The organism is Streptomyces kaniharaensis (assembly GCF_009569385.1).
Classification (GTDB): Bacteria; Actinomycetota; Actinomycetes; order Streptomycetales; family Streptomycetaceae; genus Kitasatospora; species Kitasatospora kaniharaensis.
This window is the reverse complement of sequence record NZ_WBOF01000015.1, coordinates 1-56589: the sequence shown is the minus strand read 5'-3', so window position 1 is coordinate 56589 and position 56589 is coordinate 1. Positions and strand designations below refer to the sequence as shown.

The window sequence follows — 56589 nt, the reverse complement described above, 5'->3', positions numbered from 1 at the left end:
GTGTCCGCGGCCGCTGCCGCGCTCGGCGACCAGCGCTCGCTCGGCCGCGCCGAGTTCATCCGCGGCAACCTCGCCGTACAGGCGGCCCGCCTCGAGGAGGCCTGCGAGCACAGTCGGCGGGCGGCCGACGCCTGCCGGGCCGGCGGCGACGTGGTGGTGCTGCAACAGGCACTGAACGACCTGGGCGTGCTCGCCCAGTACCAGCACCGCTACCAGGAGGCGGTGCGCCTCTACGACGAGGCGAACTCGCTGGCCAGGGCGCTGGGCCACCGCGCCGGGCAGACCGCGACCGCGCTCAACTCCGCGCTCGCCCAGGTACGGGACGGCCGGCCCGCCGAGGCCGCCGCCGCCTGCCGCAGGCTGCTGCCGGGCCTGACCGCCGCGGAGGAGTGGACCGGCCTGTCCTACGCGCTCTACGTCCTCGGTCTGGCCTCACACGAGCTCGGCGAGTACCAGCAGGCCGTCACCGTGCTGGAGGAGTGCCTGCGGATCTGCCAGGCCGCGGGGATCCCGCTGCGCGAGGCACAGGCCCGCTGCCGCCTGGCCGACACCCTGCGCCTGCTGGGCCGTCACGAGGAGGCCCTCGAACAGGCTCGGCACGCGCTGGCCGATTGCCGGACGCTCTCCGCCGAGCGGGACCAGGGGCACGCTCTGGTGGTCACCGCCCGGACGCTCGCCGACCTCGGCCACATTGACCAGGCCCGCGATCAACTGCGCAGCGCGGAGGCGCTGTTCAGACGGCTCGGGCTGCCCGACGCCGGGCACGTACGGCGGTTGACGGCCCGGCTGGACGGCGCGGCCGACACACCCGACACGGCCGGCGAGCCGACGGCCGGCTACGTGGTCGACGTCGCGTAGCCCGCCGTGGCCAGGCGGCGGCCCCGGCGGGCAGTGACCCGCTTGGGTCAGGAACCGGTGTTGTTCCAGACCTTCATGTCGCTGGTCCTCCTCGCTGCTCCCACGCGGTTGTTCGTGGTGTTCCCGCGCGGTCCCCCTCGTTGTGGCCGCGTGCGCGGCACTGCTTGCGGCCACAGCCTCCCAGCCTCCGATATCCGCTCGATATCCGACGCTCTTCGCCGCACCGGCGCCCTCGACCCGGGCCGGCCCGGGCCTGCGTATACGGCGCGTGGATCCCGTGGTGATCGGCCCGGGGCAAGCTCGTTCCTCTGCGGCGAAGAGGAAACGGAGTACGGGATTTGAGCACGGTTCTCGTCAAGCGCCCACCCCGCGCCGACGGCCCCCCGCTCCCCGAGGGGCAGATCGAACTGGCCGAACCCCCGGTGCTGGGCGAACCGGCCACCGCCGACCTCGGCTCCGCGCTGATGTACCTGCCGATGGGTCTGGGCGCGGGCGCCATGGTGCTGATGTTCTCCATGCGCGGCGGCGGTCCCTCGACCTACATGATGTCCGGAATGATGGGCGTGGCGATGGTCAGCATGACGCTGACCCAGATCGGCCGCCCCGGCGCCGAACGCCGGCGCCGCATGCGCGCCGAACGCCGCGACTACCTCCGCTACCTGGCGCAGAAGCGCGTCCAGGCCCGGCAGGCCGCGGCCGAGCAGCGCGCCGCCCTGCTGTGGGACCACCCGGATCCCGCGGAGCTGTGGGCGCTGGCCCGGGGCACCCGGCTGTGGGAGCGGCGCCCCGGGCACGAGGACTTCGGGCGGGTGCGGATCGGGCTGGGCGCGCGTCGCGCCGCCCTGGAGTTCCTGCCACCGCGCACCAAGCCGGTGGAGGACCTGGAACCGCTGTGCGCGGTGTCGCTCCGCCGCTTCACCCACGCCCACCAGAGCGTCCCCGGGCTACCGGTCCCCGTGGCACTGCGCCGCTTCAGCAGCGTGGAGTTCGCCGGCCGGGCCGAGGAAGCTCTCGGCCTCGCCCGGGCGATCGTCGGGCAGTTGGCGGTCCTGCACTCCCCCGACGAGCTGCGGGTGGCGTTCCTGGGCGACCAGGCGGCTCGCGAGCAGTGGGACTGGCTGAAGTGGCTGCCGCACAACGCCCACCCCGGCGAGGAGGACGCCGCCGGTCCGGCGCGCCTGGCGGCCGATGACGCCGAGAGCCTCCTGGACCTGCTCGGCCAGGAGGTCCGCGACCGCCCCGAGCACGACCCGGCGGCCTCGCCCAGCATCGCGGAGCCGTTCGTGGTGATCGTGGCCCAGGGCGTGCGGATCCCCGCCGGCTCCCGCCTGTCGGGTGGCGGGCTGCGCAACGTGGTGCTGCTCGACGCCACCGGCACGATGCCGGGCGGTCCCAAGGTGTTGCGGCTGACCGTGCACGACGGGAAGGTGGAGTTCGCCTCTGGCGAGGACACCGTCTCGGCCACCGCCGACGGGCTCAGTCCCACCGCGGCCGAGGCGCTGGCCCGCTCGCTGGCACCGATGCGCACGAGCGGCAGCGTGGACCTGGCCGACCGGCCGCTCGAATCGGACCTCGACCTCGTCACCCTGCTGGGCCTGCGCGACCCGCACACCTTCGACGTGGCCGCCAAGTGGCGGCCCCGGCAGGTGCAGGCGGCTCGCCTGACGGTGCCGCTCGGCGTCACCGACGACGGCGAGGTCGTGGAACTGGACCTCAAGGAGTCCGCGCAGGGCGGCATGGGCCCGCACGGCCTGCTGATCGGCGCGACCGGCTCCGGCAAGAGCGAGCTGCTGCGCACCCTGGTGATGGGCCTGGCCGCCACCCACTCCTCCGAGGTGCTCAACCTCGTCCTGGTGGACTTCAAGGGCGGCGCGACCTTCCTGCACATGGACCGCCTGCCGCACACCTCCGCGGTGATCACCAACCTGGCCGACGAGATCCACCTCGTCGACCGGATGCGCGACTCCATCAACGGCGAGATGATCCGCCGCCAGGAACTGCTGCGCGAGGCCGGGTACTCGTCCCTCTACGACTACGAGAAGGCACGGGCGGCCGGCGCCGGCCTCGCCCCGCTGCCGTCGCTGCTGATCGTGGTCGACGAGTTCTCCGAACTGCTGGCCAGCAAGCCGGAGTTCGTGGACCTGTTCGTCTCCATCGGCCGGCTCGGGCGCAGCCTCGGCGTGCACCTGCTGCTCGCCTCGCAGCGCCTCGACGAGAGCCGCATCCACAAGGTGGAGGGCCATCTGTCGTACCGGATCGCGCTGCGGACCTTCTCCGCGATGGAGTCGCGCAGCGTGATCGGCGTCGCCAGCGCGTACGAGCTGCCCTCGTCGCCGGGCAACGGCTACCTGAAGATCGACACCACCAACCTGGTGCGCTTCAAGGCCGCCTACGTCTCCGGCCCGGCCCCCGAGCCGCTCTCCGCGGACGAGCAGCCGGCCCAGGAGGCCGGCGTGTCCGGCGGGCTGACCGACTTCGGGCTGGAACGGCAGGGCCCGCTGCGCTCCGAGAGCACCGAGGAGTCGCTGACCGAACTCGCCGGCAGGGCGCTCCGCCCGACCGAGCGCCCCGAGCCGGCTGCCGTCGCGTCCGGCGAGCAGGCGAACGCCGAAAGCCTTCTGGAGGTGCTGGTGGGCCGGCTGGAGGAGAGCGGACCCCCGGCCCGGCAGGTCTGGCTGCCGCCGCTGGCCGCCTCCCCCAGCCTGGACGAGCTGCTGCCGGGCATCGTGCCCGACCCGGCCCGCGGCATGAGCGCGGCCGGCCATCCGGCGCTCGGCACGCTGCGGGTCCCGCTCGGTGTGGTGGACCGCCCCTACGAGCAGCTGCGCGAACTGCTGGTCGCCGACCTGTCCGGAGCCGACGGCCACGTCGGGCTGGCGGGCGCCCCGCAGACCGGCAAGTCGACCATGCTGCGCACCCTCATCCTCTCGCTGGCGCTCACCCACACCCCGGGCGAGATCCAGTTCTACTGCCTGGACTTCGGCGGCGGCGGTCTGGTCTCCACCGCTGGCCTGCCGCACGTCGGCTCGGTCGCCACCCGCCTGGAACGCGACCGGGTGCTGCGCACGGTGGCCGAGCTGATCCAGCTGCTGGAGCGCCGCGAGCGGGAGTTCACCTCCCGGGGCCTGGAGTCGATGGCCGCCTACCGCGCGCTGCGGGCCGCCGGCGAGATCGACGACCCGTACGGCGACGTCTTCCTCGTGGTGGACGGGTGGTCGACCCTGCGCCAGGACTTCGAGGACCTGGAGGCCAGGGTGATTGACCTGGCGGCCCGCGGTCTGTCCTTCGGTCTGCACCTGCTGGCCTCCGCGGTGCGGTGGTCCGAGCTCCGGCCCCGCCTGCGCGACCTGCTCGGCACCAAGTTCGAACTGCGCCTCGGCGACGCGCTGGAGTCCGAGGTCGGCTCGAAGATCGCCGCCGCCGTCCCGCACCAGTCGGGCCGCGGCCTGACCGCCGGCGGCCACCACTTCCTGTCCGCGCTGCCGCGCCTGGACAGCTCCGGCGAGACCGCCGACCTGACCCCGGCCACCAAGGCGGCCGTGGCCGAGATCGACGCGTTCTGGACGGGCGCCCCGGCCCCCGGCGTGCGCCTGCTGCCCACCCGCCTGCCGGCCGACCAACTGCCGCCCTCCGAGGGCGACCTGCGGGTCTGCCTGGGCTGGGACGAACAACGCCTGGAGCCCACCTGGCACGACTTCTCGACCAGCCCGCACCTGATGGTCTTCGGCGACGGCGAGAGCGGCAAGACCAACACGCTGCGCCTGGCCGTCCGCGCGATCACCTCGCGCTTCAGCACCGACGAGGCTCGCATCGTCGTCGCCGACCCCGAGCGCGGCCTGCTCTCCTCGGTCCCGGAGGAGTACCGAGCCGGCTACGTGGTCGACCGCGACTCCCTCGCCCAACTCGCCGCGAACGCGGCCCACTCGGTGGGCAAGCGGGTGCCCGGACCGGACATCAGCCCCGAGCAGCTCGCCCGGCGCGACTGGTGGGAGGGCCCGCGGCTGTTCGTCGTCGTCGACGACTACGACCTGCTCGCCGGCGCACCCGGCGCACCCACTCCGCTGGCCCCGCTGGTCCCCTTGCTGGCCCAGGGTCAGCACATCGGGATGCACGTGGTGATCGCCCGCAGCACCTCCGGGGCGATGCGGGCGATGACCGACCCGGCCCTGCGGCGAATGTGGGAGCTCGGCAATCCGGCGCTGCTCTTCTCCTACCCCAAGGAGGAGGGCAAGTTCCTCGGCGAGGCCAAGCCCCGCACGCTGCCCGCCGGGCGCGCGCAGTTCGTCACCCGCCGGTCGGTGCGCCTCGTCCAGACGGGACTGGTGACGCCCGCGTGACCACCTCCCCCGTCGCCTCGTCCACCACGTCCTCCGCCCCCTTCACCGCCTCGCCGTCCAGGAGCAGCATGTCGACCCCCGCGCCCGCCGGTGCCCCGCCGGTCACCGAGGTGTGCCGGCTGACCGTCGTCCACGCCGACGGCCGCTTCGACGTCTCCGTCCCCGTCTCCACCCCCGTCTCGGCCCTGCTTCCCGTGCTGCTCGGCAGGCTCTCGCAGAGCCCGCAGGAACGCGGCACCGTGCAGGTGCTGCAGCGGCTCGGCGAGGACCCTCTCGACCCCGACGGCACCCCCGAGAGCCTGGGCCTGCGGCACGGGGACGTGCTCCACCTGCGGCCCGTCCAAGCGGCGCTTCCCGCACTGCACTTCGACGACGTCGCCGACGGCGTGGCCCAGGTGATCGGCGGCCGTCCGGACCGCTGGCAGCCGGTGGCGACGGTGCGCCTCGCGCTGACGGCGGGGGCGCTGCTGCTGGCCGTGCTCGCCGCCGCCCTGCTGAGCGGCGGCCCGGGGCCCCTCACCGCGACCGGCACCGCGGTGAGCGCCGCGGTGCTGCTGGGCGCCGCGTGCCTGGTGGGCGCCCGGCCCGGCGCGCAGCGCGGCACCGTGCTGACCGCGGCCGTGGGGGCCATGGCCCTGGCCGCCGTCTCCGGCCTGACCTTCCGCGGCGGGCCGGGCCACACCTTCGTGCTCGGGCCGGCCGAGGTCCTGGCGGGCGCCGGTGCGACGGCGGTGGTCTGCGGCATCCTGCTGGTCGTCCGTCCGCTGCCGTTCCTGCTGCCCGGCACCGCGCTGCTCACCGCGTTCGCGGCGGCGGCCGGCGCGGGCCTGGTCCGGGTGGCGCACTGGGAGGCCGCGCAGGCTCTCGCGGTGGTCTCGGTGGCCCTGTTCGTCCTCGGACAGCTCGGGCCGCGACTGGCGCTGCGACTGGCCGGGGTCCGGGTGCCGGCCCTGCCGCACGACGCCGAGGAACTCCAGCAGGACATCACCCCCGAACCCCAGGAACGCCTGGAGCGCGCGGCCGGAGCCGCCAACGACTACCTCGACGCGCTCAGCCTGGCCTCGGCGGTGCTGTACGTCGCGGCGTTCTGGTTCCTGGTGCACGAACCCGGCTGGATCAACTGGGTGCTGCCGCTGGTCCTCGCCGGGGCAGTGCTGCTGCGCTCGCGCGGGCTCACCGGCGTCCTGCAGCGGGTCTCCGCCGTGCTCGCCGGCACGCTCGGCCTGGCGCTGCTCCTGCTGGCGCACACCGCCGCACACGGCAACGCTGCCCGGATCGCGGTGCCGGCCGTGCTGCTCGCCGCGGCCGTCCTCCTGCTGGTCCGTGCTCCCCGGCTGACCGACCGGCTCCTGCCCGTCTGGGGTCACACCGGGGACATCCTGGAGACGGCCACCGTGATCGCCCTGCTGCCGCTGCTCCTCCAGGTCCTGCACGTCTACAGCGCGCTGCGCGTGCTGGCGAGCTGAGCCGGGGGACTGGCATGCAGACACGACGCGACCACCTCCAGGCGTACCGCTTCGCGATGGCCCGGCTGGCCACCGCCCTGGTCCGGGGCGAGGTCGGCCGGGGCGAAGGCCCGACCGGGCGGGCCTCGCTCGCCACCGTGCTCGGCGCCGGCATCGTGGTGCTGCTCTGCGTCGGCTTCGGCGTCTACGGGCTCATCTCCCCCGTGGCGGACACCAGTTGGCGCTCCCCCGGATCCATCATCGTGGAGCAGCAGACCGGCAACCGCTACCTCTACCTCGACGGACAGCTCCGGCCGGTGCGCAACTACGCCTCGGCCCTCCTGCTCGGCGGCAGGAGCAACGCCGTGCACACCGTCTCCAGCTCCGTGCTCGGCACCACCCCGCACGGCGCCCCCGTCGGCATCACGGGTGCCCCCGACTCGTTGCCCGCTCCCGCGAGCCTACTGCCCGGCCCCTGGACCTGGTGCCTGCGACCGGACCTGGTCAACGGCCAGTTGCTCGACCTCGCCCCGGACGGCCAGACCGCGGCGTTCCCCGAGGACCGGCAGGTCCTGCTCGCCGGCCCCGACGGAGCGCACTGGCTGCTGTGGCGCGGCGTCCGCTACCCGGTGCCCTCCGACACCGCGCTGATCGCGCTCGGCCTGGACGGCGACCGCCCGGTGCCGGCCCCGCAGAACTGGCTCGCCGCGCTGCCCACCGGCGCCGCGCTCGCCGCCTCCGTCCCGGACACCGGAAGGCCGGCCGGCCAGGTGGCCGGACACCCGGTCGCCGTCGGCCAGCTCTTCCGGACGACCACGGGCACCGTCCAGCACTCCTACGTGATGACCGGCGCCGGCATCGCCCCGGCCAGCGCCACCACGGCGGCCCTGCTCGCTGCCCGCCCCGGCGCACCGGCCGTCCTGACCGTGAGCGCGACCGACATCGCCGCCGCCCCCGTCTCCGCCGACCAGTCGCTGCTCACCGCACTGCCCGACGTGCTCGGCGCACCCGGCCTGGACCCGACGGGCCAGACCGCCTGCCTGCGCCAGCGGGCGGAGAGCGGCAAGCTGACCAGCCAGCTGGTCGTCGAGGGCGGCCAGGCCGCCACCGGGACGCGGACCGTGCTGGTCCCGCCGACCCGCGGCATGCTCGCCGTCGACCTGGAGCAGCTCGCCCGCCAGAGCGGCAGCGCGCAGACGTTCCTGGTGACCGATCAGGGGATCGCCTACCCGCTGGGCGACAACCGCGCCGCCACGGCACTGGGTGTGACCGGCACGCAGGCCACCGCGCTGCCGGAGGACCTCCTCAAACTGCTGGGCCACGGCCCGACGCTCACCGCCAGGGCCGCCGCCGACACCGTGCAGGGGGGCTAGCCGTGCGCCTCGCCATGAAGCCCGTCCGGTCCGCCGGCCCGGCCCTGCGGATCCGGGCGGCCGGCCATGCGCTGCTGGTTCACCCCAAGGGGGAGCCGGACCCGAGTGCGCTGGCCTTCGCCGGTGCGCTGACGCCGGACCCCGAGCACACGCTGGTCGTGGTGGACCTGTCCTCCGCCGCCCTCGACACCTCCTGGGCGTCACTGGCCGACCTGCTGGCCCGCCGCCCCGGCAGCCTCCGCCTGGTCTTCCACCCCTCGGTGGAGGCCCCGCCGGTCGGGCAGCGGATCGCCGACCACCTGCAGCGGACGGTACTGACGCCCGACGGCGAGGTGGTGCCTACCGCCGGCGGCGGCCTGTTCGTTCCGGCGGACAGCGGCGCCGGATGGCTGCGCCTGCGACCCGGGCGCGCGGCCGAACGCGACTCGCATCGCTTCCCCAAGCCGCTGTGGGAGTTCGCCACCTACGACCGCATCTGGGAGACGAGCCCGCTCGGCGTGGTCGAGCCCGTACCCGGCGGCGTGTGGGTGCGCAGCGCCCGGCCCTCACAGCTCTCGGCCGGGCGGCACCGGCTGATCGCCGGCCTGCCCGGCCACCCGACCTCGCTGACCGTCGTCCTCGGCAGCCCCGGCGGACCGGCCGTACCCCTGGCCGACGTGACCCGCTTCTGGGGCACCGTCCTGCCCTCGGCCCGTACCGGGGTGCGGTTCGTCCACTTCGGGCCGGTCGCCCTCCCGGAGGGTAGCGGCGCGCTGGGACAGGTGCTGGCGGACGCGTTGCGCCAGCGCGTCGTGCTCTCGCCCGGACCGGCGGGCGATGACAGCGGGGCCGGGGCGAGCGCCCGGGGGAGCGACGGGCCGTCGCTCCAGGGCGAGATGGTCTTCTCGCCGGCGCCCGGGTACCTGGCGGAGCCGCAGGCGTGGAACACGGATTCGGAAGCCTCTGCCGCACGCGTGGTGGAACCACCGACCGCGGGGCCGGTGCCGGTTCCTGCGTTGACACCGGCACCGGCGCCAACGCCCGCTGCCGGGGCGGTTGTCGAGCTGCGCCCGGCGTCCGGAAGTGACCCGGCGCTTGCGCCGACGCCGGCTGCCGAGCCGGCTGTTGAGCTGCATCCGGTGTCCGGGAACGGCCCGGCGCCCTTCGCGGAGCACGTCTCCACGCCCGCCCCGGCTCCGATGTCCTTGCTGCTTCCGACGCCCGTGGTGACGTCCTCCCCGGGCCCGGTCGCCGACTGGCCGGCTCCGGCCTTCACGCCGCCCGTCCCTGTGCCTGCGACGGAGTCCGGCACCGTCCCCTCGGCCGCCCTGCCCGCACCCGTCACGGCGCCCTTCACCGAGTCCGGGCACGCCCCTGCACCAGTGGGCCCCCCGGTCCTCACCTCCCTGCTGGAATCCGCGCCGCCCGCCACCCTCCCCGCGCCGCAGCCCACCCCCGGCCCCGACGCGGAGCCCGTGGCCGCGTCGGCCACGCCCACGCCGACCGCCCCGGACATCCCGCCCACCGAACCACCGGTGACGTCCGACGCCGACGACCTCCAACCGCCGACGCCCGCACCGAACCCCGCCGCCCCCGCCCCCGCGATCCCCCGGATCCGCCTGGAGTCGGGCGCCCCCAGCGCGCCGCCGGCCGAGCACGCACCCGCGGTCGACGCCCCGGCGCCCCCGCCCGCGGCGCCCGCCGCCTCGGCCGTCCCGCCGAACGCCACCCGCGCGCCCGGCGTGCGGGTGCAGCCCGTCCCGTCGGCCGCCGCCCGGGCGCTGCCGCCCGAGCGCGGGCTGGAACGCGAACGGGACTGGGTGCGCCGCAAGTTCAGCGCCCAGTACCACGCCGTCGCCGGCACCGTGGCCCGGGTGATGTCCGAGTCGCCGGGCCTGCGCAGCTCCTCGCGCGCCCTCGACGGCGACGCCCTCACCGACCTGGTGGCGGTGCGCCTCTACCTCTCCGGTGACAGCGCCGCGGTCGACGCCGCGGTGCGCGCCGGGACGGCCGGCCCGCACGTCCCGCTGGCCCGCTGCGTGACGTCCGGCCTGTACCGGCTGCCCTCGTACCGTGGCGTGGCCCTGCTGCGGGCCGTGGTCACCGGTCCGGAACTCGACTGGTACGAGGAGGGCAGGGCGGCCACCGAGTGGGCGTTCTGCACGGCGCGGAACACCGTGCCCGAGACGCCCGGCGACGGCACCACCGACTTCCTGATCTGGTCGATGACCTCGCGCCGGACCAGCCTGCTCGATCCCTCCGACCCGGACCGCGTGGTCTTCCCGCCCGGCACCACGTTCAAGGTGCTCCGCGCCGGGTCCGCGACGGAACCCGTGCTGCTGCGCGAGCTGCTGCCGTCCGAGAGCGACGAGGACGCCCATCCGGACGCCCCCCGGCTGCCGCTGGACGAGATCGCCCTGGAGGGCCTCACCCAGGCCGCCGAGCAGTTGCCCGCCCACGGCGGCGCGACACCGGCCGGCCCGTCGGGCGCGCCACCCGCGGCCCCGCCCGGCCTGATCACCACCCCGCCCGAGCCGTCGGCCCGCGCCGCCCAGGGCACCCGTGCGCCTATCGAGGGAGCAACATCGTGACCCGGCAAGTCCTCCTGGTGTCCCCCGACCGGCCGGGTGCCCACCGGTCCATCGCCGCCGCACTGGTCGACGCCGCGGACGGCGCGCTGATCACCGTCGCGCCGGGCCGCTACGACGAGGCGCTGACGGTCACCAAAGCCGTGACACTGGCCGCCGAGGGCCCCGCCGGCACGGTCCGGATCCACTCCGCGGCCGGCAGCACGGTGGTGCTGGACGCGGAGGCCGTCCAGCTGTCCGGCCTGCTGCTCAGCGGCGCGGACCGCGAGGCGCCGGTCCTGGACGTACGGCGCGGGCAGGCCGCGCTGGACGGCTGCCAGGTCGCCGGCGAGGCCTGGGCGGCGGTGCTGGCCTGGCACGAGGGCGTCCTCGGGCTGCGCGACTGCACGGTGACCAACACCCAGGGCGCCGGGATCGTGGTGACCTCCGGCGGCGGTAACGTCGTGGAGCGCTGCGAGATCACCGATGTCGGCTCGTCGGCCGTGGTGGTGGCCGAACAGGGGCGGCTCACCGTGCGCGAATGCACCGTCCAGGGCGCCCGCGGCAACGGGATCTGCGTCAACGGCCACGGCACCGCGCTGGTCGAGTCCTGCCGCATCCACGGCAGCGGGAAGCCTGCGATCGCCGTCGAGCAGAACGGCCGGGCGGACCTGCGCAGGCTCGCCGTCACCGGCAGCACCGCCCTGGACGCCTACCTCACCAGCGCCGTGCAGACCCTGCTGACCGACTGCACGTTCACCGGCTCGGGCGGCCAGGCCGTCCACGTCAGCGGCGGCGCGAGCCCGCTGCTGCGCAACTGCGTGATCGAGGGCGCCGCGGCCGGCGGCGTACAGGTCACCGCGGGCTCCCGCGCGCAGCTGGAGAACTGCCGGATCGCCGGCACACCGGTGGGCCTGCTCGTCGAGGCCGGCGGTGAGGCTGACTGCGCCGATCTCGCCGTGGCGGGCGCCGCGGTGGCCGTCCGGGCCACCGGCGAGGCGAAACTGACACTGCGGCAGGCCGAGTTCACGATGGACGGCGGCGCGGGCGGCATCGGCCTGGACCTCGTCGACCGCGCCCAGGCGTCGCTGACCGGCCTGCGGCTGCGCGCCACCGCGGGCACCGGCCTGGCGATGGCTGGAGGCGCCCGTGCCGAGCTGACCTCCTCCCACCTGGAGGGCTGCCGGACCGTGGTCGGCCCCGACTGCGAACTCACCGCCCACGACAGCGGGTTCGCCGGTTCGGACGCCGACGGCATCAAGGTCTCGGGCGGCGGCTCGGTGACGGCGGTCGGCTGCCGGATCAGCGGCGCACGCGGCCACGGACTGAACGTGCAGGCGTCCTCCCGTGCGGGGCTGGACAACTGCGCCGTCTTCGACAACTCCGGTGACGGCGTGCGCTGCAACACCGACGAGCCGGTGCGGGTGCACGACTGCGAGATCCGCGACAACGGCGGCAGCCCGGTCCACCAGCTCAAGTCCGGCGGGCGGGTCTCGGTCGAACGCCTGGACACCGGCGGCGACGAGCGGACCACGCCCACGCCGGGCGAGCTGCGCGGACCGGCGGACGCCACCGACGGGCCGCGCCACCTGGGCACCGGGCCGCTGGCCGAACTGGAGGCCCTGGTCGGCCTGGAGAGCGTCAAGCACGAGGTCACCGGCCTGATCAACGTCAACAAGATGGCCCAGCGGCGCCAGGAGATGGGCCTGCCGATGCCGCCGATGAGCCGGCACCTGGTCTTCGCCGGGCCGCCCGGCACCGGCAAGACGACCGTCGCCCGGCTGTACGGCGCGGTCCTCGCCGAGCTCGGAATCCTCAGCCAGGGCCACATCGTCGAGGTCGCCCGGGCCGACCTGGTCGCCCAGATCATCGGCGGCACCGCGATCAAGACCACCGAGGTCTTCACCAAGGCGCTCGGCGGCGTGCTCTTCATCGACGAGGCGTACACCCTGACCAACCAGTCCCGCGGCAGCGGCCCGGACTTCGGGCAGGAGGCCGTCGAGACCCTGATGAAGCTGATGGAGGACCACCGCGACGAGATCGTCGTCATCGTGGCCGGCTACTCGGCCCAGATGGACCAGTTCCTCGCCTCCAACCCTGGCATGGCCTCCCGCTTCGCCCGGACCGTCGAGTTCCCCAACTACAGCCCCGCCGAACTGGTCACGATCGTGCGCGGCCTGTGCGCCAAGCACTTCTACGAGCTGGACGCCGGCGCGCTGGAGGCGCTCAACCGCTACTTCGAGGACGTGCCGAAGGGAGCCACCTTCGGCAACGGCCGAGTCGCCCGGCAGGTCTTCGAGGAGATGATCAGCAGGCAGGCGTCCCGGCTGGCCGTCCAGCCGCCGACCGACGACAGCGAACTCAGCCTGCTCAGCAGCGAGGACGTCATCACCGTCCCCGGCGACCAGGCGGGCGTCCAGCCGGTCGTCCAGCCGGCAGCCGAGCCGACGGCGCCCGCCGCACCCTCCCCCGTGAGCGACGGCTCGCCCTCCCCCGACACACCCACGCTGCGCCGGATCGACGGCCTCGTCGGCCTGGACGGCGCCCGGCGGGCGCTCCGCTCCCGCCTGACACAGCTGGCCCGCCTGAGCGACGCCGGCGAACCGCTCGCCGGCCTGGGCAACGTCATCCTGCAGGGCCCGCCGGGCAGCGGCCGCCGCGCGCTCGCCGGACTGTACGGGCGCGGCCTCGCCGAACTCGGCCTGCTGCCCGCCGGGGTGACCCACCGGCTGGCCCTCTCGACCGTCCCGGCCCGGTGGCCCGAGCAGCCCGGGTTCCGGTTCGCCGCCGCCTGCGCCGAGGCGGAGGGCGGGCTCCTCCTCCTGGACCTGGACCCGGCCTTCGCCGAGCGCGCAGCCGCCGCCCGGACGGCCGTGCTGACGTCGCTGACCCGGCTGGTCGCCTCGGGGCCGGGCGTGGTCCTGGCCCTGAGCGGCAGCGCGCCGCACGTCATGGAGGTGCTGAGCGAGCACACCGACCTGATGGAGGCCTTCGCCGAGAACGTCGAACTCGCCCCGTACCGCGCGGAGGAGCTCGTGACGCTCACCGACCGCCGCCTGCGCTCGCTCGGCTTCCAGCTGGGCGAGGCCGCGGGCACGGAACTGGTCGCGCGGTACGCCGCGCAGCCGCCGCAGGGCGGCGCGTTCGCGGCGCACCGGCTGGGCGACGCGCTGGCCCGCTCGGCCCGCGCCCGCACCGTCACCGTCGAGGACCTGCCGCCCGTGCCCGCCGCACCGGTCACGCCTGCTGCGCCGACCGCGCCGCCGCAGGCCGTCCCGGTCCCCCAAGAGCCCCGGACGCCGGGCTCCGCACCCCTGGTGCACACCTGACCCCGGCTCCGCGACCCCGCGCGGCGCCGAGCGCGCCGTGCAATCCCCGAAGTGAAAGGACGCACCCATGGCACTGACCTCCGTTGAACTAGAGGGCATGACCGCCGCCCAGGGCACCTTCCAGACCGCCCTGGACGAGGCCAGCGGCTCGTACGCGCAGATGGAGGGCCAGATCGACGGCCTGCGCGGCAGCTGGAGCGGCGAGGCCGCGCAGATCTACCACCAGGCGATGCAGGACTGGCTGACCGACTTCCAGAAGGTCAACCAGGCGCTGAGCACGATGCTGGAGAAGCTCGCGGCGAACACCAACGTGTACGCCAACACGCACGAGAACACCCAGCAGATCGCCGGCCAGGTGGCCTCCGCCATGGCCTCGGGCGTCACCGGACTGCCCGGCTTCCCCGTGTGAGCCACTGACCGCACCGCCGCCGGCGGCCCTCACAGCCGTGGCATCCATCCCGTCGAAGGAGAGAAACAGCATGAGCACGTACACCGTCCAGATGGAGCAAGTCGACTACATCGTCGGCGAGATGAACGCCATCACGCAGAAGCTCAACCAGACCCTGGCCGACCTGGACAACCAGGCCAAGATCAACCTCCAAGCGTGGACCAGCGACGCGCAGGAGACCTACGCCCAGGTCAAGGCGCAGTGGGACCAGGCCGCGGCCGACATGACGGCGAAGGCCGACACCGCGGTGCAGATGCTGGGCTCGATCAACGAGTACTACTCCCACGGTGAGCGCCAAGGCGTTCAGCTCTGGGGCTGACGGCATGCCGGGCTACATCCCTCCGGTCCACTACCCGAAGCCGAAGCCGAAGCCGCCGATCGACCCGTACCACGGGAGCACCAGCGTCCCCGACTCGACGGGCACGGGAACGGCGACGGCCCACACCACGTTCACCGCGCCGCCGGTGCCGTCCCCGGACGGCCACCAGAGCGGGACGTCCGTGGACACGCCGTCGATGGACCTCTTCGCGACCAACATCGAGCTGCTCGTCCAGCCGACCAAGGACGCGCGGAAGCTCCTGGACGCGGTCAACGTGGCGCCCGGCGCCTTCTACCACGCGAACAAGATGCGCATCTCGGTCAACGGCCCCAACGGGGACGACGGACTGAAGAAGCAGTTCGAGAAGGTGCTGGACGACCTGGCCAAGGGTCTCACCGACCTGCACCAGGGAGTCCTCGACCTGGCGAAGAAGTACAAGACCATCGAGGACGCCAACCACATGGCGGTCACCGACCTGCAGACCTTCATGGGCGACTCCACGGCCGACTTCGGCGGCCTCGTCACCGATGCCGGGGGCAGCCCGGCCGCCGGTGGCGGGGGCGGCGGCGGTGGTGGCGGTGGCGGGGGCGGCGGCAAGCCGGGCAACGGCACCAGCTGACGACCCCGCACAGGCACGGGCACCGTCCACGGTCTCGGCACCGAGGCCGTGGACGGCGCCCGCGGACGGCACCCGTGCACCGCGGAACGACAGGAGGGAGAGGGCGCGATGGGCGACCCGAACTACAACGGCAACGGCTTCAACCAGGGCAACGACGGCGCGGTCTACGGCAACCCCGGCTCGGACCCCGGCTCGGCCGGCGACTACGAGAACTGGGACTGGAAGCAGATCGAGGCCGCCATCAACGGCATGGCCGCCGGCACCGGCGACGACAGCGGACACGGCAAGGCGGTCTCCGACCCGCAGTCGCTGCAGAACGCGGCCGACACCTTCTACCAGATCCAGCTGCTCCTCTCCGGCGTCGCCAAGAGCCTCGTCGACCAGGGCAAGGCCCTCGCCGGCGAGCACGGCCCGTGGAAGGGCGACGCGGCCGACGCCTTCACGACCATGCTGACCGGCTTCTCCAAGCAGGTGCAGGCCACCGCCGACGTCCTGTCCGGCGGTTCGACCGGCAGCCACTCCGTCCCCCAGCAGCTCGCGGACAACGCGGTCAACCTCACCAACGCCCAGAACCTCATCGCCCAGATCGACACCTGGTACGCCAACCAGGCCATCGCCCAGGGCGTGCACGCGATGGACAACGGACTCATCCCGATCAGCCAGAAGCCCGAGCTGGTCAAGATGATGACCAGCGACATGCGCAAGGTGCTGAAGAGCCTGGCCGGCGAGTACCAGGTCACCATCGACTCCGTCCGCGCGCCGGCCCCGATCAACTCGCCGCTCAACCAGCCCAAACTGACGGACACCAACCCGCCGAACACCAAGCTCCCCGACCTGAAGGACTTCGAGGACGGCGGTACGAACAAGCTCGGCCCCAGCAAGGGCTTCACCATGCCGGACCTCAAGAAGTTCAGCAGCGCGCCGCAGCCCTTCCCCGGCGGCCTCGGGACCGGTCACGGCGGCGCGGACGGCCTCGGCGGTGCCAAGGACTTCGCCGGGCTGAACGGCGGGCCGGGCATCGGAGGCCTCGGCGGCGGCCCCGGTCTGCACTTCCCCGGCGGCCTCGGCACGGGCGGACACGCCGCCGGCGGCCCGGGGACGGGCGGCCTCGATCCGCTCGCCTTCGACCACGCGATCAACCCGGGCGCCGGCGGCGGGGTCCACTTCCCCGGCAGCACCGGCGTGGGCGAGCTCGGCGGCCTGCCCGGCGTCGCGCCGATCGGCCTGCCGGGGACTACCACCAACTCCCGCGGCGCCCGGTTCCCCGGCCAGACCGGCACCGGGACCGGCGCCGGTGAACTCTCCGCCCCGCACGGCACGTTCGGCACGGTCGGCACGGGCAAGCCGCTGGCTTTCCCGGGAGCCACCGGCGTCGGATCCGGGACCGGTTCGCACGGGCTGGGCGGCGGTCTCGGCGACGGCATCGGCAGCGGCCTCGGCAGTGGGCTCGGCGACGGCCTCGGGAGCGGCCTCGGCAGTGGGCTCGGCGGCGGCCTCGGCAGTGGGCTCGGCACCGGGAGCGCCTTCCCCGGGCAGACCACCACGGAGTCCGGCCTCCCCAGCGCCTTTTCGCCCGCCGGCGGCGCCGGCCTCGTCTCCGAAGGCCCGGGCGCCGGCGCCGGCGCGGGCCTGGGCGGCGCGGGCGGCATGCCGATGATGCCCGGCATGGGCGGCGGCGCCCCCGGCCAGAACGCATCCGGCGAACGCAGCGACGCGTCCGGCCTGTTGGACGCGAACGGCGAGCCGTGGGCCGGCAGCCCGCTCGCCGACGAGGAGGTCGGCTCCCCGCTCGGCACCGCCGCCGGCGGCGCGGCCCTGGACCTCCCTCCGGTCAGGACCGCCGACCTGGACGGCCCAGGGCTCGGCGCGCCCGGCGCCAGCGTCCTGCCCGGCTTCGGCGAGACCGGCGGCGCGGCGGGCGGCGCCGAGGCGCCCGGCATGGGGATGCCGATGATGCCCGGGATGGGCGGTGCGGCGGCCGGACAGAACGCGCCGGGCGAACGCAGCGACGCGTCCGGCCTGTTGGACAGCGACATCGAGCCGTGGGCGGACGAACTCGACGCCGTCGAGGAGGAGATCACCGCCGGTGCGCTCGCGGGCGGCCCGGGTCTCACCACGACGGGCGGCAGTCCGGTCACCGTGTCCGGCGATGCGCCCCTCGGCACCGAAGCCGGGCAGGAGGCTCCGGCCGAGCAGGCCGTCCTCGGCTCGGACGGGCTGCCGCTGCCGCTGCCGGTGGCGCCGAACGCCCCAGCCGCTCCTGCCGCGCCGGTCGTCGTGCCGGAGTGGGAGGAGCCCTCGGCCCCGGTCGCGCCGGTCATCGTCGCTGCGGCCGCTGTCGCAGCTGTCGCGGTCGCCGCCACCACCGGCGAGGAGAAGGAGAAGAAGAAGAGTACGGCGGAGACGGAGGCGGAAGCGCCCGAAACCGCCGTGGCCGAGGCCGTGACCGAGCCCGAGCCCGTACTCGAACTCGACGCGGTGGCACCGGCCCTCGCCGCCACCGCGCCTGCCCACACCGACCCGTTGTCCGCGCCGCTGCCCCTGTCGACCGAGAGCGGCGAGCACGAGGAGCACGAAGCGTGGGAGGCGGCCGGCTCGGCCTTCGTCCCGCTGCTCTGGACGGTGCCGACCGAGGACGAGGAGGAGGTCATGGCTCCCGGCTACACGACGGAGGCGACGGCCACCTGGAGCGGGGAAGCGGGCTGGCCCGAGCCGGAGGAGCCGCAGTTCGCGGTCTGGCGGCCGGACCGTTCCGCACCGGCCGCCACCGCCCCGGGGCAGTCGGCCCTCGCCTTCGACCCCGCCACCGTCTCGTGCGGGGCGGGCGCCGCCGGGGAAGAGCCGCTCCTCATGGAGGACGAGTCGACCGAGGAGCCGGAGACCGAGCCGGAGGCTCCCCGCGGCATCGCCGACCTGCTGGTCCAGGAGAGCGACGCCTGGGGCAGCGCACCCAAGGAGGGCTTCTCGGCCCTGGGCTGACGGGGCACCCGACCCACTCGGCCCCCGGGCCCGCGAAACCGCACGACACACCCGAGGAGCGGCGCATGAGCACCACACCGTACGACCAGGGCATCGAGGACCTGATGGAGCTGTACCACCGGCAGCGCGAGGAGGCCGTCGAGACCCGGCGCAGGATCAACGAGGTCACCGCGACCGCCACGGCCCCCCGCCAGACCGTCGAGGTGACCGTCACCGCTCAGGGCGAGGTCACCGCCATCGACTTCCCCACCGGCGCCTTCCGCCGGATGGCGCCGAAGGAGCTGTCCGAGCTCCTGCTGGCCACCATCCGCCAGGCCCGCGCCGAGGCGCTCCAGCAGGTCGCCGAGCTGACCTCGCTCGGCCTGCCGCCCGGCGTCTCCGTCTCGGACCTGCTCCAGGGCAAGGCCGACCCGACGGTCCTGCTCTCCGAGGACCCGACGATGCCCGACTCGGTGCGGGACTACCTCGCCGCGGGCGGCCCCGCGACGAGCCGCCGCAGCGGCCGGCCGACCGGAACGGAGGGCTGACGATGGCGAACGAACCGTTCTCGGTGGACACCGACGGACTCCACCTCCAACTGCCCTACGTCCAGCAGCTCGCCGCCCGCTTCAAGGGGATCGCCAGCGGGCTGGAGGGGCGGCTGTCCGACCTCGGCGCGTGCTGGGGCGACGACGCCACCGGCGAGGAGTTCTTCAAGCAGTACGACAGCCCGCACCAGGAGATCCACAAGGGCATCGGCGGCATCGGCCAGGTGGTGCACAGCACGGCCGAGGGCATCCACACCATGGCCGTCAACTTCCAGCGGCTGGAGGACACCAACATCGAAACCGTCCGCCGGATCAACACCGGTGCCGGCGAGCACCGGCCCGCCCCCGAGAGGCCCATGCACGGATGAGCATCGACCTGCCCCCCGAGATCGCCTGGGTCGCCCGGCTGGCCGTCGGCCAGTCCTGGCCCAAGGGTGACGAGGACAAGCTGAGGGCCCTGGGCGCCGCCTGGTACGACACCGCCCAGCAGCTCGACTCGATCACCAAGGAGATCGGTCCGGCGACCCTCGGCGTGCGGAACAGCATCAGCGGGCCGGTCGCCGAGCAGTTCAACGCGTTCACCCAGCAGCTGCAGACCAACCTGCCGCAGATGGCCGAGGCCGCCAACCAGATCGGCGACCTGGGCGACAACACCGGGGTGCAGGTCGAATACGCCAAACTCATGGTCCTCGCGCAACTCATCTGGCTGGCCTATGAGTTGAGCACTCTCTCGTTCGCCGCACCGGAGGCGATCCCAGCCGCGATCACCTCCGCCCGCCTGATCGTCCAGATGATCCTGCGCCGGCTGCTGGTCTCGGTCATCTCCGGCGTCGGGTTCATGGTCGGGATGGACGCGCTGATCCAGAGCATCCAGATCCTGCTCCTGCACGACCGGACCCAGTGGGACACCGCGAGCACCATCCAGGCCGTGGAAGGCGGCGCGATCGGCGGAGCCATCGGGGGCATCCTCGGCGGCGGACTCGGGGCGTTCGCACCGAAGTTCGCCGGCTCGATGGCCGGCAAACTCGCCGTCGGCGGCGCCACCGGCGTGATCACCACCGCCACCATGACGGCCGCCTTCGGCGGCGACGCGGACTACACCTCGGCCCTCACCTCCGGCCTGATCGGCGCCCTGGGCGGCGGCAAGCACGGGCGCGGCGGGGAGGAGGGGAAGACCAAGATCGACCCCATCAACCTCAAGGAGATCAAGGCTCCGGACATCCACACGCCGGACGTCCACACGCCGGATGTGCACTCGGCGGACGTCCACGGACCTTCCGTCCACTCGACGGACACCGCGCCGGCCCCGATACGGACCAGCTCGGGCGACGACACCGCCGGCGTCAAGGAACCGACGGCGTCCGACACCCGGCCGGTGACGGTCGTGGAAGACACCGGTACGCACTCCGTCGGCACCCCCGACGTGCACACCGTCAACACGCCGTCCGTCTCCGAGAGCCACGCGACGAGCGAGGTCACGCACCGGCAGACCGACACCTCCGTCGGTACGCAGGAGCGGACCAGCCCCCGGACCACGGACACCACCGTCGAGACGCCCGCCCGGACGACGGCGTCACGAGGGGAGACCGGCACCACGACGGGATCCGGGCTCCACGGCAGCGAAACCACGACCTCGGCCCCAACGGCCCACCAGGAGTTGGGCCTCCCCGGCTTCGAGAGCAAGCCGACCGACACGAACGTCAGCGACACCCGCCCCGTCGAGACGCCCGGTACGGCCGGCGCGACCGCGCCCGCCGTCGCCGACCGCCCGACCGCCTCCGACACCTCCCGCACCACCAACTCCCCTGCCACGAGTGCCGACAGCACCACGGCCACGGCCAACCAGACCCGTCCCGCCGAAGGACAGGCGCAGGCTCCGGCACAAGCACCGGCGCAGTCCCCTCGGGTCACCACCGAAACGAGCAACACCAGCACCTCGCCGGACAGTCGAACCGCCGCCCCCGTGCGCACCAGCAGCGAGCCGACCGTCACCCAGACGGAGAGCCACCCCACCGCCCAGGCCCCGGCCGACCAGCCCCAGACCGTCCACACCCCGGTCGAACACGCCCCGGTCGAACACGTCGCCACCGGCCCGGTCGACGTCCACCACCCGGGCGCCGAGCACACCCTCACCCCCACGGCCCCCGACGTCCAACCGCCACTCCCGCCCCACACGGCACCGCCCGAGTCCCCGGTGCCCCTCGCACCGCACGAGCCGGTGCGGGTCGACCTCGGCCCCATCGCCTTCGACGGCGGCTCCGCCGACCTGACAGCTCCGCGCCAGCAGGCCCTGAACACCACGGCCCGCCACGTCGCCGACCTCAGTGTGCGCAACGCCCGTGACGGCGGCGGCCCGCCGGTGGTGACCGTCGAAGGGCGGGCGAACGTCCTCGACCAGGGCCTCCCCCACTTCGGGAAGTCCCTCAAGCTGGGGCAGGAGCGCGCCGAGGCGGTCGCCACCGCCCTGCGCAGCGAGCTGAAGGACCGGCTGGAGAGCCTCCAGAGCGACGGCCCGGTGGTGCTGCGCGGCGAGGACGTCACCGTCGTCCCGCGCTCGCGCGGCAACCAGGACTTCGAACCGGGCTCGCCCGAGCACACCGGCGACCACGTCGCGGTGAGCGTCGAACTGCCGCCGCCCCCGCGGCTCGAAAGCGACCCCGGCCCGTCGCACGAGACCCACGAATCCCACGAGAGCACGCAGACGCACGAACAACAGCCCGCCACCGTCGGCGTCCAGGAGCCCACCCCGCCCCCGGCCGCCCGCCCGGTGCGCGAGCCGGCCTCGCCCGACTGGCGCTCCCGCCTCAACGGCGCGCCCACCGCCCGCGTGCACACCGAACGCTTCGACCCCGCCCGCGACCCTCTCACGGGCAACGCCCCGCATTCGCTGGCCGGTTCGCAGACCCTGATCCGTTCCGTGGTGCGCCGCGTCCAGGCCGAGAACGGCACCTGGGTCCGCCACCACACCGTCGAACTGCCGGTGCACCTCGGGCACAGCGGCCTGTCGGCCGGCGAGCTGACCGGTGTGCACGAGCGGATCCAGCGCGCCATCGACCAGCACCTCAACACCGGCCTCGAACTCCCGCGCTCCGGCGACCAGTTCCACCTCGACCTGCGTCTCGTCGCCGGCGATGACCACCCCGAGGCCATCACCATCGGCCGCAACGACCAGAAGGTGCCGCTCGACCAGCGCTCCTGGAACGTGCCCACCGACCCGGCCCTCGACGGCACCCACATGCCCCGCGTCGTCCACGAGGTCCTGCACTACCTGGGCCTCAAGGACGAGTACCAGGACCCCGACAGCCTGTTCCGCCGCACCGGCGACGGCCCGGCCGTCCACAGCGAGGGCCTGATGGGCCACGACCTCAGCGGCTCCGGCGAGGTGCCCCGGCGCTACCTGGAGACCATCGAGCACACGGTGGACCACACCGCCGTCGTCAGGGACCACCCGCAGGGCGCCCCCGACGCACCGGAGACGGCCACCCGCACCGACCTGCCGCACCTGGACGCCGAGGACGTGGCCCGCTGGGACGCGCCCCGGGTCCTGACCATCGAGGGCAAGACACCCGAGGCGAACGCGGAGGACACCTACCGCGGCATCGGCGAAGCCCTGGACCCGAACTCCGACCTCGGCCGCCAGTGGCACGACCCGGCCAACCGGCCGGCGATCGTCAAGGTGATCGGGGAGTGGGTCGACGCACCCAAGCCGAGCGTCCCGAGGGCGGACGGCTCCGCCCGGCCCGCGGGCTCCCCGGACGTCCTCGCTCGCTACTACCCGACGAAGGACCAGGCGGCCTCGGCCGTCCTCGACCGCGTCAAGTCCCTGCCGATGGTCGAGGTCGAACACGACCTCGCCGTGAACATCAGCCAGGACCCGCAGGTCCACGCGACCGTGTCGGACTTCGTGACCGACAAGCTGGTCCCCTGGCTCGCAAATCACGGCAACACCGAGTTCGGCGCGGAACTCGGCACCACCACCACGGGACTGGCGGACAAGCAGCGCCTCTACCTGCCGTACGTCGACTACGGGAACAAGACGATCACCGGGATCCTCCACGCCCCCGGCGGGGAACCCTTCTCCACACTGGTCTCGGCCATCCACGACGTGGCCGAACTCATGTACAACCACGACGACCTGAAGGACTTCGTCACCGTCACGGAGGGGCCAGGCGGCGAGTTCAAGGGCTACGTGCTCTCCGACGCCCCCGACCCGGCCGCAGAGCACCGCTACCCGGGGTGGACGAGCCCGGCGGGCGACCCTCCCCCCACTCCCCCGATGACCCGGGAGCCGGTCGACAAGAGCTTCCGCGGCAAGGAGGCCACCCCCAACCAGCTGAACCCGCAGGTGGAAACCGCCGGCCGGCTGGGCTACCCGGTCTCGCTCGGCCCGTCGCGGACCACCGGCAAGATGATCAGGCTCGCCCACGAGGCGGGCGCGACACCGGAGGAGAAGAAGGCCCTCGCCTTCTCCCTGTTCAGCCTCTGGTACACCGACTACCGCCGCGACATCACCGACATCCACCGCTACCACTTCGTGATGGACATGGCCGCGAACTTCGGCGTCGACTACGACCCGTTCTCCCGCCCCGTCCACCCGGTCACCGGCGAGGACGTCTACGGCCCGCTGATCAACGACGCCCTGGAACGCCACCGCGTCAACGCGGAGGAGCTCCGGCAGCGTTATACCCCGCCGGCCGGCGAGGCGAGCACCTCCGCAGCGGCCTCCTCGTCCACGGCCCCGGCGCAGCCCGGCCCCGACGCACCGGAGTGGCGCCAGGATCCGGAATCGCTGGACCTGCTGCGCCGGCTCGTGGACGGAGCGGTCGGGGTCGACGGCCTGGGCGATCTGAACGACCTCGACGGCAACCCGGACGCGCGCGCCTACAAGCTGCTGACCAAAGGCAAGAAGGCCCAGTGGCTCGTCACGATCCAGCAGCGTCCAGGCGAGCCGCCGACCCTGGTCCTCAACGGGAAGGGAAAGACGGCCCTCAAGAAGTTCCCGCTCTGAGCAGCCTGTTGCCGCCCGTCGGCCGGATCCCACCGGCCGACAGGCGGCCGCGGGAACCTCGCAGGTGCTCGCGGCCATCGCGGCCGATCTCAAACAGCCACCGGTGGCCCGGGCTACCGGAAGAGCTTCCCCTGGTGTCGTGACCACAGCGGCTGCAGGGCGATGCCGAGGGCGATCAGCTCCGCTGCGGCGAGGGCCGTGACACCGGCCCAGCCGTACGGCAGGCTCGCCGCGACCGGCAGGGCCAGCAGCAGGGCGATCCCTTGCAGGACGGCGGAGGTCACCACCAGCTCCTGGACCGACCGGCCCTTCCGCCTGCGCATCACGGTGATCCCCCACAGCAGTGGGAAGAGCAGGCAGGCGATTGCGAGGAGGGCGAAGAACGGCACGGCGAGCACGGCCCCCATGTTCCCGCCGCCGGGTGAGCCGTCGCCGGGGACGGACACCGGATGCTCCACGTCCCAGTTCGCGACCCACGTCGCCTCCATGAACACGGCCGGGAACACCCCCGAGGCCAGCGTCGCCGCGCCGATCCACGCCCGGCTCACTGCCCTGTCTCCTGCCGCCATTCACTGCTCCCCCGCCAGCCGCTCCGCCAGGTCGACGAGTTCGCCGCACCAAGCCCTACATGATCAACAATAGCGGCATGCCGATGAGCACCATCGTGGTCCGACTGACCATTGCCGGCACCAGCTCGATCCTTGTCGGTCAATGCCAGCAGCAGGTCGCTGAGGCGTGAAGATCACGATCTACAGCCGGACTCGCAGGCCGTCGATCAGGGCGAGGGCGGCCTCGACGGATCCGGCCGGGTCGGTCACCGGGTAGAGGACGCCCCGCACGGTGCGGGTGGCGTCGAGGACGAGGGTGAGCCGTTTGAGCCGGTCGACGCCAGCGGCGCGGAAGGTGGGCAGGCGCAGCGTGGCGGCCAGGTGCAGGTCGGCGTCGGAGAGCAGCGGGAACGGGATGCGCGCGTGCTCGGCGAACGCGGCCAGCTGGTCCGGGCGTTGGGTGCTGACGCCGTGGACGCGGGCGCCCCGGGCGGTGAACTCGGGTGTCCGGTCGCGGAAGGTGCTGGACTCCAGGGTGCAGCCGGGGGCGCCGGGGATCACGCCCCAGCCGGGCGGGAGGTCCGGGCCGCCGGGCGGGTAGGCGCCGGGGAAGCAGTAGAGCACCGGACCAGGGTGGCCCTACCGCTGATCGCCGTCGTCACCCTGCACGCGACGGCGCTGGAGGTCGGCCTGCTCACCGGCGCGGGCTACCTGGCCTGGCTGTTGGTCGGACTGCCCGCCGGCGTCCTGGTCCACCTTCTGCCGCTACGCGGCACCCAGGTGGCGATGGACCTGGTGCGCGGGGCAGCCGTCGCCTCGGTGCCCCTGGCGGCCGCCCTCGGGGTGCTCGGCCTGCCGCAACTGGTGGTGGTGGCGCTGGTGGTCGGCCTCGCCAGCGTGGTCTTCGACGTCGGCAACTCCACCTTCCTGCCCTCGATCGTCGCCAGGGAGGAGCTGACCGCCCGCAACAGCCTGGTCTCCGGCAGCGCCGCCGCGACCCAGCTGGCCGGCCCCTCGCTCGGCGGGATGCTGGTCCAACTCCTGGGCGGCGCCACCTCGATGCTGCTGGACGCGGTCAGCTACGCCGTCGAGCAGTTCTCGAACACGGCCGGCCACGGCGTGCTTATGCTCCGCCCCGCTGGCGCCGCCGTGCGGCTGGACGGAGCTGTAGACCAGGCATCGGCCGGGAACGGCGGAACGGCGGAAGGGCGGAAGGGCGGGCAGCGTGGGCTCGCCCTTCTCGATCGCTTTGCCCTCGGCGCAATCCTGCTTACGCGGCAAGCCGGCCAACAAACAGGCCGGGGTCGACGCGATTACGCGCCGGCCCCGGCCTTGGTGGTAGCGGGGACAGGATTTGAACCTGCGACCTCTGGGTTATGAGCCCAGCGAGCTACCGAGCTGCTCCACCCCGCGTCGGTGAGATCAGCTTAGGCGACAACCGCGCCAACACGAAATCGGTTTCTTCCAGCGTCTGGGTTCCGGGGCTTGGCCAGCAGTGTCGGTCGATCTCCAGCAGCCCATTACCAAGATCGAGGCTTCGCTGGCTGCGCCCGTCGGATGGTACCGAGCCCGCCGCGTCCGGTGTTCGGCGATGTGGTCAGGGCCGGAACAGGCGCCGGTAGGTCGAGGGGCTGATGCCCATAGTCTCCCGGAAGTGGTGGCGGAAGCCGGCGACGGTCAGGCCCACCCGGTCTGCCACCGCGTCGATCGGATGGTCCGCGGACTCCAGTAGTACGGCGCCGGCCCGGATCCGCTGGTGCGTGATCCAGCGTCCCGGCGGAAGACCGGTCGCGTCGACGAAGCGGCGTTCGAACTGCCGCACCGACAGGTGTGCGACGCCGGCCAGTTCGTCGACCGTGAGCCGCCTGTGCAGGTTGTCCAGCGCGTACCGCATGGCGTTGCTGGACGTCATCGCCTGGCTGGCCCGGCGCCGGAAGACCTCCGCGCTGACGTTCAGCATCTGCACCGGGGCCTTCCTGCTGGCCGCCACCGGGGCTCTGGACGGCCGCCCCGCCACAACTCACTGGGAGGACCAGGAAGAGCTGGCCGAGCGCTGGCCGGACGTCCAACTGCGCACCGACGTCCGGTGGGTCGACGACGGCGACATCGTCACCTCCGCGGGGATCAGCGCGGGCATCGACGCCAGCCTGCACATCGTGAGCCGGCTCTTCGGCGAGCAACTCGCCCGGCGCACCGCCCACCAGATGGAATACCGGTGGACGGCTGCGCCGCGCGCGGGCCAGGGAGCACCAGGCGAGCGCGGCGTCGAGTGAGGTGGTGAAGGCGGCGGCATCCCGCTGCCGTGTCCCAGCGCACACGGCCGACCGATCGTCTTCGGCAAGCCCGTGGAGGAACAGCTGCTGACGACTGGTCGGGCCCTCGTCCCGGCCCGTCATCGTGCGGTGATCCCAGGGGTGCTCGGAGCGGCCCGAGGTGTCGCGTACACCCAACGCGGTCAGCCAGGTACAGCAGTACGTCCAGCCGCCAGCCGCCGAAAGCAGCCGGGCCGCGATCGGCCAGCAGGCCGGGTCATGGTGTCGGGTGCGGCCTGACGGGGTCAGGACCGGCGGTGACATCCCCGGATGGTCACCGCCGGGCCGGCTGCGCCGAGAGAATCCGCCGGAGGGCGCGGAGAAGTTCCGCGTCGTCGGCGGGCGGGTGCGGTGCCCGCCAGGCGATGTGGCCGTCGGGACGCACGAGGACCGCCCCGGCAGCTGGATCACCGAACAGCCGGGCCCACTGCGCGGAGTGCGCCGCACTGCTCACGCCGGCGGCGAGCGGGCGCAGTGCGACGGGCAGGCCCGCCGCCTCGGCGGTGGCGGTCTGCCGCTGCCAGGTGGTGCTTGCGGGCGTGAGCAGGGTGAATCCGTTGCCGAGGAGGTCCAGCGTGGAGGAGATTCCGGGAACTGTGGTCAGCCGCAGGTGTGGTGCGCGACCGCCGGGTTCGCCGTCCGGGTGTTCGCGCGCTGGGTCCAGCGGCGGGCGGTCGGGAGCGTCCGGGTCGGTGATGACGGCGGTGGAGCGGTAGGCCGCGGTGAGCAGCAGCTCGTCGTCGATCCGGTAACTGGTCCGGGCTCGGGAGTTGGCCAGGGACAGGTCGATGACCTGGCGGGCGAGCGGGCGGCGTTCGGCCTGGTAGCTGTCCAGCAGTGCTTCCCCGGCCGCTCCGCTGATGACCGCGGCGAGCTTCCAGGCCAGGTTGTCGGCGTCGCCGATGCCGGTGTTCATCCCGTGCCCGCCGGTCGGGGGGATCACATGGGCCGCGTCGCCGACGAGCAGTATCCGCGACCTGCGGTAGGTCTCGGCGAGCCGGGCGTCCAGTCGCCAGGTCATGGTGTCCTGGACGGTGACCTCCAGGTCCGGCAGGCCGGCGGCGTCCCGCACCAGTTGGGCGAGCTGCCGATGGTCACTCAGGAGCCGGGTGGTGTCGACGCGCTGGGGGTCGAAGGGGTGCTGGTAGATCCAGTGCCGGTCGTTGTCGATGGCGAGGAAGCCGCCGCGGCCCGGCTCGGTGAGGAAGTACGACGCGCTGGCCCGGTCGGCCACGACGTCGCCGAGCGGCGCCTCGAAGCGGACGCTGAGGAAGTGTCCCAGGCCCGTGGGCCCCGTCATCGCGATTCCGGCGCCGGTGCGGACGGTGCTTGCCGCGCCGTCGCAGCCGACCAGCCAGTCGGCACGCACGGACTGCCGTGCGCCGGTCGCCCGGTCCTCCAGCTCCGCGTGCACTCCTTGGCTGTCCTCGGTGAAGGAGAGCAGCCTGGTGGAGAAGCTGATGCCGTCGGGCGCGAGTTCGCGGGCGCGCCGCAGCAACACGGTTTCCAGGGCGTCCTGAGGGCAGATCAGGCCCGGCGAGGGGGTGCGCTCGGAGCCCTCCTGCGGCTCGTGTGCGACTCCGGTGCGGACGAAGTCGGGGTCGACCAGGTTCCGGCCACGGTAGAAGTAGACGTGCGAGGCCGGGAGCCCGGCCTGCCGGATGTCCGCCTCCAGACCGCAACGGCGGAATATCTCCATCGAACGCGCCGACACTCCACGCGCCTTGGGATGGTGCGAGGTGCCCGGGTGCGCCTCTACGAGCAGGTGCCGCACACCGTGCTCGGACAGCAGAAGCGACAGGGTCAGACCAACCGGGCCCCCTCCGATGACCAGTACGGACGTCGCTGTCGGGAATCGCATACCGCTCCTCACCTCGTAACGCCTAGATTTCGATTTTGACGTTACCATGAGGTGCGTGGCAAACGATCAGAAAGCCGGGCCCATGACCGATGACCTCGGCGGCGGCAACCCCCGCGGCCTCCACTTCATCACCGACCTTGCGAACACCGTCCGGGACGACCCCGAGGCAGAAGCCGCCGACCTGCAGGCTGTCCTGGCACGCCACGGCGGGCCGCCCTTCCGGCTCACCGACGCCGACGCCTGCGAACTGCGCGCGGCCACCTCCCACCTGATCCGCATCCTCACCATGCACGACGAGGACGAGGCGGCCGAGGCGATCAACACCCTGCTCGACCGCTACCCGGCCCGGCCCCGCCTCGTCCGCCTCCCAGGCCGTCCTTGGTCACTGCACACCCAGGCGCCCCCCACCGCCGACCTCACCCACTGGCTCCTCTCCACCGCCGCGCTGGCCCTGGGCCTGTGGCTGAGCGAACGAGGCTCCTGCGCATGGGGACAGTGCGGTGCAGCCGGCTGCGACCGGTTCTTCATCGATGCCGGCCGTCGCACACCACAGCGCTTCTGCACGCCGCGCTGTGCCACCCGGGCACGCGTCGCCGCCCACCGGGCCCACCGCACCCTCGGCTGACGACTCGAGAGCGTTCGCCGATCGCGTCAGCGGCACGCCCCGGTGCCGCCCGGCCCGCCGTTCACGCGAGGAGCGTGGATGGCCGGGTCAGGGGCGACGGTCGCCGGGGTCCGGCCAAAGGGGGACACACCTATCCCGTACCGACCTCACCGGGTTGCCCGGGCGAGTGCGGAACCCCCGGCCTCGGCGATCAGCGCATACAGGCCGTCGGCGGTGGCAACTCCCAGTGCGGCACACACACCGACCTTCAAGGACGTCCGCGCGGTTAGGGCCACCAGATACGTCGCGACCGCTCCCACTGGCATGGCGATGCCATGACCGCCAAGGAGTCCCGCGACCAGCGCGGCGATCACGACCGCGCGACGGTCCGCTGCCGGGCCGGCGTCGGGCGAGCCGACGGTGCACCGCCGTCCTATCGTGTTCGGAGGGGCAAGCATGCCGAGGAGCTGCCATGGCCACGGCGAAGTGGTTCTTCGAGCCAGGTCACACTGCGGCGGAGTTCAGCGCCAGACACATGATGGTCACCTACGTACGCGGACAGTTCAAGAACGTGCACGGCTTCCTGGTGGTCGATCCCGACGAGCCGCAGAAGGCCCAGGTCGAGGCCACGATCGACGCGACGCAGGTGTACACCGGGCAGCCCGACCGTGACACCCACCTGCGCAGCGCCGACTTCTTCGATGTCGAGCGCCATCCGACGTGGACGTTCACCGGGTCCGGCATCCGCCAGGTGAGCGCGAACGACTTCGAGGTGACAGGCGGCCTCACCATTCGCGGAGTGACACGCTCCGTGACATTCGATGTCACGTATCTGGGGCAGTGGGACACACCGTGGTGGGAGGACGGCCGGGATCTCGGCCCACGGCGCCGGGCCGGATTCGTCGCCAGAACACGCATCAACCGCCACGACTTCGGCGTGAGTTGGAACGACGTGGTCGACCGAGGTGGTGTCGTCGTGGGCGACATGGTCGACGTCACGGTCGATGTCGAGGCAGTCCTCGAGCCCGCTGCAACGGCCGGCTGACGGCGGTCTGGCGGCTGCCACAGGTCGACCCGGTGGCGCCTGGGCCCGGCCTGGCGGCACGGGCCGACCCACGTCAGTGCAGGTGCCGCTGCCAGTCCGCGGGGACCTTGCCGTGCGGCCCCGGGGTCGGCTGTGAGGCCGGATGCGAGGTGGGCGGCGCCAGTTCCGGCCCGTCGTAGTACTGCTCGGTCTCGACGTTCCAGAACCAGCTCTCTCCCGGTTCGAAACTGGCCAGGAACGGGTGTCCCGCCTGCCGCGCGTGCTTTGTTCCGTGCTGGGAGGGCGAGGAGTCACAGCATCCGATGTGCCCACAGGCAGCGCATCGGCGCAGATGCAACCACCACCCCGGTCCGTCACCGGCCGCGCACTCCATGCACCCGGTTCCACTCGGCTTCGCCGCGGGGTCGATACCTGGGATCCGATCGCGAGCCATGTCGACGCCTCCCTGATGAGACGTAATAAGCCTAGCTTGATTCTTAAGGACGTTCGCTGGCCCCTTGGGGCTGGCGGGCGTCCTCTGCGGTGCTTCTTGCCGACCGAGTGGCGGGGCGCCGGGGTGGAGGTGGCCCGCCCCGCACGTACGTTGGCCCGCCAGCGAACGGAGCTGGCGGGCCAACGGGGCAACTGCAGAACTAGGACGAGGAACTTGGCGATCGCCGCTGCCTTGCGCTGCAGCTTCTCGGGACTCACCAAGGCCAGCTCGGCGGCGATCTTGTCGGCGTGCGTCTTCAGCTGCTTCACCACGGTGGTGTCGGTGTCGCCGTCACCCGCCGTCCCCACCTCGGCGAGGCGGGCGGCTGGACGCAGGTCTGCGTCTGCGGCTCCAGGATGGTCAGCAGGGCGTAGAGCCTGGCGAGTTCCTCGGTGGTCATGATGAACTCCCTGGCTTCGAGGTGAACGAAATCGTCACTTAACGTATCCAATCGACACCCTTCCGTCACGGAGCACGGCTGCGAGCAGCTCGCGCGCTGGGTCCGGGCGCAGCGGGCCGGTTGGCCGGCATGTAGGTCGATCAGCGGGACCTGCCCGGGGCAATCGGCATCGCCGAGGAGGCCGCGGCGCAGCTGGCGGCCTATGCCAGGCTGTGGGAGCACGCGGGCCACGGCGGCCGGGAGTGGGGGTGGGAGCACAGCATCCGCTCGGCGGCGCGGGTGGACTGCGCCGTCCGCCGACGGGATCGCCCGGGCAGGCCTGAGGGGCTCCCCCGGGCCGTTCTCAGGGAGCGAGCAGGCGGGCCCGGAGCTCGGGATCGGCCGCGAGTCCCTGTTGCACCTGTGACCTGAGCCAGGACTCCATCGGCTCGCGGTCCAGTCCCGACCAGTCGATCGGGCCGAGCGGCGGCCGGGGGTCGTACTCGATGGCCGACTGGATCATGCGGCAGGCGTCCTCCCCCACCAGCTCGGCGACCAGCTGCAGGGCCATGTCGATGCCGGCCGCCACTCCCGCGGCGGTACGGACCGGCCCGTCCGCGACCCAGCGCCGCGACACCGGCGTCGCGCCGAACGCGCGCAGCATCGGCATGGCGGCCCAGTGCGTGACCGCTTCCCGGCCCTCGAGCAGCCCGGCGGCGCCGAGCACCAGCGAGCCGGTGCAGACCGAGCCCACGAGCTCGGCCGTGCCGGCGGCCCGCCGGACGTAGCCGAGCAGGTGCTCGTCCGCGAGGGCGGCGAAGGTCGGAGCACCGCCGCCCGGAACGATCAGGCCGAACGGCTCGGGCACCTGCGCGAAGGTGTGCGAGGCGGTGACGGACACCGCGATGTCGGTGTGCAGCGGTTCGAGGTCGGCGGCGACCGTGACGGCCTCGAAGCCGAGGCCGAACTCCTGCAGGGCGCCGAGCACCTGGAGCGGCCCGACGAAGTCGAGCGGGGTGAGGCCGGGGTACAGCACGAAGGCGAAGGTCCTGGTTGCGGTCATGCCGCCAGCCTCGCCCGGACACGGGGCCCGCAGGCCGGTCTGGTCTGAAATCCTGTGATCCCTGTCCTTCGGACACCACCCCTCGGATCCAGGAGCCGCCCGTGCGCCGCGTGGTCGTGATCGGATACCCGGACGCCGAACTCCTCGACATCGCCTGCCCCGCCGACGTGTTCGACGCGGCGACCCGCTGGGGCGCGGACCCCGCCTACCAGGTGGAGCTGGTCTCACTCGGCGGTCGCCCGGTACGGACGACCTGCGGCCTGACACTGGCCGCCGCGGCACTGGAGCAAGTCACCGGCCCTCTCGACAGCGTGCTCGTCGCCGGCGGGCTCGGGCACCAGGCGGCCGCCGAAGACGCCCGCGTGCTCACCCATCTGCGCCGCCTGGCCGGGCTCAGCCGCCGGGTGGTATCGGTGTGCACCGGTGCCACCGTCCTGGCCGCCGCCGGGCTCCTCGACGGCCGCCGCGCCACCACCCACTGGATGTGGGCGGCCGAGCTGGCAGCCCACTACCCCACCGTCCAGGTCGACCCGGCACCGCTGTTCGTCACCGACGGCAACGTCCACACCTCGGCAGGCGTCACCAGCGCGCTCGACCTCTCACTCGCCCTCGTCGAACAGGACCACGGCCCCGAACTGGCACGCCGGGTCGCCCGCTCGCTGGTCGCCTACCTGCAACGCCCCGGCAACCAGGCACAGGTCAGCGTGCACCTCGCCGCACCGCCTCCAAAACACCCGCTGGTCCGCGACGTCTGCGCACACATCACCGCCAACCTCGCCACGGAGCTGAACGCCACCACGCTGGCCCGGATCGCCGGAGTGAGCCCGCGTCACCTCACCCGGCTCTTCACCGCCCAACTCGGCACCACCCCGGCCCGGCACGTACGCGTGCTGCGCACCGAGGCGGCCGCCCAACTGCTGGCGACCACCCGGCTGCCGCTGTCCGCGATCGCCCGCAGGTGCGGTCTCGGTACGACCGAGACCCTCCGGCAGGCCTTCGCAGACCACTACGCGACTACGCCCTCGGCGTACCGGCAGGCGGCTCTGCGGGGCTAGGTGCTGACCACGGAGGTTGGTCACAGCGCACCGCTGCCGCCGTCCCCGCGGGCGCAGCGCGCCGGCCAGTGCGGCGGCCTCCCCGGCCTGTGGGCCGGTGGCGGCCCGGCGGGCGCCGAGCGCCTGCAGCACGGTGGCCGAGCCGGTGAGCAGCGCGGCCAGGAGGGCGGACAGCAGGCCGATGGGCATGGGCCGACGGTACGGTGCCGGGGGCCTGAGCCCTGGCTGGCACGCCGTCAGGGTTCCCGGTCGGACCGGGCGGGGCGCTGGCGGCGTATCAGGCACACCCCGCCGTCGTGGACCAGGCCGCGCACACCCGCCCGCGAGCCCGGGGCGGTGCTCGCACCGCCGGTGGTCATCGCCGGGCCCACGTCGTGCACGCAGGCTCGTGCCAGGTCGTTCGGACGACCGTCCCGCCGGGCGTCAGGTGCTCGCTGGACCAGGTACGGCAGCACCCGCCGCGCGGCCGGGCCGGGGCCGACGGCCTTCCGGCGCGAACCGGGGCAGCGGGAGCGGGCACGGTGGGCGCGGCCGGACGGCGGCGCCTGGTCGAGTGTGTCGTCATGTCGCAGGCTCTGCCCACCATGCCGTCCGGCCGAACCTCGCCACCACCCGAACGGACCAGCCTCGACCGTTCAAACCGGCGGCTGACCTGCCGTAACACCCGATGAGTTTCCCCCCTCCCTCGCCGTCGCGGGTGTCACGGTGGCTCCCACCAGCGGAAACGCGTGGAAGAAGCGCCGTGCGGACCGCTTCGCAAGTCGCCGACTTTTGTGGGAGTCACCAGCGGTGCGTCGCAACGAGGAAGCTGCCCGGACATCCCAACTCTCCGACGCCCCAAGGTCCCTCGTCGGTAGCGGCTACCAAGGCACGACTTGTCCCTGGTGGTCGACGAAGTGGAGGCCGGGCCTGCCCCGGTGCCGCTCGATCGTCTCCGCCACTCCGGGCACGCTCTCCTCCACGCTGAGGTCGGCTTCGAGGCCGCCGAGTTCGGTGCGCACCCAGCCCGGGTCCATCAGCAGCAGTGTCCGGGTGCCGGTGATGTGACGGGCGGCGTAGCAGCGCATCAACTGGTTCAACGCGGACTTGCTGGCCCGGTACAGGTCCTGCCCGCCGTCGGTGTTCAGGGTGATGCTGCCCTGGTCGGAGGACATGACGCCGATGGTCCCGGTCGGCGCGACCAGCGGGCCGAGGACCTCCACGACGCGCATCGGGCTGAGCGCGTTGGTCACCAGGACCTCGGTGAAAGTGTCCGTCGGGACCTCGCCGATCGGGTGGTCGCCGCGGGCGATGGCGGCGTTGACGAACAGCAGGTCGAGGGTGCGCCGGGCCAGCCGGTCGCGCAGCGCCGCGATCTGCTCCGGGTCGGTCATCTCCAGGGATTCGATGGTCAGCCGCCCTTCGGAGGCGTCGGCCAGGTCATGGAGGCCGGTGCGCCGGACGCCGCGGACGGTGCCGACGACGTCCCAGCCGCGGCGGAGGTACTCGGCGGCGAGCCCGAGTCCCAGGGTCCGGGAGGCGCCGATGACGAGGGCGGTCTTGCGGGTGTCGGTCATGATCCGAGTCTCCGGGCCGTCCGACCGGGGGTCCAATACCCTTCCGACCGCATTGATACCGTGCGGGCATGGATCTGGACCTGCGCAAGCTCCGCTACTTCACCGCGGTGGCCGAGCACCGGCAATTCGGCCGGGCGGCACAGGAATTGTTCATCGCGCAGCCGGTCCTCAGCCGGCAGATCCGCGCGTTCGAGCGGGAGCTGGGCTGCGCGCTGTTCACCCGCACCACCCGCAGCGTCGAACTGACCCCGGCCGGGCGGCAGTTGTACGACGAGGCGCAGCGCATCACCACGGTGGTGAACACGGCTCTGCGGCGCGTCCAGGAGGCGGCCCGGGGCGAACGGCGCCTGGTCGTCGCCTTCTCGCCCGGACTGCACGTGTCGGAGGCGGTCCGGGCCTTCACGGCCCGCCACCCGCAGGTCGTGATCGACGTCCTCCCACTGCGTTGGTGGGAGCAGGACGCGCCGCTGCGCGACGGCCGCGCACAAGTCGGCTACCTGCGGCGCCCCTTCGACGACACGGGGCTGCGCACCGTCCCCATAGGCCGGGAGACCAAGGTCGCGTGCCTGCCCGTGACGCATCCGCTGGCCGGCCGCCCGAGCCTCACGTCCGCCGACCTCGACGGCGAGCCGATCCTCGACGCCCGGACCCGGCGGACCTCCTCACTGGACGAGAAGTTCGAGCTCATCGCCTCCGGGCAGGGCATCGCCCTGGTCCCGCTGAGCATCGCCGGCTCGTACTCCCGCCCCGGCCTGCTCTACCTGCCCGTCACCGACTCCCCGCCCGTCGAGACGTGCCTGGCGGTGCCAGAGAACGACTGCGCGGACCCCGTACCGGAGTTCCTGGCCATCGCCACCGCCGCGCTGCGCCGCCCTGCGGCAACGCCCCCGGCCGCTGCCGGACCACAAGGCCCTGGCCGCCCACCACTGTGAGCAGCCTCAGCGTGCGGGCCGGCCCCAGCCACCGGCCGAACACGCGACCCAAGAGCCCCACCGACAACCCAGACAAACCGCCGGCCCGTTAGCCCTGCTGCCAGATCCGCAGTGGACCGATCGCCTCGAACCCGTGGCGCACGGCGGCATTCAGATCCTCGCCGTGCTCGTAGCCGACTACGGGCAGGGTCGGGAACAGCCAGTGCACCGCGTTCAGCACCGCCGGCCAGGCCGCGTCGGCGCCGCCCTCCAGCGCGAAGACGTTGGAGATCCCGACCACGTGGTTGCTGCGGCTCGCCACAGCGCCGGAAACCACGCGGCCGTCGTCACCCTGGCCGGCCAGCACGAATGTGGCCGGATCGTCCAGCAACTCGGGCCGGAACAGGTCCGCGTTGCCCTCTCCGTCGTCCCAGGCGAGCGCCCAAGCCCGCAGCATCTCCGGATTGCCGACCACGTCCCAGACAGATTCCGGCGCGGCGTCCGGAGCGCTCGCCGGACGGTGGATCCACTGCGCGTCGAACAGCACTTGAAAGCCTTCCTGCGTGAGGTCGAGGTCGGCGAAGCTGTCCTTGACACAGGCGCCGGGCACCCCGGTATCGATCCGGGCCAGCAGTGCAGCCACATCGGCGCCCGGCACCAGCGTCACCGCGTCGGGGTAGTGCAGCGGAGTCCGGACCGGAGCAGACCATGCCTGCCGACCGAACTCGCTGCTCGAACCGTGCGATCGGTTCATCACGGCGCACCACTCGGCGTTGTTGCGAGCGGCCGCCCGGACCAGGAACTGCTTCGTCGTCGTCACGAGTGCGGATCGTGGCCCACCCCGGCCAGCGCTGTCGAACGGATTTGCTTCGGCCGCAGGGAGGACGCCCGTGGAGGTCGCCGAGCGCCTGCTGCACCGCCTTGTTCGCGGCACCGACGTCGAGTACGCCCCGGACTCCGCCCGCCCCACCGCCGCCCTCCAGCCGGACGTCGAGGACGCCCACTGGTCGCACTGAGCCGTCAGGAGTTCCTGAGACCTCAGGAGTTCCTGGTCGGACGGCTCGGCGGGTTCAGGCGCGGCACCACCGGAGCGACTGGGGTTCGCCTCGGCGGCGGCGGACCGCTCGACGACAAGCGGCTGGTCGCCGTCCAGGTTGTCCGGCACCGCGGTAAGGGTGCGCCGGCCCTCCCGGCCGAACCGGGCCGCCCAGTGGGCCGGTGACGGTCAGTCGTGGTCGGCGAAGGGTCCCTGGTCGACGAAGCGGCGCAGGAGGCGGGCGAAGGTCTGGGCGTCTGCCGGCGGCCAGGTGGCGAGTGAGTCCTCGATGCCGGCGGCGAGTCGCTTCCGGGTTGCCGAGATGACGGCGTGGCCGTTGCGGGTGAGGGCGAGCAGGGTCGCGCGGCCGTCGGTCGGGTCGGGCTGGCGCTGGAGCAGGCCGGCCCGCTCGAGGCGGTCGGCGCGGCGGGTGACGGTGGTGCGGTCCAGTCCGATCTCGCGGCCGAGGTCGGCGGCGCTGGACGGGCCGGTGCGAGCGAGGCCGCTGAGGACCGGGTAGGTGAGGTCGTCGACCGCCTCTCCCAGCCCCTCGGTCAGGCGGGTGTAGAGGCGGGCGCGGGTGCTCCGCCGCAGGAGAAGTCCTAGGGCGTCGGCGATGTCGTGTCCTGTCGAGTGTTTCACCCCTCCAGACTAGCGTGCGCGGCGCACGCTTTTCTTGGCTCGCCACCGCTGACCGCGTGGCCGACGAGGCAGGCCTCGTCGGCCACACGGTCGCGGCACCCCCCGACCATCCGCAGCCGGCGGCGAGACGCAGCCCGGCCCACCCGCACGAACAGACCTGCTCAGATCAGCCGAGGGCGCCTCCTGCGGGGCAAAGCTTCTCCCATGCCGTGGGCAGCGCCAGCCACGACTTCCCGCGGGCCCGCCACACGGCATCCGGACGCCGGCCAGGGTGGGGACGGCGGCCGGACGGGTGCTCCTGCGGGCGGAGAACGGTCCCGCCCTGTGGGCTGATGGCGGGCCGGCAGGCACGCCGTATCGTCGTTGCCATGAGCAGAGGACTGCATCTGGACACCTACCTGCTGGCCTTCGACACCCAGGCCCAGTCCCTGCAGGACCGCACCCGCGCCGGTTTCCTGCTGCGCGCCGCCGCCCTGGCCGAGCTCGCCCACCGGGGCGCCGCCGCCGAGGACGGGACGGGCCGGGTACAGGTCGTGTCCGCCGACCCCACCGGGGACAGCGTCCTGGACATGCTGCTCGCCGAACTGGGCGGCCACCCGCGCACCTGGAAGTCGTGGATCAGGCGCAGCCGCGACGACACCCTGGAGGCCGTCGAGGAGCGACTCACTGTGCTCGGCGTGGTGACCATGGCGGACCGTGACCCCTACGGCCCGGTCGTGCCGCAGCGGACGGTGGCGATGGACGAGCCGCGCGAAGCCCTGGACCTCCAGGCGCGGGTGGCCGAGCTCGTCCGCGGCGACGCCCCGGTCGCCCAGGCGCCGTTCGCCGACGCGGCTCTCGCGGCGCTGGCCGCCCACGGGCACCTGCGGCTGGTCCTCTCACGGCACGACCGCAGGGCCCACGCCGAACGGATCACCGCACTCACCGACCGGCTCGCCGACCAGGCGCCGGGCCTGACCCGGGCCGTGACCGGGCTGAACCTGACCATGATCGCCGCCCAGGGCGGGATGGGCGGCAGCTGACCGGACCTCAGCCCTGTCGGACGGGCGGGCCCACGGCCGGCAGCACGGTGCTGGTTGCGCTGCGGTTCCTGTCCAGGCGCATCCAGGAGGGCCGCAGCCAGCTCGGGCCGCCAACGGGCCGCCCGGATCAAAGCGCATCAGCCAACACCTCTCGTCCAGCAGGGGTCACCGCTTCCGGCCTGTCGGTGAGCGCCCGTAGGATCGCGGCCATGGAGAGCCCTGGCAGGCCCTCGGGGGAGGATCGGAACGGGTTGGCGGTAGAGCGCTGATCTCGGTACAGGTTCGACGACGCGGCCCATTTGGCCTACTCAGCGGCCTTACGTCTCGCCGGGGTGGGCTGGGGCGGACGGCCAGCCCAATAGCAGTGGTACTGGCCGTCCTATGCCTCCCTGGCCCCAGGCCCTTCAACAAGCCCATATCCAGGAAGGCATCTAGGGACCTCCTGCTCGATGGAGGCCACCCGGTTCTCCCGGCTGGCCACACCCGTTGCCCGGCCCGCCCGCCGCCCTGCACCGCTTCCTGGGTCAGCCGTGGGCCACCGGTCGACCGCACTGAAACAGGCCTGTGACGGCCGGCGGCTCACAGGCGCAGGTGTGACGCCCCATTGAGGTCGAGGACCGTGCCGGAGGCCCAGGTCGCCTCGGGAGAGGCCAGGTAGAGCACGGCCGCGGCGACCTCCTCCGGGGTGCCGACCCGGCCGAACGGGCTCTGCCCGCGCAGGGCCTGCCCCAACGGGCCGGCCAGGCGGTCGGCGACCCGGTCGGTGGCGGTGAAGCCGGGCGCGACCGAGGTCACCGAGATCCCGTGCGGGGCCAGCGCGACGGCCAGGGACTGGCCGAGGGCGTGCAGGGCGGCCTTGCTCGCGCCGTACGCGGGGTGGTCCGGCTCGCCGCGGAAGGCTCCGCGCGAACCGATGTTCACGATCCGGCCGGGTGCGCCGCGGGCGATGAGGCGGCGTGCGACACAGTAGCCGAGGTTCGCCGCGCCGAGCAGGTTGACGTCGACCATCTGGCGCCAGACGCGCTGCCAGTCGTCGTACGACACCTCGGCCACCGGGTGGGCGTTCGCCTCCGAGGTGGCCACGGCGGCGTTGTTGACCAGAACGTCCAGCCCGCCGAGCCGCGCGTGCGCAGTCTCGGCGATCCGTTCGGCCGCGGCGGGGTCGCTCAGATCGCCGCCCACCAGGACGTGCCCCTCGCCGGGCAGCGCGGCCAGGGTCTCCTCGGCCTGTGATCGGCTCGAAGCGTAGTGCACGGCGACGCGGTCGCCCCGTGCGGCGAACGCGTGCGCCACGGCTCGGCCGATGCCCCGGGAGGCCCCGGTGACCAGGACGCCCCTCATCGGGCGAACAGCTGGGTCTCGTCGCGGAACGCCTTGAACTCCAGTGCGTTTCCGGCCGGGTCGAGCAGGAACATCGTCCACTGCTCGGCCGGCTGCCCGGCGAAGCGCAGGGACGGCTCGATGACGAACTCGGTACCGGCCTCGGTCAGCCGCTGGGCGAGGGACCGGAAGGCACCGACGTCCAGCACCAGCCCGAAGTGCGGCACGGGAACCGGGTGCCCGTCCACAGTGCCGTGCCCGGCGAAATCCGGGCGGGGCCCGGCGACGAGGTGCGTCACCACCTGGTGGCCGTGGAAGTCCCAGTCGATCCAGCCGTCGGTGGATCGGCCCTCCGGGAGCCCGAGCACGCCGCCGTAGAACGCGCGGGCGCGGGCCAAGTCGTCGACGGGGACTGCGAGATGAAAGGCAGGACGGGTCATGCCCCTCACCTTGATCCCCGCAGCACCCCAATGTCAACATTCGAACATGAACGATGAACCCTTGCGGAAGGCGGTCCGGCGCGGGCTGGCGGACGAGGTAGCGGACCGGGTCCGCGACGCGATCTTCGGCGGGCGCTTCCCGCCGGGCGCCCCTCTGCGGGAGGTCGAACTGGCCGAGTCGCTGGGTGTGAGCCGCGGGGCCGTGCGTGAGGGACTCGCCCAGCTGCAGCGCGAGGGGCTGGTCCGCACCGGCTGGCACCGGCCGACCACCGTCGTGGAGGCGACCGCCGTCGACGTCGAGGAGGTCTACCGCGTCCGCGCCGCGCTCGACCGGCTGGCGGCCGTCACCGCGATGCGCCTGGCCACGCAAGGGCAGCTCGATGAACTCGACCGGCTTGTCGACGAGATGGCCGCCGAACTGGACGCCGGCGCCGGCGTGCCGCGTCTGCTCGCCCTGGACATGGCCTTCCACGACCGGATCTACGAGGCCGCCGGGAACGGCCGGCTCACCGGGGCCTGGCAGGCCGTACGGTCGCAGGTGTTCCTCTTCCAGCTGCAGCGAGTCTCGCTCGCCCACGGCCAGTACCGCGCGCTGGTCGTCGACGAGCACCGCGAACTCGCCCGCTTGCTACGGGCAGGCGGCACCGTGGAGGAGCTCGACCGACTCGCCGCCGAACACGTCGACACCGCCCGCCGCAGCCTGCTGACCCTCCTGACAGGCCCGGGAAACGCGGAGCCGGACGACCTGATGGCCGCCGAGTGACGGGGGTAGGCCGGTGCCAGGGGGATCCCCTGGCACCGGGCACTGACGACGGTGGGCTCCCGCCCGATGGCTACGGACGCCCGCTCTGGCGCTCCAAGCAGGCCCCCGCGATGCACTCCGGCGGCGACATGGACGGATGCCGAGCGCATCGCTTCGGAGACGCCCCTGCCACCACCCCCGGCGACCGCATGCACGCCCTCCACGACACCCGTAGCAGGGCAGTCGCGGGGCGGGCCGTGGCGGCGGTCCTTGCTGTCGCCGGTGGCGATGGAGGCGAGAGGCGGAGTTGTCCCTGTACCTCCAGGCCGAGGGCGGGATCACACGTAGGTGAACGCATTGGTGGCGGTGCTGCTGCCACCCGCGGTGGTGACGGAGACGTTGACCGCGCCGAGCACCGTCCCGGGGGGCGTGTAGAGCGACAGCGAGGTGGTACTGGCGACCGCGAACGGCACGGAAGTGCTGCCGAACAGCACCTGTGAGGTGGTCGTCGCATCTCCGGTGGTCGTGATCGTCACCAGCGTTCCGCCCGTGAGCAGTCCGGTGTTCGGGGTGACCGTCAGCGTGCCGGGGTTGGCGACATAGGTGTACGTCAGGCCGCCGAAGGTGCCCGCGGCGGTCGTCACACTGACGGCCACCGGTCCGGCCGTGCCCGCCGGGGCGGTGACCGTGAGCCGGCCGTCGGTCTTCGAGATCACCGTGCCGGCGCTGCCGCCGAAGGTCACCGCGCTGGTGGTGTCCAGGCCGGAGCCGGTGATGACGACGCTGGTGCCACTGGCCAGTGGCCCGGCGGTGGGGCTCAGCGTCGACTCCACGGGCGCCGGGATGTAGTAGAAGGGCGCGCCGTTGCTGACCTCGCCGTTGGCGAGGACCACCGTCACCTCCACCTCTCCCGCCCCGGCGGGAGAGGTGCAGGTGACGTGGTCGGCGCCCGCGTTGTAGGCGACGTTGGTGGCCGGAGTGTCGCCGAACAGCACCTGGCTGACGGTACTCAGGGCGTTGGCCGTGGTGCTGGTTATCGTCACGGAGGTATTGCCCCCCGTGGAGCCCTGGTTCGGGGACAGCGGCATCAGATCCTCCAGAAGGCAGGCGCCCCGACATGGGCGTACTGGTTCGGATACAGCCAGTAGTCCAAATGGATGGCCTCCACCACAAGGATACTGACGACAACTCAGCCGAATGGTCGAGCGCATGACATGCCCTGAGCGCCGGGAATTCCCCAGCCCGCCCAGCGCAGCGTCATATCCGGCAGATCCGCCATGCGTGGAGTCCGCAGGCGTAGCAGGTCGGCCGATCCGTAGCGTCGGTAGCCGGAGTTGTCGCCAACGTAACTCCCGCAAATCCCGCGCTTCGCCGCCCACCTGCCCGCTGGCTCCCGGTGCGTCGATCCGGCCCGATGGTCGAAGGCGCGGCAGGGTTCAGCGCGGAATCACCCAGTCCGGGGCCCAGGTCCCGGGGGCGTCGCGGCCGGACGTTGTGCCGGCGAGGTGGGCGCGGAGGGTGGCCAGCGCGGGGTGGGGGTTGTCGCGGTGCCAGAGGAGAGAGTGCGGGTAGACGGGCGTCGGGTCGGTCACCGGGATTCGGCGCAGGCCGTGGTCGGCGGGCCAGACGAGGCGGGTGTGCTCGCCCATGAAGGTGGCCAGGGCCGGGGTGTCGGCGATGGTGTCGAGGAGCGCGTCGGAGCCGAAGTTGGGGCCCGTCGCCTCGATGGTGAGGCCGAACTCGGCGACGAGGTCGTCGTAGTAGGCCCCCCACTCGGTGCCCGGGACGATGCCGGGCATCCAGATCCGGTGCCCGGCGAGCTGAGCGACGGTCACCGACCGGGCGCCCGCCAGCGCGTGGGCGGGGCCGGTGAGGAGCTGGAGGGGCTCGTCGAGCACCCGGACGGACGCGATGTCCTCGGGGAGGGGCCGGCCGGGCATGGCGACGGCGCGGAAGGACGCGTCGATCGTGCCGGACCGGATGGCGGCGACGGCGGTCTCGATCTCGAACAGCATCAGCACGTCCAGGTCGATCTCGGGGTGCGCGCGGTGGAAGCCGCGCATCAGGCCCGACTGCGCGGAGCGCGAGGCGATCACGTCGACGCGAAGTGGACGGCGGCCGGTGCGCACGGACGCGACGGCCCGGTCGGCGACGCGCAGCAGCTCGCGTGCGTGGGGCAGGAACGCCTGCCCGTCGATGGTCAGCTGGGCCCCGCGCGGGGTGCGGGTGAACAGCCGCACCCCGAGGTTGCGCTCCAGCGTGGCGATGCGCTTGGAGACGGCCTGCTGGGTGACCGCCAGCTCGGCGGCGGCCTCCTGGAACTGCCCCGCGTCGGCGGCGGCGACGAAGGTCCGGACGGCGTCGAGATCCATGCCGACACTCTATGGGTACAACCGATGGTTGTGCTAGGGCGGCTCTTCGGTTGTTTGATCCCGGGGCATGGTGCTCGCTTTGATGCTTCCGATCGCGGATCGGTTGTGCGAGTGGAACAGCGAGGGCGTCGGGCATGAGAAGCGAACACCAGCTGGGACACCGGCCGGGACATCGGCTGGGGCGGCGGTTCGGTTGGCTCTGGGCAGCCTACGGAACCAGCGCGCTCGGCACGTGGCTCGCCTTCGGCGCGTTCCCGCTGATCGCCATCCGGGTCCTGCACGCCGGGCCGGCCGAGGTCGCGGCGCTGTCCTCCGTGGGGGCGGCGGTGGGCGCGGCCGTGGCGGTGCCGCTCGGCCCGTGGGTGGAGTTCCGCCGCAAGCGTCCGGTGCTGATCGCGATGGACCTGGTGCGGTTCGCAGCGCTGCTGACGATCCCCGCCGCTTTCGCGCTCGGCGCGCTCACCTTCGTCCAGCTCCTGCTGGTCTCGGTCGTCGTCGCGGCGGCCGACATCACCTTCCGCGCCGCCTCCGGCGCGTACCTCAAGACGCTGCTGCCGGCCGAGGACCTGCTCGTCGCCAACGCCCGGTTCGAGTCCACGGCCTGGACCACCACGATCATCGGACCACCGCTCGGCGGCGCCGCTCTCGGGCTCCTCGGTCCGGTGGCGACGGTGGTGGCCGACGCCGTCAGCTACCTGCTCTCGGCCCTGGGCATCCGCGCGACGGGCGGGCACGAGCCGCTGCCCGAGCACCGGGGGGCCGCGCGCATGCGGGCCGGGGACCTGCTCGACGGCTGGCGGTACATCCTCGCCGACCCGGCACTGCGCCCGCTGTTCTTCAACACCGCCTTGTTCAACGGCCTGGTCATGGCCTCCGAACCACTACTGGCCGTCCTGATGCTCGGCCGACTCGGGTTCACACCGTGGCAGTACGGCATCGCCTTCGCCGCGCCCTCGATCGGCGGGCTGCTCGGTTCGCGGTTGGCCCGACCGCTGGTCACCCGGTTCGGGCAGCGCCAAGTCCTGGTCGTGGCCGGGGCGCTGCGCGCGCTCTGGCCCGTCGGGCTGGCCTTCGTGGGGCCGGGCACCGGCGGGCTGCTGCTGGTGATGGGCATCGAACTCGGGCTCATCTTCTGCTGCGGGGTCTTCAACCCCGTCTACGCCACCTATCGCCTCGAACGCACCGCGACCGACCGGGTCGCCCGTACGCTGTCCGCCTGGTCGGTGACGACCAAGGCCTCGACCGCGCTCCTGACGGCTACCTGGGGCGTGCTGGGCGTGCTGCTCGGCCCACGTACGGCCATCGGCCTGGCCGGCCTGCTCCTGCTGGCGACCCCACTACTGCTCCCCCGCCGCGCCGCGGCGCCCCTCGCCGAGCCCGAGCCGGCCCCGAGCCGCGTCTGACGGGCCGCGATGGCTGTCACCGCGATCGGGCTGCGCCGGCCCTTTGATCTCCGTTCTCCTCCCGCTGCCCTGTGCCGAATGATCTCGACCACCGGACTTCCCTCAGGGCTGCCGGCGAGGCTCTGGCGGATATTCAGCTCACGTCAGGCCGATCACCGTCTTCTGCTCACCTCAGTTCGCCGCCGGACCGCTCCCCGCGGAGCATGGAGAAGATCACCTGATCGTGCCACTGTCCGCCGCGCCACTGCGCGGAGCGCAGCACGCCCTCCCTCACGAAGCCCGCCTTCTCCAGCGCACGCTGCTCGGCCAGGTTGGCGCAGTCCGTCCACGCCTGGAGCCGCTCGGCCCTGGTGTGGTCGAAGAGGTACTCGGCCAGCATCCGCTGGGCCCGGGTGCCTATGCCGCGGCCGTGCGCGGCGGGCACCAGGCCGATCGCCAGCGTCCAGCAGGCGGACGTGTCGGGCCGCCCCCAGCTGCCGGGGAACCACTCGACCCGGCCCACCGTCCGGCCCGCCTCCGCGACGGAGAGCACCCCGCCGTCGGCGCCGAGCAGGCCGGTCTCCGCGAAGCGGCGGCGCAGGCCGCCCGGCGAGCGGAAGCCGAACCACTGGTACGGGCCCACCCCCTCCGGCCCGCTGAACTCGCGCTCGAACAGATCGAGATCGTCAGCGGTGACGGGGCGCAGCGTGATCTCATCCGGCATGGAACGGCTCCTGATTCTCTCGGCCACACGGTTCGACGCCGCATGACCAGCGTGGGCAACGCTTCTGACCCTCCCACACATCTGGCCGCGCCCCTGCGGCGGCTGCCCCGGCCCTGATCCCGGCGGCAAGGAGCGGAACCTACCGAGACGGTCACACGACCGTAGTGGGAATCCCGGTCCGATAGGGGCCCGGAGGACGTCAATAGATCGCAGTTCTCGGCTACAGCATGACAAGCAGCTTGGTGCCCGGCACCAACTTCCGGTTGACGGAGGTCGATTGGACGAACACGGTGTACGCCGGGTTCTCGCCCGGCTTCACTGCGACCTCCGACTGCGGCAGGCCGAGGAGCTGGCGGGCCGCCGGGCCCGAGAACACCCTGCCCGTCATCTGGCCGGTGGCCGGGTCCTTCTCCGCCACGGCGAGCTGCTTGTTGCCCTGGATCTTCTCGCGCTTGGACAGCTCGTAGAAGGCGCAGCCGCTCTTGTACGAGTGTCCGGCGCGGGTGACGAAGTCGCGGATCTGTATCTGCTGGTCGACCGGGATCAGGATGTACTTGCCGGTGTCCAGGGCATCGAGATTGGCCTTCACCTCGGCGGTGCTCAGGTCCTGGCCCATGGCGAACAGGTTCCTGGTACCGCGCACGCCCTGCTCGCGGCCCCGCAGGAAGCTCGTGGCGGCGTTCTTGACGGTGCCGATGGCCTCCTCGACACCCTGGCTGGAGTCCGCGTCCCAGATCGCGATGTTGCCCGCCGGGAAGCCGTACTCCTGAGCGGTGCGCTTGGCCAGGGAGTTCGGGACCAGGATCGCCGAGGTCCAGTGGTCCGGGAGGTTATCCATGGCGCTCTGGATGCGGCCTGTCCACGTGCGCAGGACGGCGGTGCCCTTGCCGGCGTTCATGCGGGTGTGCATCTGGCCGGTCTCCGAGCAGCCGGAGGCGTTCTCCTCGCCGTCGGTGACGACGACCTGGAGGAAGGAGTGTTCCCCGTACCCTTCCCAGATGTTCTTCAGGTCGTCGATGGACTTCACGGCCGCCTCGATCAGCGCCGTCGCACCGTTGTTGACCTCGTAAAGGCCCTGGAGGGATGGCAGGTGCTTGACGTCCATGTCCCAGACCAGGTTCTGCACCTCGTGATCGAAGGCGTAGAGGCTGATGCGGGTCTCGTGACCGAGCCGGTCGGACTCCTCCTGAAGACCCTTCACGAACTCGTCCACCACCCGGACGAGCTGCGCCTCGTGCTGGCGCATCGAGCCGGACTTGTCGACCACGAGCGAGACGTGGTTGACCTTGTGCTTGATCCTGTTCGCAGACATGGTTCCACCCTTTTCCAACGTTCTTTCGGCGCCTTTCCGGCGCCCCCTCCAACGTTGCTTCCACACTATGGAGGGGCACTGACAGTCCGTTCTGACCTGGGGTTCTGTCGATGCCGACCGCCCGTGGTCAGTACGGCAAGCGTGCCGGGGCCGTCGGGGCGACTACCAGCCGGTACCGGTGGGCGGCCCGGCCCCGCCGGGAACACTTCGCCGATTCGGCGCACCACAGCGCAGGAGCCCCGGGAGCCGCCCCATGCCGCCGTACACCCGTCTCGTCGCACCGGCCACCGCACGGCCGACCAAGCGAGCGGCGCTGCGCCGCCTGGGCGAGTGGTGCGCGCGTCACTCGCTGATCGTCATCGTGCTGTGGATCGTGGCCCTGGCCGGGATCCAGGCCGCCAACAAGACGGTCGGCGGCACCTACTCGGACGACTTCTCGCTGCCCGGCACCCAGGCGCAGCAGGGCCGCGACGTCCTGCAGGCGCACGAGCCGAGCGCCGCGGGCACCAGCTCCCAGGTGGTGCTGCACGACGCCGCGCAGCTGACCGGCTTCCAGCCGCAGACCACCCAGGCGGTCTCCTCGCTCCAGCAGTTGCCGCACGTCATCTCGGTGCAGAGCCCACTGCCGCCGCCGGGCCAGCCCGTTCCGCCGGGCGGGCCGCTGGCGCCCGACGGGCAGACCGGGTACATCACCGTCCGCTTCGACACCCCGCCCACCCTGCTGGGCACCGGCTACCTGGCCGGGGTGGACGCGGCCGTCGCGCCGCTGCGGCAGGCCGGGGTGCAGGTGGAGTACGGCGGTCCGCTGGGCGAGCTGGCCCGGCCGGCGCCGGACGACCGCTCCAGCGAGGTGATCGGCTTCGCGGTGGCGATCGTGGTGCTGCTGGTGGGGTTCGGCAGCGCGATCGCGGCCGGGCTGCCGCTGGTGACGGCGCTGTTCGCGGCGGTGGTCGGCCTCGGCCTGCTGGGGCTGATCGCGGCGCTGTCCACCTTCGCCACCGTCGCGCCCACCCTGGCGACGATGATCGGCATCGGGGTGGGCATCGACTACGCGCTGTTCCTGCTGACCCGTCACCGGCAGAACCTGATGGACGGCGTGGACCCGGTCGCCTCCGCCGGGCAGGCGGTCGCCACCAGCGGGCGCGCGGTGCTGGTCTCCGGCTGCACGGTGATCATCGCGCTGTCCGGGCTGTCGGTGTCGGGCATCTCCTTCATCGCCAAGCTCGGCGCCGCGGCGGCCGTGACCGTGGTGTCGGCGGTGCTCGGCGCACTCACCCTGCTGCCGGCGCTGATGGGGCTGATCGGCTGCCGGATGGACCGGTTCTGCCTTCGCCGCCCGATCGCCGAGGCGGGCGGCGCCGAGGGCGGGGAGGCCGGCGGAAGCTGGCACCGCTACGCCCGTCGGGTGGAGGCGCACCCCTGGCGGTACCTGGTGGCCGGGGTGGCCGTGCTGGCGGTGCTGTCGATCCCGCTGTTCTCCATCCAGCTCGGCCACATCGGCGACGGCGCGGACTCCACCGACTTCACGGACCGGCGCGCCTACGACCTGATGTCCCAGGCCTTCGGCCCGGGCTCGAACGGGCCGCTGACCGTGGTCGTCGACCAGAGCGCCGTGCCCGCCGGGACGCGGCCGACCGTGCAGGCCTCGGTGCAGCAGGCGCTCACCGGCCTGTCCGGCGCCGCCAGCGTGACCCCGCTGCAGACCAGCCCGGACGGCGCGGTGCTGTTCAACACCGTCGTCCCGGCGAGCGCGCCGCAGGACCGCGCCACCACCGACCTGGTCAACCACCTGTCGGACACCGTGCTGCCCGACGCGGTGTCCGGCACCGACGCGAAGACTTACGTCACCGGCAACACCGCGGCCCAGGTCGACTTCCTGGACATCGTGTCGAGCCGGCTGATCCTGATCATCGCGGTGGTGGTCGGACTGGCCTTCCTGATCATCCTGGCGGTCTTCCGCGGCCTGCTCGTCGCGGTGAAGGCCGCGGTGCTCAACCTGCTGTCGATCGCGGCCTCGTACGGGGTGGTGGTGGCGGTCTTCCAGTGGGGCTGGGGCGGGCCGGCGCTCGGGGTCGCGGGGAAGGTCCCGATCGAGAGCTACGTGCCGATGATGATGTTCGCGATCGTCTTCGGGCTGAGCATGGACTACGAGATCTTCCTGCTCTCGCGGGTGCACGAGGCCTGGCTGCGTACCGGGCGCAGCCAGGACGCCGTGGCGCATGCGCTGGAGATCACGGCCCGGGTGATCACCTGTGCCGCGCTGATCATGGTCAGCGTCTTCGCCGCGTTCATCGTCAGCGACAACGTGGTGATCAAGATGATGGGGCTGGGCCTGGCCGTGAGCGTGCTCGTGGACGCCACGATCGTGCGGCTGCTGCTGGTCCCGGCGGTGATGACCCTGCTGGGCGCGGCGGCCTGGTGGACACCGCGCTTCCTGGACCGGATCCTGCCGCACATCGACGCCGAGGGCGAGGGCGAGCGGGCGTAGGCGGCCTGCCGGGGCGTCAGGGGCGGGCGGCGCTGCCCCTGCTCCGCCCCGAAGGGCGGAGCCTTTCCCGGGCTGCGTCACGGCTCACTCGTCGGCGTTGAGGGCCGTCAGGTAGGCGAGCACGTCCTCGCGGGCGGTCGCCGGGGCGGTGAGGGCGACGTGGTTGTCGGGCCGGACGAGGACGAGGGCGTCCCCGGTGATTCCGTACGCCTGGCGGGCCGCGCCGTCGGGATCGTCGAGCGGCACGGGCCGGACGTGGTCGGGCAGTCCGGCGAGGGCGGGGCGGGCGCCCGGGCCGAATCCGAGCAGCGTGAAGTGGTCGCCGGCGAAGCGGTCGAAGAGACGGGCCGGCTCGCCGTCGGGGCCGGTGCAGGGTGCGTCGGGCGCCCGGTCTCCGGCCCGAAGCGGGCCGGCGAGGTGGTCGATGGCGATGCGGCTCCACCGGTAGCCGAGGGAGAGGCCGGTGAGGTCGGCCACCCGGCCGGCCTCGACGCCGACGCCGGGGGTGCCGATGCCGTCGGTGACGGCTGTCATGCCGGCGGTGGTGACGTCGAGCGTCCAGGCGGCGATCGGCAGTCGCTCCTCCTGGTAGGTGTCCAGCAGCGCCGCTGCGGCGAGACCGCGCACCACGTATCCGAGCTTCCAGGCAAGGTTCCAGGCGTCCTGGATACCGGTGTTCATGCCGAGTCCGCCCGCCGTGGGGTGGACGTGCGCGCAGTCACCGGCCAGGAGGACCCGTCCCTCGCGGTAGCGCTCGGCGACTCGGACGTTGACCCGCCAGGTGGACAGCCAGGTGGCGTTGGTGAGCCTGAGGTCCGCGCGGCCGGTGTGCAGCGCGGCCAGCCGCTGGAAGCTCTCCAGCGACGGGGCGACGGTCCGGCCGTCGGCGTCCGTCTCCGGGCTCGCCTGCAGCTGCCAGCGGCGGCTGCCCTCGAACGGGCAGAGCATGAACACGCCCTGCGGCCCGAACCACTGGTGCCAGGCGCCCGGATCCAGCCCCTCGACCTCCACGTCGCCACAGACCATCATCGGCTCCGGGTCGCCGTCGCCGACGAAGGGGATGCCGAGCAGTTTGCGCACCGTGGAGCGCCCGCCGTCGCACGCGACCAGGTACTCGGCGGCGATCCGCCGGCCGTCCGCGAGGTGCACTTCCACTCCGGCGCCGTCCTGCCGGAAGTCGACCAGCTCAGTAGCGAGTTCGACCTCCACCCCGTACTCGGCGAGCTGCTCGCGCAGCAGCCGCTCCACGCGGGTCTGCGGCAGCCACAGGCTCGCCGCGTACGGCGTGGTGGCGGTGGGCCGGGCGCCGGCGAACGGCTCGGTCTCGTTGACGAACTCGCCGGCGAAGTACTTGCGGAACGGCAGGTGGGTGCGGCCGGCGGCCGCGAGCCGCTCGCCCAGGCCCAGGTCGGCCAGGACCTCCAGACTGCGCAGGTTGAGCGTCTTGCCGCGCGAACTGGTGTGGAACGTCGGCGCCTTCTCGATGACCCGGACCGCGACGCCCTGCCGGGCCAGCCCGCACGCCAGGGTCAGTCCGGTCGGCCCTGCCCCCACTATCACCACGGTCGTCATGTGTGTCCGCCCTTCCGGTTGTTGTCGGTGCACACCATGAAACAGCAACCCGGTAACAAATACAACCGAGTAACAAAATTACCCGGGTTATGATCAGTCCATGAGTCCGAGGCCCATGAGTCCGAGCGAGCCAGACCCGGGTCTGCGGACCCTGAAGAAGCAGCGCACCCGGCAGACCATCGCCGACGTCGCCATCGCCCTCTTCCTCGACCGCGGCTTCGACCAGGTCTCGGTGGCCGAGATCGCCGCCGCCGCCGAGGTCTCCAAGCCCACCCTGTTCCGGTACTTCGCGAGCAAGGAGGAACTGGTTCTGCACCGATTCGCCGACCACCTCGGCGAAGCCGGACGGGTGGTACGCGGCCGGGCCCCGGGGCTCACCCCGCTGGACGCCCTGGAGCGCCACCACCTGGAGCGATTGGAGGCCCGCGACCCCAACACCGGGCTGACCGACGATCCCGAGGCGCTCGCCTTCCTCCGGCTGGTCTACGAGACGCCCAGCCTCTCCGCCCACCTGATGGACTACGTCGACGCGGACACCCGCGCGCTCGCCGAGGCACTCGACCCGGACGGCGGAGTGGGCGCCCGCCTGGTCGCCGCCCAGTACATGGCAGCCCGCCAGGTACTCGCCCACTCCGCCTGGACCCGACTCGCCGCCGGGCAGGACACCAACGACGCCATCCGGCAGGCCACCGCCGAGACCGCCATGGCGTTCGCCCTGCTGCGCGACGGCGCCGCCGCCCACGGCTTCTGAGCCGACCGGCAACCGACTTGAAGGGCGGCACAAGGGTCGAAAGCGTAGGTCCGGCGCGCCGGGAGCCGCTTTGCGCAGCGTGCAGGATCCTCGAACGATCCGCGCAAACACACCGCCGAAGCCACCGGCCCAGCCGACGACTCTGCGGCCGTCGATACTTCCGGCAACACGCCGCAGGCCCACAGCAGTTGGCTACTGACTGACGGCATCGACGGCTCGCCGCTCGTCCACTTGAAGCTTTCCGACACCCCGCTGATCGAGGGCAAGTACCCGCTCCCGCCGTCCGCCTACGTATGGCCCCTGCCGACCGGCTCGGCAGCCCTTCCCGCCCCCGAGCATCTGACACACCGTCAATCAAGCGACGACCCGCTTCCGATCCGATCTGCCGGGCGTCTTCCCTTTGTCCACGACGGGTTGCAGTGTTGGTGGCCCGGGGCCGTCGGACGGGGTGGGAATGAGCGATCAGGACAACACACGGAACGTGATCAACGGGGGCACCATCCACGGCGACGTGGTCATGGGCGGTGCCGTCTCCCTGAAGCAGCGCCCACGACCCGGACTGGTGCGCACGCTGGTGGTCGTGGCGTGTGCACTGGCCCTGGTGGGCGCGGGCACGACCTACTACGCGTTCCACGCTGCGGACGGCGACGACGGTCCGAGGCTCAACGCCCGCTACGAGCCGGGGCACGGTGACGCCAACACGACCGCGGTCGTCCCGAGGGTCGTCACGCCGAGCGAGCTGCCGGCCGTCACGGGCTGCGGCGCCGCCCGGACGTGGCTGCACACGCAGGGTGCGACCGACGTGGGGGCGTCCCCGCTCACGATCTCGATGGCCGGCAACGGCCACACCGTGGCGATCGAGGGGCTGCGGGCGACCATCGTCGGCGAGCCCCGGGACCCGCTGCCCGGCACGGTCGTGGACTGCAGCGAGCCGGGCGAGGGCGAGAAGATCGACCTCGGGGTCGACCTGGACGCCACCGACCCGGTCGCGCTGATCGGCAGCTACGGCCCGGTGTCCTTCGCCCCGTACTTCACCGACAAGTACGTCTACCTGGAGAACCAGAAGCCCGAGGTGATCAGCCTCACCGTTCTCGCGGCCCGGCACAGCTACGACTACGTGCTGACGGTCGAGGGCTCGGTGGACGGCGAGCACCGCACCTGGACGCTGAAGGACGGCGACCGGCCGTTCCACATCTCCGGCGTGCGGAGGGAGCGGACCACCTCCCTGCTGACCCGGGGAAGGGGGTGGGAGACCAGCTACAGCGAGGGAGCCGGATCGCGCCTGCGGTGCAACCCCTGCTACGACCGCGAGGAGCAGGAGATCCCCGGCACCGCGGTGGGCGGCGCCCCGGGCGGCTACAGTCCCACGTTCGTGTCGGCGACCGATCCGGCGAAACGACCGGCCGCGCCGACACCGCCGCTGACCGTCGACGAGCACGACGCGGAATCCGTCGCGATCGCCTGGGCGGTCACCGCCGGCAGCACCGACACCTCCCGCGGCGACACCGGACCGGCGGCGGTCCTGCCCCGGATCCGCCGCTACCTGACGCGCGAGCTGGCAGCCGAAGGCGGCGGGCTGAACCCTTGCACGGTCGACGGCGTCAGCTGGCCCGCCGAGATGACGGCGCGTCGGGGCTGGTCGGTGGTGCTGACGGCGACGGCGTCGCCGATCGACGGGAAGTACGGCGCGAGCCACCTCACCGGTGACACCGTCGAGTTGGAGGTCCCGGTCACCTGCGTCTTCCGCGCCGAGGACGGCTGGTCCCAGCAGTCAGGGTTCTTCAGCGCGCGCGTGAAACTCCAACGCCAGTCCGACGGCAGCTACCTGATCTCCACCATCCGCAAGATGGAGTATGGCGTTTTGCCGCTCCCCGGCCCGGCGCAGTAAGGGGCCCCGACCCGGCACAGGACAGTCGGTCCTCACGACCTGGTCGTGGTCGTGAAGGCCGACGTTGCCGTATGGGGAGGGTGTCGGTGCCCATACATCCATTCCGTCCGCGGCGAGATCTGCGGACCGCTTGGCCTCACCCGTTCGCCTGAACTGCCGGCGGCCGGCGAGGCGGCGGTCAGCCGTCCGACGGCGGCCGGTGCTGGCTGGTCGGCAGTGCGCTGCCGGACTGCCGCCGCACTGGTCGGCGTCCGGCAAGCGGTGCGCCGTGCCAGCGCCAGTCCTTCCGGCGGGGACGATCGGGTGTCTCGATGCGCCCGGTGGCCCACAGAAGGGTCGACCAGGCGGTGCCGGTGACGGGAACATCGGGGAACAGTCGCGTGAGGACCCGCTCGCACAGGTCCTGCGGGGGCTCCCAGGCGCGGTTCAGACCCTGGACGACGTCGTAGGTGTGGACCAAAGTCTCCACGATGCCCATCGCGGCGAAGCCCTCAGGATCAGAGGCTCCAAAGACGTGCGGGGCCAAGGCAGTTGGATCTGCGGTGTCCACGGCGGCTGCGAGCAGTCCGCCGCAGGCCTGCACGACGGTCAGGAGTCCCGGAGGCCCCGCCTCCTGGTCACCGAAGATCACGTTGGCCGGGCCACCCGGTCGATCACTGGAGATGCGCAGCGGGACACGCGGTACGGCGATCGGCCGGGCAAGCCCGAACCGCATTGCGTAGGTGAGCAGATCGTCCGCGACGTGCTCGACGGTCTCCCAGCTCGTCCACTCCAGGCCACCGGCCCGTTCATGCCACTGGGCCGCCGGAATGTCTTCGAGGACGTCCACGCAGCAGGCGACAGCCTGGCGTACGTGCTCCCCGCTCACCAGCAGGGTCGGTTCTGCGGACTGTGCCATGTCGGGAGCCTACAAGGCCACGGCGAACGGCCCGCCGAGGGCCCCGGGGGTCCCGGTGCGGGCATGGGGCGCGGCTGGCGCGCCACGCCGAGAAGTCGGAGTCGCCCGGGTGGCTTCGGGGTGGGTGGGTGCCCACGCTGGTCTCGGGTACCGACCTGGGCGTCATGGCGGCGCTTCCGGTTGATCACCGTGCAGGTGGGGCGCGTCTCGACATGCGCGCCGAAGGTGGTCATGTGACTCTGATTCGGGCAAATACCTTGCCTCCAAAGCAGAGTGGGTTTTCGACCGCATTCCTGTACAGAGGAGCATCAATATGTTCAACGGTCAGCCGGAATTTCTTGACCTTCTCCAAAGGGCCGTGAGCCTCGCCCGCGAACAGTTCCCGGAAGCCGAGCTGTACGAGGCCGACGGGGTGAACGAGGGCGAGCCGACGCCGGACGTGCACGACATCGGCATGTGGCGATTCGTCTTCCGGGTCGACGAAGGCACGGTCTTCGTCAAGACGGTCAAGCCCTGGGGCGACCTGGAGAACCCGGAGCTCATCCGGCAGCCCTGGCTCGAGGACGTCGTCATCCCGCAACCTCTCCCCATGGACGTCACACAGGCGGACAAGCTCCTCAAGGAGAAGGGCCACTACAGCGGCCCGTACAAGACGGTGACCCTCCGCTGGCCGCTCTACCCGGGCCGGAACGAGCCCTACTACATCTTCGGGACGCCCGACCAGCGCCTCGGCTGGTACTTCGTCGGCATCTACAGCCAGACGGTGGAACACGTCAGCGGCTGACCAGCCGGCTCACGCCGCCGTCCTCTTCGGCTATTCGAAGAGGACGGCGGCATGCGCGCATGAGCATGGGCCCGGACGGGCGGTGGCGCACCACCACCGCGAATCGGGCGGCCATTGTGATGACATCTGAAATTGGCTCTGCCCGGAGTTCCGTAAAGCCCCGATCATCTGCGGTGGAAGTGCGACAGGGGATCTGCCAGGAACGGCGCGCAGACGCGGCCGGTCAGGCATCTCGACATCCACCTGGTTGACGATGGAATGGTCAGTGCCACACCGTGTTCCAGTCCTGGGTCGGGCCTCCGGTGTCCACGTCCAGGTTGGAGAAGATTCCCACCAGGATCAGGATCAGCACGATCAGCCCGAACAGCGCCACCATCACCCTGTCCTCGGGGCCGGGCTGGTGCGGCCGGTTCCGCTGCTCGTCGTCGTCCCCGGCCGGCCGGCCCGCGTCGTCATCCGGATCCATCGCACCCCCTGCACCCGCTCCCATGGCACCGCGCCGCGCGGAGGCCGTCAAGACCGCCAGCCCGGGGCCAGGACCGGAGCCCTGGGTCAGCTCTGGTCGTTCTCGGTCCACGGCGGAGTTTCTCCGGGTTGCGGACCGCCCAGATGTGGGTGATGCGTCCGGCGGAGAGGCTGAACGCCGCCACGGTCGCGGTGACGCCGGCATGCTGGGCGACCAGGCCGGGCTGGCCGTTGACGGTCCGTTCCAGGAGCGTGAGCCCAGGGGCTTTGTCGGCGATGTGGATCAGGCACCGGGCGATGCGGTCGCTGCCCTGGACCGGGCGCAGGGCGGTGCCGACCAGTCCGCCACCGTCGGCGGCTGCGCGCCCTGGTCCGCGCATCGGTGGGAATCCCGCTGGTGCAGCTGAGGACCTCGGCACGGCTGCGTACCGCCGTTGCCGCCCTGCCCGGTGCGAGCGGGTGCGGCTCAGGGCTGCGGCGGAGCGGCGGACAGGAGGGCGTCGAGCAGGCCGGGGAAGCGGGTGTCGAGGTCAGTGCGGCGCAGGCTGACGAAGCGGTTGCGTCCGGCGACGCGGGTGGTCGTGACGCCGGCCTCGCGCAGGACGCGCATGTGGTGGGAGACGGTCGACTTGTGCAGGTGCTCCAGGCCGAGGTCGCGGGGGGCGCAGGAGTGCTCGGCGCCGTCGGCGTAGCTGAGGAGCAGACGCATGCGGACCGGGTCGCCGAGGGCGTGCAGCACGGTGACGAGGTCGATGTCGGCGGTGGCGGGCTGGGGAAGCCGCTCGTCTTCGGGCATGGCGCTCGGTCCTCGGGTGTCGGGGTCGGAGTCGGGGTCGGACATTGGTTTGACAATCATCCACCAATCATCGAGTGTTTGACGAGCATCAAACTGTTGCCCATCCATCAAACAATCGGGGGTCCGTCCCGTGCCCGTCCGCCTGCTCCTGCTCGCCCTCGGCACCTTCGCCATGGGGACCGACTCGATGGTCGTCGCCGGCATCCTCGGGCCGGTCTCCGCCGACCTGGGGGTGTCCGTGCCCGCCGCGGGCCAGCTGGTCACCGTCTTCGCGCTCGGCTACGCGCTGCTGGCTCCGGTGCTGGCCACGCTCACCGCCCGCTGGCCGCGCCGACGCCTCCTGTTGACCGCGCTCGTGCTC

General features: G+C 72.6%; 49 protein-coding genes, 1 tRNA gene and 3 pseudogenes (1 of these 53 only partly in view). 28 read left to right on the top strand and 25 right to left on the bottom strand.

Annotated features, from left to right (window positions below):
- From F7Q99_RS39790 to F7Q99_RS39755, 8 genes are all read left to right on the top strand, one after another.
- A protein-coding gene (locus F7Q99_RS39790) for an AfsR/SARP family transcriptional regulator (protein ID WP_230211364.1) crosses the window boundary here: on the top strand, positions 1-858 show its end. 2187 nt of this gene lie to the left of the window's left edge; only the last 858 of its 3045 coding nucleotides appear in the window; its start codon lies off the left edge, out of view; its stop codon occupies positions 856-858.
- A 338-nt stretch (positions 859-1196) separates the two neighbouring features.
- Positions 1197-5195, top strand: a complete 3999-nt coding sequence (eccCa, locus tag F7Q99_RS39785; protein ID WP_153472328.1) for a type VII secretion protein EccCa — start codon at positions 1197-1199, stop codon at positions 5193-5195.
- The gene (gene eccD, locus F7Q99_RS39780; RefSeq protein ID WP_153472327.1) at positions 5192-6661 is read left to right on the top strand and encodes a type VII secretion integral membrane protein EccD; all 1470 of its coding nucleotides are present in this window, start codon (positions 5192-5194) and stop codon (positions 6659-6661) included. Before eccCa ends, eccD begins: the two co-directional genes overlap by 4 nt.
- Before the next feature lie 14 nt (positions 6662-6675).
- Positions 6676-8013, top strand: a complete 1338-nt coding sequence (gene eccB / locus F7Q99_RS39775; protein WP_153472325.1) for a type VII secretion protein EccB — start codon at positions 6676-6678, stop codon at positions 8011-8013.
- A gap of 2 nt (positions 8014-8015) precedes the next feature.
- Positions 8016-10583, top strand: coding sequence for a hypothetical protein (locus F7Q99_RS39770; protein ID WP_153472323.1), 2568 nt, complete (start codon positions 8016-8018; stop codon positions 10581-10583).
- On the top strand, positions 10580-13888 hold the full coding sequence (locus F7Q99_RS39765) for a right-handed parallel beta-helix repeat-containing protein (protein ID WP_153472320.1): 3309 nt from the start codon (positions 10580-10582) through the stop codon (positions 13886-13888). The genes F7Q99_RS39770 and F7Q99_RS39765 overlap by 4 nt, the downstream gene beginning before the upstream one ends.
- Positions 13889-13955: 67 nt before the next feature.
- Complete coding sequence (locus tag F7Q99_RS39760; protein ID WP_153472317.1) at positions 13956-14297, top strand: WXG100 family type VII secretion target; 342 nt, start codon at positions 13956-13958, stop codon at positions 14295-14297.
- A 70-nt stretch (positions 14298-14367) separates the two neighbouring features.
- Positions 14368-14655, top strand: a complete 288-nt coding sequence (locus F7Q99_RS39755; protein ID WP_153472315.1) for a WXG100 family type VII secretion target — start codon at positions 14368-14370, stop codon at positions 14653-14655.
- 30 nt (positions 14656-14685) lie between these two features.
- On the opposite strand, the gene F7Q99_RS39750 is transcribed toward F7Q99_RS39755, so the two are convergent.
- Positions 14686-14844, bottom strand: coding sequence for a hypothetical protein (locus tag F7Q99_RS39750; RefSeq protein ID WP_153472312.1), 159 nt, complete (start codon positions 14842-14844; stop codon positions 14686-14688).
- Positions 14845-14851: 7 nt separating this feature from the next.
- Between F7Q99_RS39750 and F7Q99_RS39745 the strand changes: the two genes are divergently transcribed.
- From F7Q99_RS39745 to F7Q99_RS39725, 5 genes are all read left to right on the top strand, one after another.
- Entirely contained in the window at positions 14852-15274 is a 423-nt protein-coding gene (locus tag F7Q99_RS39745; protein ID WP_153472309.1) for a hypothetical protein, read from the top strand.
- 108 nt (positions 15275-15382) lie between these two features.
- Positions 15383-18253 carry a WXG100 family type VII secretion target gene (locus F7Q99_RS42985; protein ID WP_153472306.1) on the top strand — a complete coding sequence of 957 codons (2871 nt, stop codon included), beginning with the start codon at positions 15383-15385 and terminating at the stop codon, positions 18251-18253.
- Between the two features lie 65 nt (positions 18254-18318).
- Positions 18319-18780, top strand: coding sequence for a YbaB/EbfC family nucleoid-associated protein (locus tag F7Q99_RS39735; protein ID WP_153472303.1), 462 nt, complete (start codon positions 18319-18321; stop codon positions 18778-18780).
- A 2-nt stretch (positions 18781-18782) separates the two neighbouring features.
- Positions 18783-19148, top strand: coding sequence for a WXG100 family type VII secretion target (locus tag F7Q99_RS39730; RefSeq protein ID WP_153472301.1), 366 nt, complete (start codon positions 18783-18785; stop codon positions 19146-19148).
- Positions 19145-23788 carry a WXG100-like domain-containing protein gene (locus tag F7Q99_RS39725; RefSeq protein ID WP_153472299.1) on the top strand — a complete coding sequence of 1548 codons (4644 nt, stop codon included), beginning with the start codon at positions 19145-19147 and terminating at the stop codon, positions 23786-23788. Before F7Q99_RS39730 ends, F7Q99_RS39725 begins: the two co-directional genes overlap by 4 nt.
- A 113-nt stretch (positions 23789-23901) precedes the next feature.
- On the opposite strand, the gene F7Q99_RS39720 is transcribed toward F7Q99_RS39725, so the two are convergent.
- On the bottom strand, positions 23902-24336 hold the full coding sequence (locus F7Q99_RS39720) for a hypothetical protein (RefSeq protein ID WP_153472296.1): 435 nt from the start codon (positions 24334-24336) through the stop codon (positions 23902-23904).
- A gap of 201 nt (positions 24337-24537) precedes the next feature.
- Positions 24538-24960, bottom strand: a pseudogene (locus tag F7Q99_RS39715) (peroxiredoxin); the annotation flags it as partial.
- Between the two features lie 9 nt (positions 24961-24969).
- Between F7Q99_RS39715 and F7Q99_RS42370 the strand changes: the two are divergent.
- Positions 24970-25716: an MFS transporter gene (locus tag F7Q99_RS42370; RefSeq protein ID WP_326847585.1), complete on the top strand. Its 747-nt coding sequence runs from the start codon at positions 24970-24972 to the stop codon at positions 25714-25716.
- On the opposite strand, the gene F7Q99_RS39705 is transcribed toward F7Q99_RS42370, so the two are convergent.
- Together F7Q99_RS39705 and F7Q99_RS39700 are read right to left on the bottom strand one after the other, a co-directional pair.
- Positions 25673-25749, bottom strand: a tRNA-Met gene (locus tag F7Q99_RS39705). The genes F7Q99_RS42370 and F7Q99_RS39705 overlap by 44 nt on opposite strands.
- Positions 25750-25933: 184 nt before the next feature.
- Complete coding sequence (locus F7Q99_RS39700; protein ID WP_195911440.1) at positions 25934-26248, bottom strand: helix-turn-helix domain-containing protein; 315 nt, start codon at positions 26246-26248, stop codon at positions 25934-25936.
- Between F7Q99_RS39700 and F7Q99_RS39695 the strand changes: the two genes are divergently transcribed.
- Positions 26229-26609: a DJ-1/PfpI family protein gene (locus F7Q99_RS39695; protein ID WP_153472291.1), complete on the top strand. Its 381-nt coding sequence runs from the start codon at positions 26229-26231 to the stop codon at positions 26607-26609. The genes F7Q99_RS39700 and F7Q99_RS39695 overlap by 20 nt on opposite strands.
- Before the next feature lie 313 nt (positions 26610-26922).
- On the opposite strand, the gene F7Q99_RS39690 is transcribed toward F7Q99_RS39695, so the two are convergent.
- Positions 26923-28509, bottom strand: coding sequence for an FAD-dependent monooxygenase (locus F7Q99_RS39690; protein ID WP_195911439.1), 1587 nt, complete (start codon positions 28507-28509; stop codon positions 26923-26925).
- 55 nt (positions 28510-28564) lie between these two features.
- On the opposite strand from F7Q99_RS39690, the gene F7Q99_RS39685 reads away from it, so the two are divergent.
- Positions 28565-29134, top strand: a complete 570-nt coding sequence (locus F7Q99_RS39685; RefSeq protein ID WP_326847584.1) for a CGNR zinc finger domain-containing protein — start codon at positions 28565-28567, stop codon at positions 29132-29134.
- A gap of 149 nt (positions 29135-29283) precedes the next feature.
- Here the strand turns inward: F7Q99_RS39685 and F7Q99_RS39680 are convergent.
- Positions 29284-29487 (bottom strand): annotated as a pseudogene (locus F7Q99_RS39680) (lysine transporter LysE); the annotation flags it as partial.
- A gap of 98 nt (positions 29488-29585) precedes the next feature.
- Here F7Q99_RS39680 and F7Q99_RS39675 point away from each other — a divergent pair.
- Positions 29586-30158 (top strand): YceI family protein, encoded by a 573-nt coding sequence (locus F7Q99_RS39675; RefSeq protein WP_153472284.1) that lies wholly within the window; start codon positions 29586-29588, stop codon positions 30156-30158.
- A gap of 73 nt (positions 30159-30231) precedes the next feature.
- On the opposite strand, the gene F7Q99_RS39670 is transcribed toward F7Q99_RS39675, so the two are convergent.
- From F7Q99_RS39670 to F7Q99_RS39665, 3 genes are all read right to left on the bottom strand, one after another.
- Positions 30232-30591, bottom strand: coding sequence for a UBP-type zinc finger domain-containing protein (locus F7Q99_RS39670; RefSeq protein WP_153472280.1), 360 nt, complete (start codon positions 30589-30591; stop codon positions 30232-30234).
- 304 nt (positions 30592-30895) lie between these two features.
- Positions 30896-31030, bottom strand: coding sequence for a hypothetical protein (locus F7Q99_RS42980; RefSeq protein WP_268267737.1), 135 nt, complete (start codon positions 31028-31030; stop codon positions 30896-30898).
- 343 nt (positions 31031-31373) lie between these two features.
- Positions 31374-32072: a DJ-1/PfpI family protein gene (locus tag F7Q99_RS39665; RefSeq protein ID WP_153472277.1), complete on the bottom strand. Its 699-nt coding sequence runs from the start codon at positions 32070-32072 to the stop codon at positions 31374-31376.
- Between the two features lie 110 nt (positions 32073-32182).
- Between F7Q99_RS39665 and F7Q99_RS39660 the strand changes: the two genes are divergently transcribed.
- The gene (locus F7Q99_RS39660; protein ID WP_407697922.1) at positions 32183-33127 is read left to right on the top strand and encodes a GlxA family transcriptional regulator; all 945 of its coding nucleotides are present in this window, start codon (positions 32183-32185) and stop codon (positions 33125-33127) included.
- A gap of 236 nt (positions 33128-33363) precedes the next feature.
- Here F7Q99_RS39660 and F7Q99_RS39655 read toward each other — a convergent pair whose 3' ends face one another.
- Both F7Q99_RS39655 and F7Q99_RS39650 read right to left on the bottom strand, forming a co-directional pair.
- The gene (locus F7Q99_RS39655) at positions 33364-33507 is read right to left on the bottom strand and encodes a hypothetical protein (RefSeq protein ID WP_153472274.1); all 144 of its coding nucleotides are present in this window, start codon (positions 33505-33507) and stop codon (positions 33364-33366) included.
- 480 nt (positions 33508-33987) lie between these two features.
- Positions 33988-34683, bottom strand: a complete 696-nt coding sequence (locus tag F7Q99_RS39650; RefSeq protein WP_153472270.1) for an SDR family oxidoreductase — start codon at positions 34681-34683, stop codon at positions 33988-33990.
- Positions 34684-34751: 68 nt separating this feature from the next.
- Here F7Q99_RS39650 and F7Q99_RS39645 point away from each other — a divergent pair, with 68 nt between their 5' ends.
- Positions 34752-35615, top strand: coding sequence for a LysR family transcriptional regulator (locus F7Q99_RS39645; protein WP_153472267.1), 864 nt, complete (start codon positions 34752-34754; stop codon positions 35613-35615).
- A gap of 88 nt (positions 35616-35703) precedes the next feature.
- Here the strand turns inward: F7Q99_RS39645 and F7Q99_RS39640 are convergent, their stop codons facing one another.
- Positions 35704-36414, bottom strand: coding sequence for a hypothetical protein (locus F7Q99_RS39640; RefSeq protein ID WP_326847582.1), 711 nt, complete (start codon positions 36412-36414; stop codon positions 35704-35706).
- A 70-nt stretch (positions 36415-36484) separates the two neighbouring features.
- Between F7Q99_RS39640 and F7Q99_RS42975 the strand changes: the two genes are divergently transcribed.
- Positions 36485-36610: a hypothetical protein gene (locus tag F7Q99_RS42975; RefSeq protein WP_268267736.1), complete on the top strand. Its 126-nt coding sequence runs from the start codon at positions 36485-36487 to the stop codon at positions 36608-36610.
- 209 nt (positions 36611-36819) lie between these two features.
- Here the strand turns inward: F7Q99_RS42975 and F7Q99_RS39635 are convergent, their stop codons facing one another.
- A complete protein-coding gene (locus F7Q99_RS39635) occupies positions 36820-37272 on the bottom strand; it encodes a MarR family winged helix-turn-helix transcriptional regulator (RefSeq protein WP_326847581.1) in 453 nt (150 codons plus the stop codon).
- A gap of 368 nt (positions 37273-37640) precedes the next feature.
- On the opposite strand from F7Q99_RS39635, the gene F7Q99_RS39630 reads away from it, so the two are divergent.
- Positions 37641-38294 (top strand): GPP34 family phosphoprotein, encoded by a 654-nt coding sequence (locus tag F7Q99_RS39630; RefSeq protein WP_153472264.1) that lies wholly within the window; start codon positions 37641-37643, stop codon positions 38292-38294.
- 579 nt (positions 38295-38873) lie between these two features.
- Here the strand turns inward: F7Q99_RS39630 and F7Q99_RS39625 are convergent.
- Entirely contained in the window at positions 38874-39635 is a 762-nt protein-coding gene (locus tag F7Q99_RS39625) for an SDR family NAD(P)-dependent oxidoreductase (RefSeq protein WP_153472261.1), read from the bottom strand.
- Positions 39632-40054 carry a VOC family protein gene (locus F7Q99_RS39620; protein ID WP_153472258.1) on the bottom strand — a complete coding sequence of 141 codons (423 nt, stop codon included), beginning with the start codon at positions 40052-40054 and terminating at the stop codon, positions 39632-39634. Before F7Q99_RS39620 ends, F7Q99_RS39625 begins: the two co-directional genes overlap by 4 nt.
- A 46-nt stretch (positions 40055-40100) precedes the next feature.
- Between F7Q99_RS39620 and F7Q99_RS39615 the strand changes: the two genes are divergently transcribed.
- Positions 40101-40817, top strand: coding sequence for a GntR family transcriptional regulator (locus F7Q99_RS39615; protein WP_153472255.1), 717 nt, complete (start codon positions 40101-40103; stop codon positions 40815-40817).
- Between the two features lie 317 nt (positions 40818-41134).
- Here F7Q99_RS39615 and F7Q99_RS39610 read toward each other — a convergent pair whose 3' ends face one another.
- Both F7Q99_RS39610 and F7Q99_RS39605 read right to left on the bottom strand, forming a co-directional pair.
- Positions 41135-41884 carry an IPT/TIG domain-containing protein gene (locus F7Q99_RS39610; RefSeq protein ID WP_153472252.1) on the bottom strand — a complete coding sequence of 250 codons (750 nt, stop codon included), beginning with the start codon at positions 41882-41884 and terminating at the stop codon, positions 41135-41137.
- A gap of 348 nt (positions 41885-42232) precedes the next feature.
- A complete protein-coding gene (locus F7Q99_RS39605) occupies positions 42233-43168 on the bottom strand; it encodes a LysR family transcriptional regulator (RefSeq protein WP_153472249.1) in 936 nt (311 codons plus the stop codon).
- A gap of 134 nt (positions 43169-43302) precedes the next feature.
- On the opposite strand from F7Q99_RS39605, the gene F7Q99_RS39600 reads away from it, so the two are divergent.
- Positions 43303-44571 carry an MFS transporter gene (locus F7Q99_RS39600; RefSeq protein WP_153472246.1) on the top strand — a complete coding sequence of 423 codons (1269 nt, stop codon included), beginning with the start codon at positions 43303-43305 and terminating at the stop codon, positions 44569-44571.
- Between the two features lie 166 nt (positions 44572-44737).
- On the opposite strand, the gene F7Q99_RS39595 is transcribed toward F7Q99_RS39600, so the two are convergent.
- Both F7Q99_RS39595 and F7Q99_RS39590 read right to left on the bottom strand, forming a co-directional pair.
- Entirely contained in the window at positions 44738-45274 is a 537-nt protein-coding gene (locus F7Q99_RS39595; RefSeq protein WP_153472244.1) for a GNAT family N-acetyltransferase, read from the bottom strand.
- Positions 45275-45494: 220 nt separating this feature from the next.
- The gene (locus F7Q99_RS39590) at positions 45495-46586 is read right to left on the bottom strand and encodes a vWA domain-containing protein (protein ID WP_153472241.1); all 1092 of its coding nucleotides are present in this window, start codon (positions 46584-46586) and stop codon (positions 45495-45497) included.
- Between the two features lie 253 nt (positions 46587-46839).
- On the opposite strand from F7Q99_RS39590, the gene F7Q99_RS39585 reads away from it, so the two are divergent.
- A complete protein-coding gene (locus F7Q99_RS39585; protein ID WP_153472238.1) occupies positions 46840-49074 on the top strand; it encodes an MMPL family transporter in 2235 nt (744 codons plus the stop codon).
- Positions 49075-49158: 84 nt separating this feature from the next.
- Here the strand turns inward: F7Q99_RS39585 and F7Q99_RS39580 are convergent, their stop codons facing one another.
- The gene (locus F7Q99_RS39580) at positions 49159-50646 is read right to left on the bottom strand and encodes an FAD-dependent monooxygenase (RefSeq protein ID WP_153472235.1); all 1488 of its coding nucleotides are present in this window, start codon (positions 50644-50646) and stop codon (positions 49159-49161) included.
- Between the two features lie 100 nt (positions 50647-50746).
- On the opposite strand from F7Q99_RS39580, the gene F7Q99_RS39575 reads away from it, so the two are divergent.
- The gene (locus tag F7Q99_RS39575) at positions 50747-51397 is read left to right on the top strand and encodes a TetR family transcriptional regulator (protein WP_230211362.1); all 651 of its coding nucleotides are present in this window, start codon (positions 50747-50749) and stop codon (positions 51395-51397) included.
- 454 nt (positions 51398-51851) lie between these two features.
- Positions 51852-53285, top strand: coding sequence for a hypothetical protein (locus F7Q99_RS39570; RefSeq protein WP_153472232.1), 1434 nt, complete (start codon positions 51852-51854; stop codon positions 53283-53285).
- Positions 53286-53463: 178 nt separating this feature from the next.
- Here the strand turns inward: F7Q99_RS39570 and F7Q99_RS39565 are convergent, their stop codons facing one another.
- Complete coding sequence (locus F7Q99_RS39565; RefSeq protein WP_153472229.1) at positions 53464-54183, bottom strand: maleylpyruvate isomerase N-terminal domain-containing protein; 720 nt, start codon at positions 54181-54183, stop codon at positions 53464-53466.
- A 358-nt stretch (positions 54184-54541) separates the two neighbouring features.
- Here F7Q99_RS39565 and F7Q99_RS39560 point away from each other — a divergent pair, with 358 nt between their 5' ends.
- Positions 54542-54967 (top strand): hypothetical protein, encoded by a 426-nt coding sequence (locus tag F7Q99_RS39560; RefSeq protein ID WP_153472226.1) that lies wholly within the window; start codon positions 54542-54544, stop codon positions 54965-54967.
- 262 nt (positions 54968-55229) lie between these two features.
- Here the strand turns inward: F7Q99_RS39560 and F7Q99_RS39555 are convergent, their stop codons facing one another.
- The 3 genes and pseudogenes from F7Q99_RS39555 to F7Q99_RS39545 form a co-directional block, all read right to left on the bottom strand.
- Positions 55230-55433: a hypothetical protein gene (locus tag F7Q99_RS39555; RefSeq protein WP_153472223.1), complete on the bottom strand. Its 204-nt coding sequence runs from the start codon at positions 55431-55433 to the stop codon at positions 55230-55232.
- 103 nt (positions 55434-55536) lie between these two features.
- Positions 55537-55788, bottom strand: a pseudogene (locus F7Q99_RS42365) (RNA polymerase subunit sigma-24); the annotation flags it as partial.
- Positions 55789-55898: 110 nt separating this feature from the next.
- Positions 55899-56288 carry an ArsR/SmtB family transcription factor gene (locus F7Q99_RS39545; protein WP_326847580.1) on the bottom strand — a complete coding sequence of 130 codons (390 nt, stop codon included), beginning with the start codon at positions 56286-56288 and terminating at the stop codon, positions 55899-55901.
- A gap of 70 nt (positions 56289-56358) precedes the next feature.
- On the opposite strand from F7Q99_RS39545, the gene F7Q99_RS39540 reads away from it, so the two are divergent.
- On the top strand, positions 56359-56589 hold a 231-nt coding region (locus tag F7Q99_RS39540), incomplete at its 3' end, for an MFS transporter (RefSeq protein ID WP_326847579.1).

Coding starts and splice junctions, on each gene's coding strand:
- eccB (WP_153472325.1), top strand. CDS start 6,676: ATGCAGACACGACGCGACCACCTCCAGGCGTACCGCTTCGCGATGGCC.
- F7Q99_RS39760 (WP_153472317.1), top strand. CDS start 13,956: ATGGCACTGACCTCCGTTGAACTAGAGGGCATGACCGCCGCCCAGGGC.
- F7Q99_RS39755 (WP_153472315.1), top strand. CDS start 14,368: ATGAGCACGTACACCGTCCAGATGGAGCAAGTCGACTACATCGTCGGC.
- F7Q99_RS39745 (WP_153472309.1), top strand. CDS start 14,852: ATGGACCTCTTCGCGACCAACATCGAGCTGCTCGTCCAGCCGACCAAG.
- F7Q99_RS42985 (WP_153472306.1), top strand. CDS start 15,383: ATGGGCGACCCGAACTACAACGGCAACGGCTTCAACCAGGGCAACGAC.
- F7Q99_RS39735 (WP_153472303.1), top strand. CDS start 18,319: ATGAGCACCACACCGTACGACCAGGGCATCGAGGACCTGATGGAGCTG.
- F7Q99_RS39730 (WP_153472301.1), top strand. CDS start 18,783: ATGGCGAACGAACCGTTCTCGGTGGACACCGACGGACTCCACCTCCAA.
- F7Q99_RS39725 (WP_153472299.1), top strand. CDS start 19,145: ATGAGCATCGACCTGCCCCCCGAGATCGCCTGGGTCGCCCGGCTGGCC.
- F7Q99_RS39695 (WP_153472291.1), top strand. CDS start 26,229: ATGGCGTTGCTGGACGTCATCGCCTGGCTGGCCCGGCGCCGGAAGACC.
- F7Q99_RS39700 (WP_195911440.1), bottom strand. CDS start 26,248: ATGACGTCCAGCAACGCCATGCGGTACGCGCTGGACAACCTGCACAGG.
- F7Q99_RS39690 (WP_195911439.1), bottom strand. CDS start 28,509: ATGCGATTCCCGACAGCGACGTCCGTACTGGTCATCGGAGGGGGCCCG.
- F7Q99_RS39675 (WP_153472284.1), top strand. CDS start 29,586: ATGGCCACGGCGAAGTGGTTCTTCGAGCCAGGTCACACTGCGGCGGAG.
- F7Q99_RS39670 (WP_153472280.1), bottom strand. CDS start 30,591: ATGGCTCGCGATCGGATCCCAGGTATCGACCCCGCGGCGAAGCCGAGT.
- F7Q99_RS42980 (WP_268267737.1), bottom strand. CDS start 31,030: ATGACCACCGAGGAACTCGCCAGGCTCTACGCCCTGCTGACCATCCTG.
- F7Q99_RS39665 (WP_153472277.1), bottom strand. CDS start 32,072: ATGACCGCAACCAGGACCTTCGCCTTCGTGCTGTACCCCGGCCTCACC.
- F7Q99_RS39650 (WP_153472270.1), bottom strand. CDS start 34,683: ATGACCGACACCCGCAAGACCGCCCTCGTCATCGGCGCCTCCCGGACC.
- F7Q99_RS39645 (WP_153472267.1), top strand. CDS start 34,752: ATGGATCTGGACCTGCGCAAGCTCCGCTACTTCACCGCGGTGGCCGAG.
- F7Q99_RS39630 (WP_153472264.1), top strand. CDS start 37,641: ATGAGCAGAGGACTGCATCTGGACACCTACCTGCTGGCCTTCGACACC.
- F7Q99_RS39625 (WP_153472261.1), bottom strand. CDS start 39,635: ATGAGGGGCGTCCTGGTCACCGGGGCCTCCCGGGGCATCGGCCGAGCC.
- F7Q99_RS39620 (WP_153472258.1), bottom strand. CDS start 40,054: ATGACCCGTCCTGCCTTTCATCTCGCAGTCCCCGTCGACGACTTGGCC.
- F7Q99_RS39615 (WP_153472255.1), top strand. CDS start 40,101: ATGAACGATGAACCCTTGCGGAAGGCGGTCCGGCGCGGGCTGGCGGAC.
- F7Q99_RS39610 (WP_153472252.1), bottom strand. CDS start 41,884: ATGCCGCTGTCCCCGAACCAGGGCTCCACGGGGGGCAATACCTCCGTG.
- F7Q99_RS39605 (WP_153472249.1), bottom strand. CDS start 43,168: ATGGATCTCGACGCCGTCCGGACCTTCGTCGCCGCCGCCGACGCGGGG.
- F7Q99_RS39600 (WP_153472246.1), top strand. CDS start 43,303: ATGAGAAGCGAACACCAGCTGGGACACCGGCCGGGACATCGGCTGGGG.
- F7Q99_RS39595 (WP_153472244.1), bottom strand. CDS start 45,274: ATGCCGGATGAGATCACGCTGCGCCCCGTCACCGCTGACGATCTCGAT.
- F7Q99_RS39590 (WP_153472241.1), bottom strand. CDS start 46,586: ATGTCTGCGAACAGGATCAAGCACAAGGTCAACCACGTCTCGCTCGTG.
- F7Q99_RS39585 (WP_153472238.1), top strand. CDS start 46,840: ATGCCGCCGTACACCCGTCTCGTCGCACCGGCCACCGCACGGCCGACC.
- F7Q99_RS39580 (WP_153472235.1), bottom strand. CDS start 50,646: ATGACGACCGTGGTGATAGTGGGGGCAGGGCCGACCGGACTGACCCTG.
- F7Q99_RS39575 (WP_230211362.1), top strand. CDS start 50,747: ATGAGTCCGAGGCCCATGAGTCCGAGCGAGCCAGACCCGGGTCTGCGG.
- F7Q99_RS39570 (WP_153472232.1), top strand. CDS start 51,852: ATGAGCGATCAGGACAACACACGGAACGTGATCAACGGGGGCACCATC.
- F7Q99_RS39565 (WP_153472229.1), bottom strand. CDS start 54,183: ATGGCACAGTCCGCAGAACCGACCCTGCTGGTGAGCGGGGAGCACGTA.
- F7Q99_RS39555 (WP_153472223.1), bottom strand. CDS start 55,433: ATGGATCCGGATGACGACGCGGGCCGGCCGGCCGGGGACGACGACGAG.
- F7Q99_RS39545 (WP_326847580.1), bottom strand. CDS start 56,288: ATGATTGTCAAACCAATGTCCGACCCCGACTCCGACCCCGACACCCGA.